This is a genomic window from Pseudomonas sp. LF020, assembly GCF_053456425.1.
Window position 1 is genome coordinate 1 of sequence record NZ_JBRFIX010000011.1, and the last position, 54,656, is coordinate 54,656.

General features: G+C 60.5%; 60 protein-coding genes (1 of these 60 running past the window's edge). 36 read left to right on the forward strand and 24 right to left on the reverse strand.

Translation table 11 applies throughout. The features are described 5' to 3' along the window. Positions 1-230: 230 nt before the first annotated feature. Both ACU680_RS22920 and ACU680_RS22925 read right to left on the reverse strand, forming a co-directional pair. Positions 231-1,451, reverse strand: coding sequence for a CaiB/BaiF CoA transferase family protein (locus ACU680_RS22920; RefSeq protein ID WP_448180587.1), 1,221 nt, complete (start codon positions 1,449-1,451; stop codon positions 231-233). A gap of 13 nt (positions 1,452-1,464) precedes the next feature. Beyond that, complete coding sequence (locus tag ACU680_RS22925; protein WP_448180588.1) at positions 1,465-2,646, reverse strand: acyl-CoA dehydrogenase; 1,182 nt, start codon at positions 2,644-2,646, stop codon at positions 1,465-1,467. A gap of 157 nt (positions 2,647-2,803) precedes the next feature. On the opposite strand from ACU680_RS22925, the gene ACU680_RS22930 reads away from it, so the two are divergent. The 11 genes from ACU680_RS22930 to ACU680_RS22980 all read left to right on the forward strand — a co-directional run bounded on the left by ACU680_RS22930 (position 2,804) and on the right by ACU680_RS22980 (position 12,924). Next, entirely contained in the window at positions 2,804-3,703 is a 900-nt protein-coding gene (locus ACU680_RS22930; RefSeq protein ID WP_448180589.1) for a LysR family transcriptional regulator, read from the forward strand. Between the two features lie 434 nt (positions 3,704-4,137). Then, the gene (locus tag ACU680_RS22935; RefSeq protein ID WP_007962844.1) at positions 4,138-5,259 is read left to right on the forward strand and encodes a Re/Si-specific NAD(P)(+) transhydrogenase subunit alpha; all 1,122 of its coding nucleotides are present in this window, start codon (positions 4,138-4,140) and stop codon (positions 5,257-5,259) included. 15 nt (positions 5,260-5,274) lie between these two features. Next, positions 5,275-5,595 carry an NAD(P) transhydrogenase subunit alpha part 2 gene (locus ACU680_RS22940; RefSeq protein ID WP_003220416.1) on the forward strand — a complete coding sequence of 107 codons (321 nt, stop codon included), beginning with the start codon at positions 5,275-5,277 and terminating at the stop codon, positions 5,593-5,595. Continuing rightward, positions 5,595-7,028 (forward strand): NAD(P)(+) transhydrogenase (Re/Si-specific) subunit beta, encoded by a 1,434-nt coding sequence (locus ACU680_RS22945; protein ID WP_007962843.1) that lies wholly within the window; start codon positions 5,595-5,597, stop codon positions 7,026-7,028. The genes ACU680_RS22940 and ACU680_RS22945 overlap by 1 nt, the downstream gene beginning before the upstream one ends. A gap of 214 nt (positions 7,029-7,242) precedes the next feature. Beyond that, entirely contained in the window at positions 7,243-8,736 is a 1,494-nt protein-coding gene (gene scpC, locus ACU680_RS22950; RefSeq protein WP_448180590.1) for a succinyl-CoA:acetate CoA-transferase ScpC, read from the forward strand. 320 nt (positions 8,737-9,056) lie between these two features. Next, complete coding sequence (locus ACU680_RS22955; RefSeq protein ID WP_007962833.1) at positions 9,057-9,272, forward strand: DUF1127 domain-containing protein; 216 nt, start codon at positions 9,057-9,059, stop codon at positions 9,270-9,272. A gap of 257 nt (positions 9,273-9,529) precedes the next feature. Next, positions 9,530-9,739 (forward strand): DUF1127 domain-containing protein, encoded by a 210-nt coding sequence (locus tag ACU680_RS22960; RefSeq protein ID WP_400762525.1) that lies wholly within the window; start codon positions 9,530-9,532, stop codon positions 9,737-9,739. Positions 9,740-9,873: 134 nt separating this feature from the next. Further along, complete coding sequence (locus ACU680_RS22965) at positions 9,874-10,191, forward strand: DUF2388 domain-containing protein (protein WP_007962831.1); 318 nt, start codon at positions 9,874-9,876, stop codon at positions 10,189-10,191. 106 nt (positions 10,192-10,297) lie between these two features. Then, positions 10,298-10,603, forward strand: a complete 306-nt coding sequence (locus ACU680_RS22970; protein ID WP_448180591.1) for a DUF2388 domain-containing protein — start codon at positions 10,298-10,300, stop codon at positions 10,601-10,603. A gap of 42 nt (positions 10,604-10,645) precedes the next feature. Further along, the gene (locus tag ACU680_RS22975) at positions 10,646-10,966 is read left to right on the forward strand and encodes a DUF2388 domain-containing protein (RefSeq protein WP_007911662.1); all 321 of its coding nucleotides are present in this window, start codon (positions 10,646-10,648) and stop codon (positions 10,964-10,966) included. Next, complete coding sequence (locus ACU680_RS22980; protein ID WP_448180592.1) at positions 10,963-12,924, forward strand: DUF7844 domain-containing protein; 1,962 nt, start codon at positions 10,963-10,965, stop codon at positions 12,922-12,924. Before ACU680_RS22975 ends, ACU680_RS22980 begins: the two co-directional genes overlap by 4 nt. Positions 12,925-13,072: 148 nt before the next feature. On the opposite strand, the gene ACU680_RS22985 is transcribed toward ACU680_RS22980, so the two are convergent. From ACU680_RS22985 to trpB, 3 genes are all read right to left on the reverse strand, one after another. After that, complete coding sequence (locus tag ACU680_RS22985) at positions 13,073-13,525, reverse strand: anti-virulence regulator CigR family protein (RefSeq protein WP_400762531.1); 453 nt, start codon at positions 13,523-13,525, stop codon at positions 13,073-13,075. A gap of 122 nt (positions 13,526-13,647) precedes the next feature. Next, entirely contained in the window at positions 13,648-14,460 is an 813-nt protein-coding gene (gene trpA / locus ACU680_RS22990; RefSeq protein ID WP_448180593.1) for a tryptophan synthase subunit alpha, read from the reverse strand. Further along, positions 14,460-15,692, reverse strand: a complete 1,233-nt coding sequence (gene trpB / locus ACU680_RS22995; RefSeq protein WP_041074734.1) for a tryptophan synthase subunit beta — start codon at positions 15,690-15,692, stop codon at positions 14,460-14,462. Before trpB ends, trpA begins: the two co-directional genes overlap by 1 nt. A gap of 114 nt (positions 15,693-15,806) precedes the next feature. Between trpB and ACU680_RS23000 the strand changes: the two genes are divergently transcribed. Next, positions 15,807-16,724: a LysR family transcriptional regulator gene (locus ACU680_RS23000; protein ID WP_448180594.1), complete on the forward strand. Its 918-nt coding sequence runs from the start codon at positions 15,807-15,809 to the stop codon at positions 16,722-16,724. On the opposite strand, the gene ACU680_RS23005 is transcribed toward ACU680_RS23000, so the two are convergent. Then, positions 16,697-17,023: an ElaB/YgaM/YqjD family protein gene (locus tag ACU680_RS23005; RefSeq protein ID WP_003220391.1), complete on the reverse strand. Its 327-nt coding sequence runs from the start codon at positions 17,021-17,023 to the stop codon at positions 16,697-16,699. The genes ACU680_RS23000 and ACU680_RS23005 overlap by 28 nt on opposite strands. 170 nt (positions 17,024-17,193) lie before the next feature. Here ACU680_RS23005 and ACU680_RS23010 point away from each other — a divergent pair, with 170 nt between their 5' ends. Both ACU680_RS23010 and ACU680_RS23015 read left to right on the forward strand, forming a co-directional pair. Further along, positions 17,194-17,409 carry a dodecin gene (locus ACU680_RS23010; RefSeq protein WP_003220389.1) on the forward strand — a complete coding sequence of 72 codons (216 nt, stop codon included), beginning with the start codon at positions 17,194-17,196 and terminating at the stop codon, positions 17,407-17,409. A 124-nt stretch (positions 17,410-17,533) separates the two neighbouring features. Continuing rightward, positions 17,534-17,758 (forward strand): DUF1161 domain-containing protein, encoded by a 225-nt coding sequence (locus ACU680_RS23015; protein WP_258677659.1) that lies wholly within the window; start codon positions 17,534-17,536, stop codon positions 17,756-17,758. Positions 17,759-17,923: 165 nt separating this feature from the next. On the opposite strand, the gene ACU680_RS23020 is transcribed toward ACU680_RS23015, so the two are convergent. After that, the gene (locus tag ACU680_RS23020; RefSeq protein WP_007962819.1) at positions 17,924-18,925 is read right to left on the reverse strand and encodes an LLM class flavin-dependent oxidoreductase; all 1,002 of its coding nucleotides are present in this window, start codon (positions 18,923-18,925) and stop codon (positions 17,924-17,926) included. A gap of 240 nt (positions 18,926-19,165) precedes the next feature. Between ACU680_RS23020 and ACU680_RS23025 the strand changes: the two genes are divergently transcribed. After that, positions 19,166-19,597, forward strand: coding sequence for an OsmC family protein (locus tag ACU680_RS23025; RefSeq protein WP_007962818.1), 432 nt, complete (start codon positions 19,166-19,168; stop codon positions 19,595-19,597). Between the two features lie 249 nt (positions 19,598-19,846). Then, positions 19,847-20,086 (forward strand): DUF1161 domain-containing protein, encoded by a 240-nt coding sequence (locus ACU680_RS23030; protein WP_367082301.1) that lies wholly within the window; start codon positions 19,847-19,849, stop codon positions 20,084-20,086. Positions 20,087-20,092: 6 nt separating this feature from the next. Here ACU680_RS23030 and ACU680_RS23035 read toward each other — a convergent pair whose 3' ends face one another. Together ACU680_RS23035 and ACU680_RS23040 are read right to left on the reverse strand one after the other, a co-directional pair. Next, positions 20,093-20,512: a PA0061/PA0062 family lipoprotein gene (locus ACU680_RS23035; protein WP_007962816.1), complete on the reverse strand. Its 420-nt coding sequence runs from the start codon at positions 20,510-20,512 to the stop codon at positions 20,093-20,095. A gap of 40 nt (positions 20,513-20,552) precedes the next feature. Continuing rightward, positions 20,553-20,975: a PA0061/PA0062 family lipoprotein gene (locus tag ACU680_RS23040; RefSeq protein ID WP_367082300.1), complete on the reverse strand. Its 423-nt coding sequence runs from the start codon at positions 20,973-20,975 to the stop codon at positions 20,553-20,555. A gap of 58 nt (positions 20,976-21,033) precedes the next feature. On the opposite strand from ACU680_RS23040, the gene ACU680_RS23045 reads away from it, so the two are divergent. After that, positions 21,034-22,110 (forward strand): aminopeptidase, encoded by a 1,077-nt coding sequence (locus ACU680_RS23045; protein WP_448180595.1) that lies wholly within the window; start codon positions 21,034-21,036, stop codon positions 22,108-22,110. 115 nt (positions 22,111-22,225) lie between these two features. On the opposite strand, the gene ACU680_RS23050 is transcribed toward ACU680_RS23045, so the two are convergent. Both ACU680_RS23050 and ACU680_RS23055 read right to left on the reverse strand, forming a co-directional pair. After that, positions 22,226-22,876 (reverse strand): HAD family hydrolase, encoded by a 651-nt coding sequence (locus tag ACU680_RS23050; protein ID WP_367082297.1) that lies wholly within the window; start codon positions 22,874-22,876, stop codon positions 22,226-22,228. Positions 22,877-22,904: 28 nt separating this feature from the next. After that, positions 22,905-23,450 carry a gamma carbonic anhydrase family protein gene (locus ACU680_RS23055; RefSeq protein ID WP_448180596.1) on the reverse strand — a complete coding sequence of 182 codons (546 nt, stop codon included), beginning with the start codon at positions 23,448-23,450 and terminating at the stop codon, positions 22,905-22,907. Between the two features lie 62 nt (positions 23,451-23,512). Between ACU680_RS23055 and prlC the strand changes: the two genes are divergently transcribed. Beyond that, the gene (prlC, locus tag ACU680_RS23060) at positions 23,513-25,591 is read left to right on the forward strand and encodes an oligopeptidase A (RefSeq protein ID WP_448180597.1); all 2,079 of its coding nucleotides are present in this window, start codon (positions 23,513-23,515) and stop codon (positions 25,589-25,591) included. Beyond that, positions 25,588-25,872, forward strand: a complete 285-nt coding sequence (locus ACU680_RS23065) for a YheV family putative zinc ribbon protein (protein WP_007962808.1) — start codon at positions 25,588-25,590, stop codon at positions 25,870-25,872. Before prlC ends, ACU680_RS23065 begins: the two co-directional genes overlap by 4 nt. Before the next feature lie 45 nt (positions 25,873-25,917). On the opposite strand, the gene ACU680_RS23070 is transcribed toward ACU680_RS23065, so the two are convergent. Then, complete coding sequence (locus ACU680_RS23070; protein ID WP_367082292.1) at positions 25,918-26,562, reverse strand: dual specificity protein phosphatase family protein; 645 nt, start codon at positions 26,560-26,562, stop codon at positions 25,918-25,920. Positions 26,563-26,872: 310 nt separating this feature from the next. On the opposite strand from ACU680_RS23070, the gene ACU680_RS23075 reads away from it, so the two are divergent. Genes ACU680_RS23075 through ACU680_RS23085 form a run of 3 tightly spaced genes read left to right on the forward strand, consistent with a single transcriptional unit; the run spans position 26,873 to position 30,717 of the window. Next, positions 26,873-27,619 (forward strand): gluconate 2-dehydrogenase subunit 3 family protein, encoded by a 747-nt coding sequence (locus tag ACU680_RS23075; RefSeq protein ID WP_367082291.1) that lies wholly within the window; start codon positions 26,873-26,875, stop codon positions 27,617-27,619. 2 nt (positions 27,620-27,621) lie between these two features. Then, entirely contained in the window at positions 27,622-29,406 is a 1,785-nt protein-coding gene (locus ACU680_RS23080) for a GMC family oxidoreductase (RefSeq protein ID WP_448180598.1), read from the forward strand. Positions 29,407-29,418: 12 nt separating this feature from the next. Next, positions 29,419-30,717 (forward strand): c-type cytochrome, encoded by a 1,299-nt coding sequence (locus ACU680_RS23085; RefSeq protein ID WP_448180599.1) that lies wholly within the window; start codon positions 29,419-29,421, stop codon positions 30,715-30,717. Between the two features lie 54 nt (positions 30,718-30,771). On the opposite strand, the gene ACU680_RS23090 is transcribed toward ACU680_RS23085, so the two are convergent. Then, a complete protein-coding gene (locus ACU680_RS23090; protein WP_367082288.1) occupies positions 30,772-31,047 on the reverse strand; it encodes a hypothetical protein in 276 nt (91 codons plus the stop codon). A gap of 470 nt (positions 31,048-31,517) precedes the next feature. Then, positions 31,518-31,820, reverse strand: coding sequence for a hypothetical protein (locus ACU680_RS23095; protein WP_400762558.1), 303 nt, complete (start codon positions 31,818-31,820; stop codon positions 31,518-31,520). A 222-nt stretch (positions 31,821-32,042) separates the two neighbouring features. On the opposite strand from ACU680_RS23095, the gene ACU680_RS23100 reads away from it, so the two are divergent. The 3 genes from ACU680_RS23100 to ACU680_RS23110 all read left to right on the forward strand — a co-directional run bounded on the left by ACU680_RS23100 (position 32,043) and on the right by ACU680_RS23110 (position 35,686). Then, entirely contained in the window at positions 32,043-33,101 is a 1,059-nt protein-coding gene (locus ACU680_RS23100; RefSeq protein ID WP_007962795.1) for a PA0069 family radical SAM protein, read from the forward strand. 236 nt (positions 33,102-33,337) lie between these two features. Continuing rightward, on the forward strand, positions 33,338-34,069 hold the full coding sequence (locus ACU680_RS23105) for a carbonic anhydrase (protein WP_098966495.1): 732 nt from the start codon (positions 33,338-33,340) through the stop codon (positions 34,067-34,069). Positions 34,070-34,159: 90 nt separating this feature from the next. After that, positions 34,160-35,686, forward strand: a complete 1,527-nt coding sequence (locus ACU680_RS23110; RefSeq protein ID WP_448180600.1) for a SulP family inorganic anion transporter — start codon at positions 34,160-34,162, stop codon at positions 35,684-35,686. Between the two features lie 134 nt (positions 35,687-35,820). On the opposite strand, the gene ACU680_RS23115 is transcribed toward ACU680_RS23110, so the two are convergent. Beyond that, positions 35,821-36,453: a hypothetical protein gene (locus ACU680_RS23115; RefSeq protein WP_007962790.1), complete on the reverse strand. Its 633-nt coding sequence runs from the start codon at positions 36,451-36,453 to the stop codon at positions 35,821-35,823. A 370-nt stretch (positions 36,454-36,823) separates the two neighbouring features. Here ACU680_RS23115 and coxB point away from each other — a divergent pair, with 370 nt between their 5' ends. The 4 genes from coxB (at position 36,824) to ACU680_RS23135 (ending at position 41,240) form a co-directional block, all read left to right on the forward strand. Further along, positions 36,824-37,951 carry a cytochrome c oxidase subunit II gene (coxB, locus tag ACU680_RS23120; protein WP_007962788.1) on the forward strand — a complete coding sequence of 376 codons (1,128 nt, stop codon included), beginning with the start codon at positions 36,824-36,826 and terminating at the stop codon, positions 37,949-37,951. A gap of 82 nt (positions 37,952-38,033) precedes the next feature. Then, a complete protein-coding gene (gene ctaD / locus ACU680_RS23125; protein ID WP_007962785.1) occupies positions 38,034-39,620 on the forward strand; it encodes a cytochrome c oxidase subunit I in 1,587 nt (528 codons plus the stop codon). Between the two features lie 155 nt (positions 39,621-39,775). Beyond that, the gene (locus ACU680_RS23130; RefSeq protein ID WP_007962784.1) at positions 39,776-40,327 is read left to right on the forward strand and encodes a cytochrome c oxidase assembly protein; all 552 of its coding nucleotides are present in this window, start codon (positions 39,776-39,778) and stop codon (positions 40,325-40,327) included. A gap of 25 nt (positions 40,328-40,352) precedes the next feature. Next, positions 40,353-41,240 carry a cytochrome c oxidase subunit 3 gene (locus ACU680_RS23135; protein WP_007962783.1) on the forward strand — a complete coding sequence of 296 codons (888 nt, stop codon included), beginning with the start codon at positions 40,353-40,355 and terminating at the stop codon, positions 41,238-41,240. A 7-nt stretch (positions 41,241-41,247) separates the two neighbouring features. Here ACU680_RS23135 and ACU680_RS23140 read toward each other — a convergent pair whose 3' ends face one another. Then, positions 41,248-41,451: a twin transmembrane helix small protein gene (locus ACU680_RS23140; protein ID WP_041073718.1), complete on the reverse strand. Its 204-nt coding sequence runs from the start codon at positions 41,449-41,451 to the stop codon at positions 41,248-41,250. A 71-nt stretch (positions 41,452-41,522) separates the two neighbouring features. Here ACU680_RS23140 and ACU680_RS23145 point away from each other — a divergent pair, with 71 nt between their 5' ends. Genes ACU680_RS23145 through ACU680_RS23165 form a run of 5 tightly spaced genes read left to right on the forward strand, consistent with a single transcriptional unit; the run spans position 41,523 to position 45,431 of the window. Next, positions 41,523-42,263 carry an SURF1 family protein gene (locus ACU680_RS23145; protein ID WP_448180601.1) on the forward strand — a complete coding sequence of 247 codons (741 nt, stop codon included), beginning with the start codon at positions 41,523-41,525 and terminating at the stop codon, positions 42,261-42,263. Continuing rightward, positions 42,229-42,822: a PA_0111/PP_0108 family redox-active disulfide protein gene (locus ACU680_RS23150; protein WP_367082282.1), complete on the forward strand. Its 594-nt coding sequence runs from the start codon at positions 42,229-42,231 to the stop codon at positions 42,820-42,822. The genes ACU680_RS23145 and ACU680_RS23150 overlap by 35 nt, the downstream gene beginning before the upstream one ends. Positions 42,823-42,832: 10 nt before the next feature. Beyond that, a complete protein-coding gene (locus ACU680_RS23155; protein WP_448180602.1) occupies positions 42,833-43,912 on the forward strand; it encodes a COX15/CtaA family protein in 1,080 nt (359 codons plus the stop codon). Continuing rightward, the gene (gene cyoE / locus ACU680_RS23160; RefSeq protein ID WP_448180603.1) at positions 43,900-44,799 is read left to right on the forward strand and encodes a heme o synthase; all 900 of its coding nucleotides are present in this window, start codon (positions 43,900-43,902) and stop codon (positions 44,797-44,799) included. Before ACU680_RS23155 ends, cyoE begins: the two co-directional genes overlap by 13 nt. Continuing rightward, entirely contained in the window at positions 44,796-45,431 is a 636-nt protein-coding gene (locus tag ACU680_RS23165; RefSeq protein WP_007962772.1) for an SCO family protein, read from the forward strand. Before cyoE ends, ACU680_RS23165 begins: the two co-directional genes overlap by 4 nt. A gap of 282 nt (positions 45,432-45,713) precedes the next feature. Here ACU680_RS23165 and ACU680_RS23170 read toward each other — a convergent pair whose 3' ends face one another. The 3 genes from ACU680_RS23170 to ACU680_RS23180 form a co-directional block, all read right to left on the reverse strand. Next, complete coding sequence (locus ACU680_RS23170; RefSeq protein ID WP_448180604.1) at positions 45,714-46,484, reverse strand: MetQ/NlpA family ABC transporter substrate-binding protein; 771 nt, start codon at positions 46,482-46,484, stop codon at positions 45,714-45,716. A 77-nt stretch (positions 46,485-46,561) separates the two neighbouring features. Next, positions 46,562-47,236, reverse strand: a complete 675-nt coding sequence (locus ACU680_RS23175; protein WP_007962770.1) for a methionine ABC transporter permease — start codon at positions 47,234-47,236, stop codon at positions 46,562-46,564. After that, positions 47,236-48,243 (reverse strand): methionine ABC transporter ATP-binding protein, encoded by a 1,008-nt coding sequence (locus tag ACU680_RS23180; protein WP_027610230.1) that lies wholly within the window; start codon positions 48,241-48,243, stop codon positions 47,236-47,238. Before ACU680_RS23180 ends, ACU680_RS23175 begins: the two co-directional genes overlap by 1 nt. Positions 48,244-48,502: 259 nt before the next feature. Here ACU680_RS23180 and katE point away from each other — a divergent pair, with 259 nt between their 5' ends. Further along, complete coding sequence (gene katE / locus ACU680_RS23185; protein WP_108591134.1) at positions 48,503-50,644, forward strand: catalase HPII; 2,142 nt, start codon at positions 48,503-48,505, stop codon at positions 50,642-50,644. A 76-nt stretch (positions 50,645-50,720) separates the two neighbouring features. On the opposite strand, the gene ACU680_RS23190 is transcribed toward katE, so the two are convergent. Genes ACU680_RS23190 through ACU680_RS23205 form a run of 4 tightly spaced genes read right to left on the reverse strand, consistent with a single transcriptional unit; the run spans position 50,721 to position 53,520 of the window. Beyond that, positions 50,721-51,434 (reverse strand): PA5502 family lipoprotein, encoded by a 714-nt coding sequence (locus ACU680_RS23190; protein ID WP_007962765.1) that lies wholly within the window; start codon positions 51,432-51,434, stop codon positions 50,721-50,723. Between the two features lie 37 nt (positions 51,435-51,471). After that, on the reverse strand, positions 51,472-52,260 hold the full coding sequence (gene znuB, locus ACU680_RS23195; RefSeq protein ID WP_042556960.1) for a zinc ABC transporter permease subunit ZnuB: 789 nt from the start codon (positions 52,258-52,260) through the stop codon (positions 51,472-51,474). Next, the gene (gene znuC / locus ACU680_RS23200) at positions 52,253-53,038 is read right to left on the reverse strand and encodes a zinc ABC transporter ATP-binding protein ZnuC (protein ID WP_448180605.1); all 786 of its coding nucleotides are present in this window, start codon (positions 53,036-53,038) and stop codon (positions 52,253-52,255) included. The genes znuB and znuC overlap by 8 nt, the downstream gene beginning before the upstream one ends. Next, complete coding sequence (locus tag ACU680_RS23205) at positions 53,038-53,520, reverse strand: Fur family transcriptional regulator (protein ID WP_096797318.1); 483 nt, start codon at positions 53,518-53,520, stop codon at positions 53,038-53,040. The genes znuC and ACU680_RS23205 overlap by 1 nt, the downstream gene beginning before the upstream one ends. Before the next feature lie 66 nt (positions 53,521-53,586). On the opposite strand from ACU680_RS23205, the gene ACU680_RS23210 reads away from it, so the two are divergent. Then, entirely contained in the window at positions 53,587-54,507 is a 921-nt protein-coding gene (locus ACU680_RS23210) for a zinc ABC transporter substrate-binding protein ZnuA (protein WP_025112307.1), read from the forward strand. Positions 54,508-54,634: 127 nt separating this feature from the next. Here the strand turns inward: ACU680_RS23210 and ACU680_RS23215 are convergent, their stop codons facing one another. Then, a protein-coding gene (locus ACU680_RS23215; protein ID WP_448180606.1) for a homoserine kinase crosses the window boundary here: on the reverse strand, positions 54,635-54,656 show its 3' portion. The gene runs 932 nt beyond the window's last position; only the last 22 of its 954 coding nucleotides appear in the window; its start codon lies off the right edge, out of view — the gene reads right to left on this strand; the stop codon is at positions 54,635-54,637.

Here is a 54,656-nt window from a genome sequence, read left to right on the forward strand (position 1 = left end):
CAGGCCTCGATGAACTGAAGCAAGCCGCTGTCGAAAACCGCATAACTCATTGAATCTCAAGGAGTTTTCCGTTTCGACTGCGCCGGAAGTGGGGCGAATTATAGACTTCCTGAATCTGCCGTCAACCGCTTTTTTCACTTTTCTTTCAACAACTTACAGATCGATTAAAAAACATACAAACCTCTCTATATAGAGGGAGGAAAACGACTCCTTCTATATAGAAGCGCTACTCAAAGCACTCCATCAGCCCTGAGCGCATCCACCGTACCAGCGCCCAGACCCAGCACCCGCTGCAACACCTCCAACGTATGCTCGCCCAATAAAGGAGGCGCACGACGGTACTCGACCGGCGTCTGTGACAGTCGGATCGGACTCGCTACCTGCGGCACCATCCCGGCCAGTGCATGCGGAAGCTCTATCGCTAACCCACGTGCTTTCACCTGCGGATCGTCAAACACCTGGGACAGATCATTGATCGGCCCACACGGCACGCCCGCCTGCTCCAACTGCGCCACCCATTCGGCGGTGGTTTTGAACACAGTCGCCTGACGGATCAGAGGAATCAGTACCGCGCGATTCGCGACCCGCAGCTTGTTAGTCGAGAAACGCGGATCGTCCGCCCACTGCGGCTGGCCCGCCACCTCGGCAAACTTGCGGAACTGCCCGTCATTACCAACGGTAAGAATGAAATCACCATCGGCCGTCGGGAAGTCCTGATAGGGCACGATGTTCGGATGTGCATTACCCAGACGCTTCGGCGCATTGCCAGTAGTCAGATAGTTCATCGCCTGGTTCGCCAGACATGCGACCTGCACATCCAGCAAAGCCATATCGATGTGTTGCCCACCACCGTCGTGATCACGATGAGCCAGCGCTGCCAGAATCGCCACCGTCGAGTACAGACCTGTAAGGATGTCCGTCAACGCAACCCCCACCTTCACCGGCCCGGCACCTTCATCACCTTCGGGGCGACCGGTCAGGCTCATCAGCCCGCCGAGCCCCTGGATCATGAAGTCGTAACCCGCGCGCTTGGCATACGGCCCGGTTTGACCGAAGCCGGTGATCGAGCAATAGATCAGATCCGGATTGATCGCCTTCAGCGATTCGTAGTCCAGCCCATAGGCAGCCAGCCCACCGACCTTGAAGTTCTCGATGAGAATGTCCGACTTCGCCGCCAGCTCCCGCACGAGGCTCTGACCTTCAGGCCGAGTGAAGTCGATCGTCACCGATTGCTTGTTGCGGTTGGCCGACAGGTAATAGGCCGCCTCGCTGGTGTTCTCACCATAGGCGTCCTTAAGGAAGGGTGGCCCCCAGGCGCGCGTGTCATCGCCATTGCCAGGGCGCTCGACCTTGATCACCTCGGCGCCAAGGTCGGCGAGAATCTGCCCGGCCCACGGCCCGGCCAGCACGCGTGATAAATCCAGTACCCGCAGATGCGACAGCGCGCCCATGGTCGCTCTCCTGTTAATAGAACGCCTGCAGACCGGTTTGCGCACGACCGAGGATCAGCGCGTGAACGTCGTGAGTACCTTCATAAGTATTCACCACTTCCAGATTGACCAGGTGACGGGCCACGCCGAACTCGTCGGAGATACCGTTGCCGCCCAACATGTCACGAGCCATGCGAGCGATATCCAGCGACTTGCCACAGGAGTTGCGCTTCATGATCGAGGTGATTTCGACCGCTGCAGTGCCTTCGTCCTTCATGCGACCCAGGCGCAGGCAGCCTTGCAGCGCCAGGGTGATCTCGGTCTGCATGTCGGCCAGTTTCTTCTGAATAAGCTGGGTGGCAGCCAATGGACGCCCAAACTGCTGACGATCAAGGGTGTACTGGCGAGCGGTGTGCCAGCAGAACTCGGCAGCGCCCAACGCACCCCAGGAGATGCCGTAGCGTGCGGAGTTCAAACAGGTGAACGGGCCTTTCAGACCGCGCACATCGGGGAAGATGTTTTCTTCCGGAACAAACACGTTGTCCATGACGATTTCGCCGGTGATCGATGCGCGCAGGCCGACCTTACCGTGAATCGCCGGAGCGCTCAGGCCCTTCCAGCCTTTTTCCAGTACGAAGCCACGGATGTCGCCCGCATCGTCCTTGGCCCAGACCACGAACACATCGGCGATCGGGCTGTTGGTGATCCACATCTTGGCACCGGTCAGGCTGTAGCCGCCGTCGACTTTGCGCGCACGGGTGATCATCGCGCCCGGGTCGGAGCCGTGGTTTGGCTCGGTCAGGCCGAAGCAGCCGATCCATTCACCGGAGGCCAGTTTCGGCAGGTATTTCTGTTTCTGTGCTTCGGTGCCGAATTCGTTGATCGGCACCATTACCAGCGACGATTGCACACTCATCATCGAGCGGTAGCCGGAGTCGACACGTTCTACTTCGCGAGCAATCAGGCCGTAGCTGACGTAGTTCAGGCCGCTGCCACCGTACTGCTCAGGGATGGTCGCACCGAGCAGGCCGACTTCGCCCATTTCGCGGAAGATCGCCGGATCGGTTTTCTCATGGCGGAAAGCTTCGAGGACACGTGGCGCCAGGCTCTGCTCAGCGAACTGGGCGGCGGTGTCACGGATCATGCGCTCCTCTTCGGTGAGCTGTTGATCCAGCAGCAAGGGATCGATCCAGTTGAAGCTAGCTTTACCGCCCATGAGTGTGTCCTCGCAAATCGGTGAATTAACGTGGCATTGATCCTAGGCCCGGCTCGTCAGCACGGCAAACGAGGATTTCGCATCCTGTTGTGCTAATTTCTCACTCCGAAACGTCGCTGAATGCCTTTTACGCGGCGCATTAGTGAGGTTGACGTACATGCGCAGGAAGATCCCCAGCACCACGGCCCTGATCAGCTTCGAAGCCGCCGCTCGTCATGAGAGCTTTACCAAGGCCGCCGAAGAGCTTTCCCTCACACAAGGCGCCATTTGCCGACAGATCGCCAGCCTTGAGGACTTCCTCAGCGTGGAACTGTTCCGACGCTCGCGGCGCGGAGTGAAGCTGACCGAAGCCGGCCTTTCCTACAGCCGTCGGGTGGCTACGCAACTGGACGCCGTCGAGCGCGACACGCTCTCAGTCATGGGCCAGCAAGGCACCAACGTGATCGAGTTGGCGGTAGTGCCTACGTTCGGCACTCAGTGGCTGCTGCCACGCCTCAAGGATTTCCAGCTCAAGCACCGGGAAGTGACGGTCAACCTGACCAACCGCACCCGTCCGTTCCTGTTTGCCGACACCGATTTTGACGCGGCGATCTACTTTGGCGACGCCGATTGGTCGGGTACCGAATCCCACAGGTTGATGGGCGAAAATCCGATGCCGGTCTGCAGCCCTGCCCTGCTCGGCAACAGAACGCAGCTGACACCCGACGAAATCGCCGAGTTGCCGTTACTGCAACAGACCACTCGCCCCTACGCCTGGCGCCAGTGGTTCAACGCTCGGCACCTGAACATTCCACGCGACATGACAGGCCCACGCTACGAGCTATTCTCCATGCTGGCTCAGGCGGCCATGCATGACATGGGGATTGCACTGATCCCACCGTTCCTGATCCAGCGTGAACTGGCCGAGCAACGGCTGGTGATCGCCAACCCGAATGCGCTCTCCAGCATCAAGGCCTATTACCTGATGATTCCGGAGCGAAAGGTCGAATCGGCATCACTCAAGGCCTTTCGCGATTGGCTGGTGAATCAGGCAAACAGCTACAGCCTAGAAGGATAAAGGCTTACGGCGATTACTAACCCGGTAGTCAGGAAAATCAAAGCCCTACAGATATAAGTATTTGTCGCAAAATCACAGACTGTATCCGAAAGTCGTACAGACGTCACACAAGCGCCTGCCGACGTGGCTTTGAGCCTCCATCCGCGACTCATTGCGGCCTATTCACGCCGCCGATGAGAAAATTTTTCAAATTCAGCCAGAATCCTTACAAGGCACGGCCTGCAAGGGATTCAACTGGCCATCTGCGACATTCGGTCACGGGATGACTTGTAGTTAATTTTCCGTCACCCGTCATAATCCCTTGAAGGGCATAAAGTTCGCCTGCAAAATGCCGCGCCCCGCCCTGATTTGGCGGGATCGTGCTGATCGGCCGCCCCAGTCGCACCATCCGCAGTGCCTGGGTTTACTCAATAAGATCACGCAGGAGATTTGACGTGCACATTGGTGTTCCTCTCGAAACCCAGACCGGTGAAACACGGGTTGCTGCAACCCCGGAAACCATTAAAAAGCTGATCAGCCAAGGTCATAAGGTCACTGTGCAAACCGGCGCCGGCGTCAAAGCCAGTGTTGTTGACAGTGCCTATGAAGCGGCGGGCGCAACCATTGGCAGTGCCAACGATGCGTTCGGTGCCGAGCTGATTCTCAAAGTGGTCGCTCCCAGCGATGCCGAACTGGCGCTGATCAAGCGCGGCACGGTGCTGGTGGGCATGCTCAACCCCTTCAATAACGACACCATCGCCAAAATGGCCGAGTGCGGGATTACCGCGTTCGCCCTGGAAGCGGCGCCGCGCACCTCTCGGGCGCAGAGTCTCGATGTGTTGTCGTCGCAGGCGAACATCGCCGGCTACAAGGCGGTGTTGCTGGCTGCGCACTACTATCCGCGCTTCATGCCGATGCTGATGACCGCTGCGGGCACCGTGAAAGCGGCGCGCGTGCTGATTCTCGGCGCCGGTGTGGCCGGGTTGCAGGCGATTGCCACGGCGAAACGTCTGGGTGCGGTGATCGAAGCGTCTGACGTGCGTCCGGCAGTGAAGGAACAAATCGAATCCCTCGGCGCCAAGTTCGTCGATGTGCCTTACGAGACTGACGAAGAGCGCGAATGCGCGGTCGGTGTCGGCGGTTACGCGCGCCCGATGCCGGCGAGCTGGATGCAGCGTCAGGCCCAGGCCGTGCACGAACGCGCCAAGCAGGCCGATATCGTTATCACCACTGCGCTGATTCCGGGCCGCAAGGCGCCGACACTGTTGAGCGCGGACACCGTGGCGCAGATGAAGCCAGGCTCGGTGGTCATCGACCTCGCGGCAGCTCAGGGCGGCAACTGTCCGTTGACCGTGGCCGATCAGGTGGTGGTCGAGAACGGTGTGACCATCGTCGGCCCGACCAACCTCGCCGGTGAAGTCGCCGCAGATGCTTCGGCGCTGTACGCCCGCAACCTGCTGGACTTCCTCAAGCTGGTGTTCACCAAAGAAGGCCAGTTCGACGTCAACCTCGAAGACGACATCGTCGCCGCGTGCCTGATGTGCCGCGACGGCCAAGTCATCCGCAAAAACGCCTAAGCAGGGATTCAGACGATGGAAGAGCTTATCTCCCCCGGTATCTACAACCTGATCATCTTCGTGCTGGCGATTTATGTCGGTTATCACGTGGTCTGGAACGTTACACCTGCGCTGCACACGCCGTTGATGGCGGTGACCAACGCCATTTCGGCAATCGTGATCGTCGGCGCCATGCTCGCTGCTGCGCTGACCGTCACGCCGCTGGGCAAGACCATGGGCACCCTCGCCGTGGCACTGGCGGCGGTCAATGTGTTCGGTGGCTTCCTGGTCACCCGCCGCATGCTTGAGATGTTCAAGAAGAAAGCCCCGAAAGCAAAAGAAGAGGCGCCGAAGTAATGAGCATGAATCTCGTCACGACGCTCTACCTGATCGCGTCGATCTGTTTCATCCAGGCCCTCAAAGGCCTGTCGCACCCGACCACCTCGCGGCGCGGCAACCTGTTCGGCATGCTTGGCATGGCGCTGGCCATTCTTACCACCATCGGCCTCATCTATAAGTTGGGCGCAGAGCTGGCGACTGCGGGTATCGGTTACGTCATCGTCGGCCTGCTGATCGGCGGCACTGCCGGTTCGATCATGGCCAAGCGCGTCGAAATGACCAAGATGCCGGAACTGGTCGCGTTCATGCACAGCATGATCGGTCTGGCGGCAGTGTTCATCGCGATTGCTGCGGTGGTCGAGCCGCAATCACTGGGCATCGTCAAGCAACTGGGCGACTCGATCCCCGCGGGCAATCGTCTGGAACTGTTCCTCGGCGCGGCGATTGGTGCAATCACCTTCTCCGGCTCGGTGATCGCGTTCGGCAAGCTGTCGGGCAAGTACAAGTTCCGCCTGTTCCAGGGTGCTCCGGTACAGTTCGCTGGTCAGCATAAGCTGAACGCGGTACTCGGTCTGGCGACGCTGGTGCTGGGCGTGACCTTCATGCTCACCGGCAACCTCGCCGCATTCGCGCTGATGCTGGCCCTGGCATTCGTGATGGGCGTGCTGATCATCATCCCGATCGGCGGTGCCGACATGCCGGTGGTGGTGTCGATGCTCAACAGTTATTCGGGCTGGGCGGCAGCGGGTATCGGCTTTTCGCTGAACAACTCGATGCTGATCATTGCCGGCTCGCTGGTGGGTTCGAGCGGCGCGATTCTCTCGTACATCATGTGCAAGGCGATGAACCGTTCTTTCTTTAATGTACTGCTCGGCGGTTTCGGCAACACGGCCGACGCAGGACCTGCGGGTGCGAAAGAGGCGCGTCCGGTGAAGTCCGGTTCCGCCGACGACGCGACCTTCCTGCTGACCAACGCCGACACCGTGATCATCGTCCCGGGTTACGGCCTGGCGGTGGCCCGTGCGCAGCATGCATTGAAAGAGCTGACCGAGAAACTGACCCATCGCGGCGTGACCGTGAAGTACGCGATCCACCCGGTGGCCGGTCGCATGCCGGGGCACATGAACGTGCTGCTGGCCGAGGCCGAAGTGCCTTACGACCAGGTGTTCGAGATGGAAGACATCAACTCCGAGTTCGGCCAGGCCGACGTGGTGCTGGTACTCGGCGCCAACGACGTGGTCAACCCGGCCGCCAAGAACGATCCGAAATCGCCGATTGCCGGTATGCCGATTCTCGAAGCGTTCAAGGCCAAGACCATCATCGTCAACAAGCGCTCGATGGCCAGCGGTTATGCCGGTCTGGACAACGAGCTGTTCTATCTGGACAAGACCATGATGGTGTTCGGCGACGCGAAGAAAGTCATCGAAGACATGGTCAAAGCGGTGGAGTAATCCTCCGCAGCTGCACCGGACGCCCCGACTTGTCGGGGCGTTTTTGTTTGCGCACAGCGTCGGACAATTTGCCACGTTGTTGCAGTTCCGGTAACGGTGTTTTACTTCAAAGCCGCTAAATAGACGCCTCGTTTGCGACCTTGGTAGCGGGACAGGCGCCCGCGAAATTCACTAGACTGCGCATCCTGCTACTCGCTTCCCGAGAAAATAATCCATGTACCGTGACCGTATTCGCCTGCCTTCGTTGTTGGATAAAGTGATGAGCGCCGCCGACGCCGCCGCGCTGATTGAAGACGGCATGACCGTCGGCATGAGCGGCTTCACCCGCGCCGGCGAAGCCAAAGCCGTCCCTCACGCACTGGCCGAGCGAGCCAAGGTCACGCCGCTGAAGATCAGCCTGATGACCGGCGCGAGCCTGGGCAACGACCTCGACAAGCAACTGACCGAGGCCGGTGTGCTGTCGCGGCGCATGCCGTTCCAGGTCGACAGCACCTTGCGCAAGGCGATCAACGCCGGCGAAGTGATGTTTATCGACCAGCACCTGTCGGAAACCGTCGAGCAACTGCGCAACCAGCAACTGAAGCTGCCGGACATCGCGGTGATCGAAGCCGTGGCCATCACCGAGCAGGGCCACATCGTGCCGACCACCTCGGTAGGCAACTCCGCGAGCTTCGCGATTTTCGCCAAACAGGTGATCGTCGAGATCAACCTGGCGCACAACGCCAACCTCGAAGGCCTGCATGACATCTATATCCCCACCTACCGCCCGACGCGCACGCCGATCCCGCTGGTAAAGGTCGACGATCGCATCGGCAGCACCGCGATCCCGATCCCACCGGAAAAGATCGTCGCCATCGTCATCACCCAGCAGGCGGATTCGCCGTCCACGGTGTCGACCCCGGATGTCGATACCAATGCCATCGCCGAGCACCTGATCACCTTCTTCAAGCAGGAAGTCGACGCCGGGCGCATGACCAACAAGCTCGGCCCGTTGCAGGCCGGGATCGGCAACATCGCCAACGCGGTGATGTGCGGCCTGATCGATTCGCCGTTCGAAGACCTGACCATGTATTCCGAAGTGCTGCAGGATTCGACCTTCGACCTGATCGATGCCGGCAAGCTGAGCTTCGCTTCGGGCAGCTCGATCACTTTGTCGGAGCGGCGCAACAGCGACGTGTTCGGCAACCTGGAGAAGTACAAGGACAAACTGGTGCTGCGCCCGCAAGAGATCTCCAACCACCCGGAAGTGGTGCGTCGTCTGGGCATCATCGGCATCAACACCGCGCTGGAGTTCGACATCTACGGTAACGTCAACTCCACCCACGTCTGCGGCACACGGATGATGAACGGCATCGGTGGCTCGGGTGATTTCGCGCGCAATGCGCACCTGGCGGTGTTCGTGACCAAGTCGATTGCCAAGGGTGGAGCGATTTCCAGCGTAGTGCCGATGGTCAGCCACGTTGACCACACCGAGCATGACGTCGACATCCTGGTGACCGAAATCGGTCTGGCCGACCTGCGCGGCCTGGCACCGCGCGAGCGCGCCCGGGTGATCATCGACAACTGTGTGCATCCCGATTACCGCCGGGCGCTGAATGATTACTTCACCGCCGCCTGCGCCATCGGCGGGCACACACCGCACATCCTGCGCGAAGCCCTGAGCTGGCACATGAACCTGGAAGAAACCGGTCGCATGCTCGCGGTGTAATCCGCACAGTCGAACCGCTGATGCAAACATTGTTTGTGTCAGCGGTTTTTTCATTGCCCCTTTCTGGCAAAAACTGTACTGCTGTACCGGTGATTTCCTATAGCTTTTGCCTACCCCAACCCCGAGATTGCGCAAAAATGCACCACTTAAGTGCGGACAGGTACAGTTTGCTCGATTTTGACCCGTACACCCCCTATAAACAGTTAACTGGTCACTCACAATACAGTTGAACTGTATCTAGAGAGACTAGGCAAACGAGAGGATCATGGGCACCAGTCAAACCACTACCTGATCCCGCCACAAGCGGAAGGATGTCAACCATGGAACGTACACTCAGTTCCGAACTGTTCTTCGAAGACAAAGCTGCAAAAAACCAGGCTTCCCTGCCTCTGCGCGTTATCGCCAACCTGATGTTGTGGCAGCGCCGCATCTCCAGCCGCCATCAACTGGCTCGTCTGGATTCGCGTCTGCTGGCTGACGCCGGTATCAGCGAAGCACAACGCTACGAAGAGCTGAGCAAGCCGTTCTGGCGCTAAGTAGCGTCGCTGGCTCTGGTCATTAGACCCACCGCCAGCAACCCGAATTGAACAAACAAGACCCGTCGCGGGAAACCGCGACGGGTTTTGTCGTTTCAGGGTTTGAAAAGCGCCCATACAGCAACCCAAATCAACAACAGGTACAGTTTATATATTCCTTGATCTGAACCAGTACAATTTCATCTGAGTGTATCTGCTACTCCCACTGCTTCGCGCGCAGCATGTCCTTGATCCGCTCTCGGTTTAAGGAATACGCCATGAAAGACTTACAGGATGTTTCAACAACTTCGATTCAGACCCACGCTTACCCTTACTCATTGCGACGCCTGCTACATGACTTGTGGCAAGCAATGGAACGCGCCAGGACGCGGCGCTTGCTGGCTCAGCTCGATCAGCGCGATCTCGCGGATCTGGGCTTAAGCCAAGCCGATCGGCTCAATGAACTGGAAAAACCCTTCTGGCGCTAGCATTCTGCCCACTGTCCGAACCCCGCGCGCAGGCCTAATATCCACGGCAGAACGTGGCGAATCTTCTGTAACCCGCGTCTGACTCATCAGACACAAGCCACCTCTCAATACGGTTTACTATCAGGAGATCCATCATGTCCCGTCTTCGCCTGCTCAGCGCTGCCGCCTTGCTGGCCGTGGCTGCCAACGCCAGCGCATCCAGTTTCATCGTCACCACCGATGCCGTGGTTGGCGCGCTGAAGTCCTCTTCGGACGCCACTTCCGACGTCAGCTCTTCGTTGCGTGACAACAAAGTCGTGATCGCCGCCCGTGACGATGCCGCCAGCTTCGTCGCCAGCGAAGGCCAGATTCGCGGCGTGAAGCTGGAAAGCGCGCTGGACCTGATCCGTCATCAGGCACCGCAACTGAACGCAACCGACTTCCAGCTGGCGCAAGCCATCCTGGCGATCTGATCGCCGTTGCCGAAGGGACACGTCAGTCGTGTCCCGATGTTTCGCCGCTGGCTCTGGCCCGGGCATTTGCGCTAGCCTTGAGGCTCGTTAACCGTTACCGAGTCTCATGCGTTTATTCAAACTGCTTTTCCCTTCTTTGTTGATCAGCGCCTTCTGGGCGACCTCGGTCGATGCCTTTGATGTCTCCACACAAAACACTGTGGTCAGCCTTTGGGCGACCGGAATGGTGTCTTCGGCGCCATTCGACCGTAAACTGATCATCGCCGCTCACGATGACGCGGCGGCGTTCGTTGCCAGTGACGGTGAATTGCGCGGCGCGCAGCTCGAATCCGCACTGCATTACCTGCGCAAATCACGACCAAAACTTCATGTCAGCGACCTTGAACTGGCACAGGCAATTCTCGTCCAATAGCTATCCTGATCCCTCGTTATCATTGCCCTCCGGAGTCGTTCCATGCGTAGCCCGCTGATTGCTGCCGCCCTTGGCCTGTTTTTGTTGGCCGACGTGGCCCAGGCGCACACCCTGGTAGCCACCAGTAACATCATCGTTCGTGCCTCCCAGCGCACCATCGATTTCACCTCCGATACCACCACGTCGATTCGCGATTCGAAAATCATCCGCGAAGCTCACGACGACGCCGCCAGCTTCGTCGCCACCAACGGCGATATCCGCGGTGCGCACCTGGAAGCCGCCCTCAACACCTTGCGCACCCGCGTGCCGGAAGCCCGCGACGCCAGTGACCAGGTGCTCGCCGAAGCCATTCTCGCCCTGTGAAGTCACTCGGCGCCTGGCTGCTGGCCGGGGCGTTGTTGCTGCTTGGCAGCAGCGCCCACGCCAGCCTGCAATTGCGGCTCAAGACCGACGGCCTGAGTCCCGCCCAGCAGCAGGCCAGCCAGGCGCTGCTAGATGAAGCCATGCACAAGTTGCCGCCCAGCTTCGTCGAACAGCTGGACCGGCGCATCGATGTCGGCTGGACCGACGATATGCCCGGCAACGCCTACGGTCAGGCGACCCTGGTTGCCGAACTCGACCTGAACCGCAAACTGCTCGCCGGCCTCACCGACGGCAGCGCGGCCAAGGAAAAAACCAATCGCCCCCACGGCACGGTGCGCCAAGAACTGCTGGCAACGGTGCTGCACGAACTCACCCACATTTATGACCGCGCACGCCTGTGGCCCGCCGCCGAACGCACGCTGATCCAGCGCTGCACCCGTCGCAGCAACAGCGCCGGGCTAGTCGGCCTTCCCGATGAGTGTCGCGGCCAGACTGAACGACGTTTCACCCTCAGCGATGACCCGCGCCTGCTCGACCTCGCCGGTTGGCAACAGTACGTCGGGCGCCGTGGTGAGCGTGAACAACACAATCGTCAGGTGGCCCGCAGCCCGGACCTGTACGAGATTTCCAGCCCGAAAGAGTTTGTCGCGGTCAACATGGAGTATTTCCTCCTCGACCCGAGCTACGCCTGTCGCCGTCCGGCGCTCTATCGCTACTACAAGGAGCGTTTCGGCTGGGCACCACCGGCCAAGGACACCTGCAGCAATACCTTCGCCTTTCTCAACGCCGGCAACGATTTCGCCAAACAGCCCTTGGGCCAGGTCGACCCGGAGCGGGTGTACGCCGTCGATTATCTGCTGGCTGAGGCCAACCAGAACTGGGTCAGCCGCTGGGGCCACAGCATGCTGCGCCTGGTGATCTGTGCACCGGGTCGCCCGCGTGGGCCGGATTGCCGGCTCGATCTGGACCAGCATCTGGTGCTGTCGTACCGCGCCTTTGTCGGTGACGTGCAGCTGTCGAGCTGGGACGGTCTGGTCGGCAAATACCCGTCGCGGCTGTTCGTGCTGCCGCTGGCACAAGTGATCGACGAGTACACCAAGACCGAGCTGCGCAGTCTCGCCTCGGTGCCACTGAAGCTGTCACGCGACGAGATCGAAGGTGTGGTCGAACACGCTGCCGAAATGCACTGGAGCTATGACGGCAACTACTTCTTCCTCTCCAACAACTGCGCGGTGGAAGGCCTGAAACTGCTGCGCAGCGGCAGCAACAACAAGCAACTCGTCGGCCTCGACAGCATCATGCCCAACGGCTTGCTGGAGGTGATGAAAGGTCGCGGGCTGGCCGACACCAGCGTGCTCGACAATCCCAAGGAAGCGTTGCGCCTGGGCTACCGCTTCGACTCGTTCCGCGATCGCTATCAGGCGATGTTCGATGTGTTGAAGAAGCAGTTGCCGATCAAACAGACCAGCGTCGAAGATTGGCTCTCACTTTCCGCCGAAGAGCGTCGCCAGTGGTTCGAACGTGCAGACCTGCGTACCAGCGCCGCATTGCTCCTGCTGGAACAGGCGAGTTATCGCCGCCAGTTGTTGCTGGCCCAGGACGAGGTCAAGCAGCGCTACCTCGGCGCCCGGGAGCTGGAAAACGGCGGCATGGACAAGGCCAACGCCACCCTGCAGGAAATTCTCGCCAACAGCGGCTTCCTCAGTCGTCCGGCAGAACTGCTCGACAGCCGTGGCTACGGGCTGCCGCAACCAAGTGAGTTCAAGCGCCTGCAGGACGAAAGCGCCCAACGCCAGAAACAACTGCTGGCACTGAGCGGCGATCTGGACAAGGAGGTGCGCAAGTTGCTGGAACCCAAGCGAGCGGCCGAAATTGCCGCCAGTGAAGCCAACGTGAAGCAGATTGGCGAGCATCTGCGCAAACTGCACAAGGCATCTGGCGGACTGGAACTACCCTGAGACAGAAGACTGGAACTGAATCTTGTGGCGAGGGAGCTTGCTCCCGCTCGGCTGCGCAGCAGTCGTAAATCGGTTGAATGCCGAATTTTCAGGGCCGCTCCGCGCCCCAGCGGGAGCAAGCTCCCTCGCCACAGATGATCGTGCCAAATCAGTACAAAACACCGTCCAGAATTTCGTAAACGATCCCGGTGCCTACCGCGATCAGCACAATGTCACCCCCGGCCCGGCGCCACTCGTAACCCGGATACACCGGCAGACGACTCAGCGCCCGACCATCCAGTCGCTCGCCGTAATACCCGTGCGGCAACGGCCGGCCGCGTTCCAGATGGATACCCGGAGGTGGCGGTGCGCCGCGCACGAAGTAGCCGTGATTGTCGCGAATGGTCTGACGGATCGGCCCGAAGTCGCGCGGCGGGCCGCCACGGTGGTCGTTCTGCGGGCCACGGTGATCGTCGCGATGGTCGTTGCCATGGTTGTTGTACTGGCCCTGCTGCGGGCCGCCGTGGTCGTGATCATCGCGTGGATCGGCGCTGGCCAGCAGCGGTGTCGCACTGATCATCAGCACACCCAGTCCGGCAATCAGACGTTTCGGCATTTTCATCGGGTCTTTCCTCACTGCACCAACAGCAAAAAGGGATTCAGAACGTGGTTCTGAATCCCTCGGTCTTGCTCAATTAGGCCGTGGTGTGAGGCGCTAATTCCTCTGTATCAGGAATTTTACCTTCAGTTGACGCGGGCCTGACGCACGCCTTCGGACAGTGCCTTGCACAGACCCAGCACGCCATCGACAGCCTGGGCTGGCGTGGTCGCATTGGCGATGTGATCGATCAGTGCCGAACCCACCACCACCCCGTCCGCCAAACGAGCGATGGACGCCGCCTGTTCCGGAGTACGGATACCGAAACCGATGCTGATCGGCAGATCAGTGTGGCGACGCAGACGGTTGACCGCTTCTTCGACGTGTTCCAGAGTCGCCGCACCGGCGCCGGTCACGCCGGCCACCGACACGTAGTAAACGAAGCCCGAACTGCCATTGAGCACTTTCGGCAGGCGCGCATCGTCAGTGGTCGGGGTGGTCAGGCGGATGAAGTCCAGACCGGCAGCCTGTGCCGGGTCGCACAGCTCGGCGTTGTGCTCCGGCGGCATGTCGACCACGATCAGACCATCAACGCCCGCCGCTTTGGCATCAGCGATGAAACGCTCAACGCCGTACATGTGAATCGGGTTGAAGTAGCCCATCAGCACCAGCGGCGTGTCGCTGTTGCCTTCGCGGAACTCGCGAACCATCTGCAGGGTTTTCGCCAGATTCTGCCTGGCGCCCAAGGCACGGATATTCGCCAGTTGAATCGCCGGACCATCGGCCATCGGATCGGTGAACGGCATACCCAACTCGATCACATCGGCGCCAGCGCCCGGCAGACCTTTGAGGATTGCCAGCGAGGTGTCGTAGTCCGGGTCACCGGCGGTGACGAACGTCACCAACGCAGCGCGGTTCTGTTGCTTGAGGTCGGCAAAACGGGTTTGCAGGCGGCTCATCAGTGTTTCTCCTGCTTGGACTGTTCCATATGGTGCATGACGGTCTGCATGTCTTTATCGCCGCGACCGGAGAGGTTGACCACCATCAGGTGATCCTTCGGCAGTTTCGGTGCGCGTTTGAACACTTCAGCCAGCGCATGAGCGCTTTCCAGTGCCGGGATGATGCCTTCGAGGCGGCAGCACTGGTGGAACGCAGCGAGGGCTTCGTCGTCGGTGACCGAGGTGTACTGGACGCGGCCGATGTCATGCAACCAGGCGTGCTCAGGGCCGATGCCCGGGTAGTCGAGGCCGGCGGAAATCGAGTGAGCGTCGATGATCTGGCCGTCGTCGTCCTGCAGCAGGAAGGTGCGGTTACCGTGCAGCACACCGGGTACGCCGCCGTTGAGGCTCGCCGCGTGCTTACCGGTTTCGATGCCGTAACCGGCCGCCTCGACGCCAATGATTTCAACGCTCTGATCGTCAAGGAACGGGTGGAACAGGCCCATGGCGTTGGAACCGCCACCGATGCACGCCACCAGGCTGTCCGGCAGACGACCTTCCTGGGCTTGCAGCTGCTCGCGGGTTTCCTTGCCGATCACGGCCTGGAAGTCGCGCACCATCGCCGGGTACGGGTGCGGGCCGGCCACAGTGCCGATCAGGTAGAACGTGCTGTCGACGTTGGTCACCCAGTCACGCAGCGCTTCGTTCATCGCGTCTTTCAGGGTGCCAGTACCGGCCACCACCGGAATCACCTCGGCGCCCAGCAGCTTCATGCGGAACACGTTGGCCTGCTGACGCTCGATGTCGGTGGTGCCCATGTAGATCACGCAATCCAGACCGAAGCGCGCAGCCACGGTGGCCGTTGCCACGCCGTGCATGCCGGCGCCGGTTTCGGCGATGATGCGTTTTTTGCCCATGCGCCGCGCCAGCAGGATCTGGCCGATGCAGTTGTTGATCTTGTGCGCGCCAGTGTGGTTCAGCTCTTCGCGCTTGAGGTAGATCTTCGCGCCACCGCAAAACTCGGTTAGGCGTTCGGCGAAATACAGCGGGCTTGGACGTCCGACATAGTCACGCTGGAAGTAAGCCAGTTCTTCCTTGAACGCCGGATCTTCCTTGGCCGCTTCGTATTCACGGGCCAGATCAAGGATCAACGGCATCAGGGTTTCCGCCACGTAGCGGCCGCCGAACGCACCGAACAGGCCGTTATCGTCAGGGCCGCTGCGCAGGTTGGAGGTGTTCGAAGTCTGGGTCATGATGTGCTCCAGGTGAATTCGGGTGAGAAGACAATGGCGTCCACTCTACCCCTGACCTTCCAGGCTGAAAACCGATAAGATCGCCACAACCTGTCAGGAAAACTCACAGATACCATGAGCCATGACCTTCCCCCGCTGAACGCCTTGCGCGCATTCGAAGCCACCGCCCGGCTGAACAGCGTCAGCCAGGCGGCCGAACAGCTGCACGTCACGCATGGTGCAGTCAGCCGTCAGCTCAAAGTGCTCGAAGAGCATCTGGGCGTGAGCCTGTTCGTCAAGGATGGTCGCGGCTTGAAACTCACAGATGCCGGTGTTCGACTGCGAGATGCCAGCAGTGAAGCCTTTGATCGGTTGCGCAGTGTGTGTGCCGAGCTGACGCAAAGCACCGCTGATGCGCCGTTCGTTCTTGGCTGCTCCGGCAGTCTGTTGGCGCGATGGTTCATCCCACGCCTGGGGCGGCTCAACGCCGATCTGCCGGACTTGCGTCTGCACTTGTCAGCGGGTGAAGGTGATCTCGATCCACGGCGCCCAGGTCTCGATGCCTTGTTGCTGTTCGCCGAGCCGCCATGGCCGGCCGACATGCAGGTCTACGAACTGGCCGCAGAACGCATCGGCCCGGTGATGAGTCCGCTGTTCAGCGGTTATCAACGCCTGCAATCCGCGCCGGCCGCAGCCTTGCTCAGTGAACCGCTGCTGCACACCACTTCCCGCCCACAAGCGTGGCCGAGCTGGGCACAGCAAAACCACCTCGACGCCAAGGCGCTGAAGCTCGGGCAAGGTTTTGAGCATTTGTATTATCTACTGGAAGCCGCAGTGGCCGGGCTTGGCGTGGCAATCGCGCCGGAGCCGTTGGTGACAGAGGATTTGAAGGCCGGTCGCCTGGTTGCGCCATGGGGCTTCTGCGAAACCCCGGCGCAACTGGCGTTGTGGCTACCCAAGCGCGCCGCAGACGGGCGCGCCCGGCAACTGGCGCAATGGCTCAAGAACGAGCTGCGCCAGAGCGATCACTCGCCGCGCTTGAACAGCAAATAAGCGGCGAGCAGACCGATTGCACCGACCGCCACACCGGCGGTGGTCCAAGGGTGTTCCTGAGCGTAATCGCGGGTGGCGATGCCGGTCTCGCGGGTTTTTACTTTGACTTCTTCATAGGCATCGCTGAGCAGGCTGCGCGAGTGCTTCAGTGCGCTTTCGGCGTTGCTTTTGAGCGCCTTGAGGGTCTTGCGCGACTCGTCCGAAGCGTCGTCTTTCAAGCTTTCCAACGATTTGAGCAGACTCTCGATCTCGGCTTCCATGCTTTGCAACGAGGCTTTACGTAAAGAGGTGTTGGCCATGGTGGCTCTCCTGCATTGGTGATGAGTGGCGTGTGTTGGTTGGGACTTCAGCGGTTTGAGAAAGTGCAGAAAATCTGAACTTCGCTTGCGCCGGGCCGCCGAAATCAACAGTGCAGATTCACTGCTAGTCTCAAATCCACACGTCAATTCCAAACGCCAAGGAGATCGCCATGAGTGACCATCACACGTACAAGAAAGTCGAGCTGGTCGGCTCGTCCACCAGCAGCATCGAAGACGCCATCAACAACGCGCTGGCTGAAGCGAACAAGAGCATCAAGCATCTGGAATGGTTTGAAGTGGTCGATACCCGTGGCCACATCAAGGACGGCAAGGCTGCGCATTTTCAGGTAACACTCAAAGTGGGCTTTCGCATTGCCAGCAGCTGACTTTGGGCTACGCTTCTGAACTTGCGCGCTGGCCGAGTGCCATAGGAATGGCAAAGCGCTACAAGGTGAGTGCATCGGGAGACCTGATGCCCACCTCTTTTAATCCGACCAGGGAGTGCGACCGATGAAGAAGTTCATATTGGCAGTAGGTTTGTTGAGCCTTGCGGGTGGCGCGTTGGCTGCTGGCAAGCCTTGTGAAGAGTTGAAAAGCGAGATTGCGGCGAAGATTGATGCCAAAGGTGCCTCCAGTTATTCGCTGGAGATTGTCGACAAGGGTGCAGCCGCTGGCGGCAAGGTCGTTGGCAGTTGCGAAGGTGGCACCAAGGAAATCGTCTACAAACGTGGTTGATCGCGCCTGAAATGCAAAAGCCGACGCGAAGGCGTCGGCTTTTTTGTGGGCGATGATTTACCTGTAGGCGCTGCGGCACGCTGCGATCTTTTGATCTTGGTTAAAAGAATCAGATCAAAAGATCGCAGCCTCGTTTCACTCGACAGCTCCTACACGGGGGCCGCGTTATCCTTTCATGACCTGCGCCAGCAGTTCGTAGGAATGCACGCGATCGGCGTGTTCATACAGGTCGCAGGTGAAAATCAGCTCGTCGGCCTGGGTCTGCTCGACCAGCACCTCCAGCTTCGCGCGGATTTTCTGTGGGCTGCCGACCATCGCCAGACCGAGGAAATCTCCAACCGCCTCGCGCTCATGGGGCAGCCACAGGCCGTCCATGGTTTTCACCGGTGGACGCTGCACCAGGCTCTGCCCACGCATCAGCGCAAGAATGCGCTGGTACACCGAAGTCGCCAGGTAATCGGCCTGCTCATCGGTATCCGCCGCCACCAGCGGCACACCGAGCATCACGTACGGCTTGTCGAGCACCGCCGATGGCTTGAAGTGGTTGCGATAGACGCGGATCGCCTCGTGCATGAAGCGCGGAGCGAAGTGCGAGGCGAAGGCGTAAGGCAAACCGCGCTCACCGGCCAGTTGCGCACTGAACAGGCTGGAACCGAGCAGCCAGATCGGCACATTGGTGCCGGTGCCGGGCATGGCGATCACCCGTTGATCCGGGGTGCGCGGGCCGAGAAAACGCACCAACTCGGCGACGTCTTCCGGGAAATCATCGGCGCTGCCGGAACGCTCGCGGCGCAAGGCGCGGGCGGTCATCTGGTCGGAACCCGGCGCGCGGCCCAAACCGAGGTCGATGCGCCCCGGATAGAGGCTTTCGAGAGTGCCGAACTGCTCGGCGATCACCAGCGGCGCGTGGTTGGGCAGCATCACCCCACCGGAGCCGACGCGAATCGTCGAGGTGCCGCCGGCCAGATAACCCAGCAGTACCGAGGTGGCAGAACTGGCGATACCGTCCATGTTGTGGTGTTCGGCGACCCAGAAGCGGGTGTAGCCGAATTTCTCGACGTGCTGCGCCAGATCCAGCGAATTGCGCAGCGATTGTGCCGGGCTGCCGTTCTCGCGCACCGGCACCAGATCGAGGGTGGAAAATTTTACATCGGACAGTTGCTTCATAAACCTGCGTCTCCGAGTGGTCTGCAGGTTTTTTCTTGCGAACGAAAACCTGCCGAATTCATAAGCGTGTTCTGTGCAATGAGGGCATATACCCGAGTTTCAATAGCTGAGAGAAAAATCCTACTAAAAAAGTCAACGATTCACTCGGGCTGAACTTTGTTCCGGCGTCTATCCTCAGAAGCCTTGCAAGCAAAAACCACGACGGCGCGGCGTTCCGCGCCAGATCTTGAGGAGGCAGATATGGCTATCGTGAAGAAAGCATCCGCGCATTGGGCAGGCGATCTGAAAACCGGCATCGGCTCGATCTCTACCGAGACCGGCGTCCTCAGAGAAGCACCCTACGGCTTCAAGGCCCGCTTCGAAGGCGGCAAGGGCACCAACCCGGAAGAACTGATCGGCGCCGCACATGCCGGCTGTTTTTCCATGGCGTTTTCGATGATTTTGGGCGATGCGGGCCTGAAGGCCGAGAGCATCGACACTCAGGCAGAGGTTACGCTGGATCAGGTCGAGGGTGGCTTTGCCATCACTGCGATCAAGTTGATCCTCAAGGCGAAAATCCCTGGCGCTACTCAGGCGCAGTTTGAAGAACTGAGCAACAAGGCCAAGGAAGGGTGCCCGGTGTCCAAGGTATTGAATGCGAAGATTACCCTTGAGGCATCATTAGTCAGTTGAGTCATCGCTGACAGGATCTGATGCCATCGCGAGCAGGCTCACTCCTACAGGAATCTCGGTTGTTCACAATTGTTGTGTCCGCTGGAGATCGAATGTAGGAGTGAGCCTGCTCGCGATGGCGATCCTAAAAGCACCGTAGAGCCTGAAGATGTGAGCGAAGTCAGAACCCGCGCTGCAAAAATATGGTCGAATAAGTGACAGCAGCTTCAGCGCACGCCCGTGCGCGCTGCCCCATGGAGCTTCAAGATTATGAAACGTATTGGCTTGGCGATCCTCTGCAGTGCATTGGCCACAACGGTTCTGGCCGCACCGAAAGACTGTGAAGAACTCAGGAAAGAAATCGAAGTAAAGATCCAGGCGAACGCCGTGCCGTCCTACACGCTGGAAATCGTCAGCAAGGAAGAGGCCGACAAACACGACGTGGCCATGGTCGTCGGCACCTGTGAAAACGGCACCAAGGCAATCATTTACCAGAAGAACGACAACTGATCCGTCTCAGCTGAGGCAATCCATGTCGTGATCCTCGGCAACGATCTCACGCTTGGCGTTGTACAGACGGGCGCTCGGCGTGAACCCTAGCGAACGCCCCTCCAGCAGATAACGCTGCCCGGCCTCGAAATGGTCGTAGCGGATATACAAATAGCACAGCCGCTCGACGGGACCGGTCATCAGACTGCCGCCGCCACCAAACACCTCGAAATCAAACCGCACCCGCAGCTCATGGCTACCGGGGGTGACCTGGAAGAAACGCCCGTCGCTCAGGCGCTGATTATCCAGGCGCTCGGCCATGAGCAGTTTTCCGCCGGGGGTCGGGGTCGAGAAATCGACCCAGGCCATTTGCGGATCAATCGGCGGCAATGGGGTCTGACAGCCAGCGACAGCGCCGACCGCGAGCAACAACATCAACTTGCGCATGATGGATGTCCAGGGATTCAGACCTCCAGCATAGCGCTGATCAGGTGCGCTGACAGCCTGCCGGCGTGCCCTGACCGACCACATTGTGCTGCTCGTCATAGAGCTTGGCCCATGGCCGGAAACCGATGCTGCCAGCTTGCAGCTGATAACGCTGGCCGGCATTGAAGTCCTTGAATTTCACCTTCAACTGGCAGTCGCGCCACAGCGGTTCGGCATCGGGGCCGATGTTGGTGGCTTCGACCGGGAACTGATAACGCACCTGCAATTGGTGACTGCCGGGCTCGACTTCAAAATAACGTTTGTCGACGGTCGTCTTGTCATCGACCTTCAGCGCTTGCAGCGCTGTGTCCTGTTGCCGGGCATCGAGATCGATCCAGGCTTGCGAGGGGTCAGGATCGGGCATTCCGAATCCGGCACAACCGGCCAGCGTCAGCAGGCCTCCAGTCAGCAACAACATGCGCATAGCGAAGCTCCAGATGGCGGGATAGTCTTGCGGGCAGACTTTCCAAAGGATTTTTATTTTGAGCAGGCCGCTTCCAAGCCATGGGGTACTTGATCGCGTTTTTCGGATTTTGTTTCCGGGTGTGATGTTTTTGTTGCTCAACGGTTGTTCCAGCGTCAGCTATTACAGCCAATTGGCCGGTGGTCAGTTGCAGCTGCTGCGGGCACGTGAACCGGTGGCCAAGGTGATTGCTGACCCCAGTCGCGACGCATCGCTGCGCACGCACCTGATCCAGTCGCAGAAAGCCCGCGCATTCGCCAGCGAACACCTGCACCTGCCCGACAACCAGAGCTATCGGCTGTACGCCGACATCGGCCGGCCGTATGTGGTGTGGAACGTGTTCGCCACCCCGGAGTTTTCCCTGACCCCGCAGAACCATTGTTTCCCGATCGCCGGTTGCGTGGCCTATCGCGGCTACTACAGCCAGAGCGCCGCGCGCGGCGAAGCGGCGATCCAACGTCTGCAAGGCATGGACGTGTCGATTGGCGGCGTCGAGGCCTATTCGACCCTCGGCTGGTTCAATGACCCGATCCTCAATTCGATGATGGGCTGGGGCGATGAGCGTCTGGCCACGCTGATCTTTCATGAACTGGCGCATCAGCGCTTTTATGTGAAGGACGACACCGAGTTCAACGAGTCCTTCGCCACGTTTGTCGAGCAGGAAGGTACCCGGCAGTGGCGGGCGTTTCGTGGTCTGCCTGCGGATTCCGACTCGCGGCTCAAGCAGCGGGATCAATTCATCGAGCTGGTACTCGAAACGCGGTCGCGGCTTGAAGCGCTTTACGCCCAGCCGCTGCCGGCCGAGCAGATGCGCGAGCGAAAGGCGGCGCAATTCGAGCGGTTTCGGCGCGATTACCGGGTGATGCGCGACAGCCAGTGGGCCGGGGACAAGCGCTATGATGCGTGGGTGAACATGCCGCTGAACAATGCGCGGCTGTTGCCGTTCGGGCTGTATGACCAGTGGGTACCGGCGTTTGCGGCACTGTTCAGGCAGGTTGGGGGGGATTGGGTGCGGTTTTATGCTGAGGTCGAGAAGTTGGGTGGTTTAGCTGTCGCGGAGCGTAAAGCGGCCTTGAAAGCTTTGGCCGGATCTTGAATTGATGTCGGCTGATCCGGCTTCATCGCTGGCAAGCCAGCTCCCACATGGATTCAGGTGAAAGTGCGCCCACTGCTCACCTGTGGGAGCTGGCTTGCCAGCGATGGCCGACTCATCAGCGCCGCAGAAACGCCTGATGCAACTCAGCCAAAGTCTCAAAATGATAAGCCGGCGCCTCGGCATTCAACTCTTCAAAACTGCCAAACCCATATCCCACCGCCGCCGCATCCACGCCGTTGCTGCGCGCGCCGATCAAATCATGCTTGCGATCACCGATCATCAGCGTATTGGCCGGGTCCAGCCCTTCTTCGGCGATCAGGTGCGCGATCAGCTCGACCTTGTTGGTTCGCGTGCCATCCAGTTCACTGCCATAGATAACCTTGAAATGCTTGGCGAAGTCGAAGTGCCGGGCGATCTCCCGGGCGAACTCCCACGGCTTGGACGTCGCGATATACAGCTGTCGCCCTTGGCCGCTCAGGGTTTCCAGCAACGGCGTGACGCCATCGAACACCCGGTTCTCGTACAGGCCGGTGACCTTGAAGCGCTCGCGATAGAAATTCACCGCCTCCCAGGCCTTGGCCTCATCGAAGCCATAAAACTGCATGAACGCCTGCAACAGCGGCGGGCCGATGAAGTGTTCGAGTCTGGTCAGGTCCGGCTCATCAATGCCGAGTTTGCCGAGGGCGAACTGAATGGAACGGGTAATGCCCTCACGCGGGTCGGTCAGGGTGCCATCGAGGTCGAACAGTACGGTCTGGTAATGCATGAGAAATCCTGAGCAGGTGTAGGTCGATTCAGAGCTGGTCGTAGCCTTCGGCCAGATGCAGGTCCTTGAGCTTCACGTAGTTGGCGGCGCTGTAGGTGAAGAAGGCGCGTTCCTTGTCGGTCAACGAGCGGACTTGTTTCACCGGGCTGCCCACGTACAGAAAACCGCTTTCCAGGCGCTTGCCCGGCGGTACCAGGCTGCCGGCGCCGATGATCACATCGTCCTCGACCACCGCGCCGTCCATGACGATGCTGCCCATGCCGATCAACACGCGACTGCCGACGCTGCAGCCATGCAGCATGACCTTGTGGGCGATGGTCACGTCATCGCCGATCAGCAGCGGGAAACCGTCCGGATTGAACGGCCCGGCGTGGGTGATGTGCAGCACGCAGCCGTCCTGCACGCTGGTGCGCGCACCGATGCGGATGCGGTGCATGTCGCCACGGATCACGGTCAGCGGCCACACGGAGCTGTCTTCGCCTATTTCGACGTCGCCGATCACCACCGCTGAGGCGTCGACAAACGCGCCTTTGCTCAAGCGAGGGGTGTGATTCTGGTACTTGCGAACGGACACGATAAGTTCTCTCTCTGTCGCCGATAGCTGCGGTGAGTGCCGATTGTAATTAAGATGGGCGCATGTTTCTCCCAGCCAAGGTGCCAACCGTGAGCGTGAACAACCCTCTTCTGCAGTCCTACGACCTGCCGCCGTTCTCCACGATCCGTGCCGAACACGTGCTGCCAGCCATCGAAACCATCCTGGCCGACAACCGCGCCGCCATCGCCGAAATTCTCAAGACTCAGGTTCAAAACCCGACCTGGGCCGGCCTGGTACTGGCGATGGACGAACTCAACGATCGCCTCGGCGCTGCCTGGAGCCCGGTCAGCCACCTCAACGCCGTGTGCAATAGCGCCGAACTGCGCGAAGCCTACGAGTCGTGCCTGCCGGCCCTGAGCGCCTACTCCACCGAGATGGGCCAGAACCGCGAGCTGTTCCAGGCCTATGAGGCGCTGGCCAACAGCCCGGAAGCCGCCGGTTTCGACGTGGCGCAAAGAACCATTCTGGAACACGCCCTGCGTGATTTTCGTCTGTCGGGTATCGATCTGCCGGAAGCCGAACAAAAGCGTTACGCCGAAGTGCAGAGCAAACTGTCCGAGTTGGGCAGCCGCTTCTCCAACCAGTTGCTCGACGCCACACAAGCCTGGACCAAGCACATCACCGACGAAGCTGCCCTCGCCGGCCTGACCGATTCGGCCAAGGCGCAAATGGCTGCTGCCGCACAGGCCAAAGGCCTCGACGGCTGGTTGATCACCCTGGAATTCCCGAGCTATTACGCGGTGATGACTTACGCCCAGGACCGCAAGCTGCGTGAAGTAGTCTACGCCGCCTACTGCACCCGTGCGTCGGATCAAGGCCCGAATGCCGGGCAGAACGACAACGGCCCGGTGATGGAAGAGATCCTCGACCTGCGTCAGGAACTGGCAAAACTCTTGGGCTTCACCAGTTTCTCCGAGCTGAGCCTGGCCACGAAAATGGCCGAGTCCAGCGATCAGGTGCTGAGCTTCCTGCGCGATCTGGCCAAGCGCAGCAAGCCGTTCGCCGCGCAGGATCTGCAGCAACTGCGGGCCTACGCCGCCGAACAGGGCTGCGCCGATCTGCAAAGCTGGGACAGCGGTTTCTACGGGGAAAAACTCCGCGAGCAGCGCTACAGCGTCGCTCAGGAAACCCTGCGCGCCTACTTCCCGATCGACAAGGTTCTCAGCGGTCTGTTCGCTATCGTCCAGCGCCTGTACGGCATCGAAATCGCCGAACTGAAAGGCTTCGACACCTGGCACCCGGACGTGCGCCTGTTCGAAATCAAAGAGAATGGCCAGCACGTCGGCCGCTTCTTCTTCGACCTGTATGCTCGCGCCAACAAGCGTGGCGGTGCATGGATGGACGGCGCCCGCGACCGTCGTCGCACCATCGATGGCGTGCTGCAAAGCCCGGTCGCCAACCTGGTGTGCAACTTCACCCCGGCGGACAGCGGCAAGCCTGCGCTGCTGACCCACGATGAAGTGACCACCCTGTTCCACGAATTCGGTCACGGCCTGCATCACCTGCTGACCCGCGTTGATCACGCCGGTGTCTCGGGGATCAACGGCGTGGCGTGGGATGCGGTCGAGCTGCCGAGCCAGTTCATGGAAAACTGGTGCTGGGAGCCGGAAGGCCTGGCGCTGATCTCCGGTCACTACGAAACCGGCGAGCCGCTGCCGCAAGACCTGCTGGAAAAAATGCTCGCGGCGAAAAACTTCCAGTCCGGGTTGATGATGGTCCGTCAGCTGGAATTCTCGCTGTTCGACTTCGAACTGCACGCCACTCACGGTGACGGCCGCAGCGTGGCGCAAGTGCTGGAAGGCGTGCGCGACGAGGTGTCGGTAATGCGCCCACCGGTGTACAACCGCTTTCCCAACAGCTTCGCGCACATCTTCGCCGGCGGTTACGCGGCGGGCTACTACAGCTACAAGTGGGCGGAAGTGCTGTCGGCAGATGCCTTCTCCAGGTTCGAAGAAGACGGCGTGCTCAACGCCGAAACCGGTCGCGCCTTCCGCGAAGCGATTCTGGCCCGTGGCGGCTCGCAGGCACCGATGGTGCTGTTCGTCGACTTCCGTGGTCGCGAGCCTTCGATTGACGCACTCTTGCGCCATAGCGGCCTGAGTGAGGACGCGGCAGCATGAGTGAGGCACCTGTGATTACCAAGAAGCGCTTTATCGCCGGGGCTGTCTGCCCGGCGTGCAGCGAGCCGGATAAACTGATGATGTGGAACGAGGACAGCGTGCCGCACCGTGAGTGCGTGGCCTGCGGTTACTCGGATACGCTGAACGAGCAGGGGCTGTCGGTTCCCAAGGAACTGGGCACGCGGGTCAATACCAGCGCGCTCAAGCCAGCGCCGGACAAAACCGTCCAGGCCGTGCAGTTCTTTCCGAATCCGAAGCTGAAGAAAAAGTCCGAGGACTGAGCCGGCGAATGACCCTCCACGGTGCAATGCCGTGGAGGGTGCGGCTTACTTGAGGTTGACCGACTGGAACCAGCTCTTCATCGAGCAGGTGGCAAAGGCACTGGTGCTGCAATCGCCGTTGGCCAACGCGGTGCGCAGTTTGTCGACATCGGCTTGCATCACGTAACGCACGCCATCCTTGAAATGGCCGCTTTCACCAAAACCGCCCTGCGTCATTTCATTCAGCGCGTCTTCCTTGCTCCAGCCTTGCACCACAATCCGATACATCGCCGCCATCAGGCCGGTGCGGTCGGAACCGTGTTTGCAGTGCATCAGCACCGGGCCATTGGCTTCGGCAGCCTGAATCGCGCGCAAGGTCTTGAGCACATCGGCGTCATCGACGTGGTTGGTGCGATAGGGCAGTTGCACTTGATTGATGCCCGGCTCGGACAGCCAACTGCTGTCAGCTTCCGGCAAGAAGTTGATCACCGTCGCCACTTTGAGATTCTTCAGCAATGGAACCACGCCACCGTCGGGCAAGGCGCTGCGGTAAAGCGTTGGTGACATCTGGAACAGGTTGTATTGCACTTCAACCGGTTGCGCCCACTCCGGCGGGCGCGATGTGACAGCGGCGTCAGCCTGGGCCGGCATCAAGTGCAACAGGGCAACAAGCGACAAACACAAAGCAGGAAAAAGGCGCACTCGAGACATGCTGGGCTGACCGTATCGGAATTCATCAATGAAAGGCCTCGCAGCTTCCACGTCTGCCGGTCAAAGCCCTGTGAGGCACTTGTCAAAGAATCGTGAATCCGGGCGATTTCATTGAGCGCCCGCTAAAAAAACCGCAGCTTTTTCCGCTGAATCGGTTCATCCCGATGTGTAGCCTGCTACCATTTGTCACACGACGTTGCAGGCGTCCCCCTTTTCCCGGTCAATCACCGGGCCACGCCGCAACGAAAAAATGCTCACGCCGTTCGCAGAAACGGCGGAAAACCATCAATGCCTGATGAGGTGCACCCCCATGTCTGATGCAGATCGAGACAACCCGCGGCGTGAGTTCTTGCGCAAATCCCTGACCCTGATTCCCGTGGTCACCCTCGCCGGTAGCGGTCTGGGCAGCAGCGTCTTGCAAGCTGCGCCTGAAGCGGCCCCGGCGGCGCCCGCAGCCACACCGGCCAAGGCTGACGCCAGCGCTTACCAGCCGAGCTATTTCACCGCCGAGGAATGGGCCTTCATCAACGCCGCCGTGGCGCACCTGATCCCCAACGACGAGCAAGGCCCGGGTGCCCTGGAAGCCGGCGTGCCGGAATACATCGACCGCCAGATGAACACCCCGTACGCCGCCGGTGCCCTGTGGTACATGCAAGGTCCGTTCAACGCCGACGCTGCGCCGGAGATGGGCTGGCAGAGCAAGCTGGTGCCCAAAGAGATCTATCGCCTGGGCATCGCTGCCACGGATCAGTGGGCAAAATCGCTCAACGGTAAAACATTTGCCGAGCAAGACAGCGCTACCCGAGAAGATTTGCTCAAGCAACTCGAAGCCGGAAAACCGCAGTTCGCTGCAGTCCCCGCGAAGATTTTCTTCAGCCTGTTGCTGCAAAACACCAAGGAAGGGTTCTTCTGCGACCCGATCCACGGTGGCAATAAAGGCATGGTCGGCTGGACCATGATCGGCTTCCCCGGCGCCCGCGCCGATTTCATGGATTGGGTGGAACGCAACGAGCAATACCCCTTCCCGGCAGTTTCGATTCGCGGCGAGAGGGCTTGAGCATGGCAACCGTAATGAAGAAGGTCGACGCAGTGATCGTCGGTTTCGGCTGGACTGGCGCGATCATGGCCAAAGAGCTGACCGAAGCCGGGCTCAACGTGCTGGCGCTGGAGCGCGGGCCGATGCAGGACACCTACCCCGACGGCAACTATCCGCAGGTGATCGACGAACTCACCTACAGCGTGCGCAAAAAACTCTTTCAGGACATCTCGAAAGAAACCGTCACCATCCGCCACAGCGTCAACGACATCGCCCTGCCGAACCGCCAGTTGGGTGCGTTCCTGCCGGGCAATGGCGTCGGCGGCGCCGGTTTGCACTGGTCGGGCGTGCACTTTCGCGTCGATCCGATCGAACTGCGCATGCGCAGCCATTACGAAGAGCGCTACGGCAAAAACTTCATCCCCAAGGACATGACCATCCAGGACTTCGGCGTCAGCTATGAAGAGCTGGAGCCGTTTTTCGATTTCGCCGAAAAAGTCTTCGGCACCTCCGGCCAGGCCTGGACCGTGAAGGGCCAGCTGGTCGGGCAAGGCAAGGGCGGCAACCCTTACGCACCGGATCGCTCCAACCCGTTCCCGCTGGAAGCGCAGAAGAATACGGTTTCCGCACAACTGTTCGGCAAAGCGGCGGCAGAGGTCGGTTACAAACCCTACAACCTGCCGTCCGCTAATACCTCGGGGCCGTACACCAATCCCTACGGCGCACAGATGGGCCCATGCAACTTCTGCGGGTTCTGCAGCGGTTACGTGTGCTACATGTATTCCAAGGCGTCGCCGAACGTGAACATTCTGCCAGCGCTCAAGCCGTTGCCGAATCTCGAACTGCGGCCCAACTCCCATGTGCTGCGGGTCAATCTCGACAGCACCAAGTCCAAGGCCACCGGCGTGACTTACATCGACGGCCAGGGCCGCGAGATCGAGCAACCGGCGGATCTGGTGATCCTCGGCGCCTTCCAGCTGCACAACGTGCGGTTGATGCTGCTATCGGGCATCGGCAAGCCTTACGACCCGATCAGTGGCGAAGGCGTGGTCGGGCGTAACTTCGCCTACCAGAACATGGCGACCATCAAGGCGTTCTTCGACAAGGACACCCACACCAACAATTTCATCGGCGCCGGCGGCAACGGCGTAGCGCTGGACGATTTCAACGCCGACAACTTCGACCACGGCCCGCATGGCTTCGTCGGCGGCTCGCCAATGTGGGTCAACCAGGCGGGCAGCCGTCCGATTGCCGGCACCTCGAACCCGCCCGGCACGCCGGCCTGGGGCAGCCAGTGGAAACGCGCGACCGCCGATTACTACACCCATCAGGTGTCGATGGACGCCCACGGCGCGCATCAGTCCTACCGTGGCAACTACCTCGATCTGGATCCGGTGTACCGCGATGCCTACGGTTTGCCGCTGCTGCGCATGACCTTCGACTGGCAGGAAAACGACATCAAGATGAACCGTTTCATGGTCGAGAAAATGGGCAAGGTCGCCCAGGCCATGGGTCCGAAAGCCATCGCGGTGATCGGCAAGCAGGTTGGTGATCACTTCAACACGGCGGCCTACCAGACCACCCACCTCAACGGTGGCGCGATCATGGGCACCGATCCGAAGAAGAGCGCGCTGAACCGCTATCTGCAGAGCTGGGATGTGCACAACGTGTTCGTACCGGGCGCGTCGGCGTTCCCGCAGGGCCTGGGTTACAACCCGACCGGACTGGTTGCCGCTCTGACCTACTGGTCGGCCAAGGCGATCCGCGAGCAGTACCTGAAAAACCCCGGCCCGCTGGTTCAGGCATAAGGAGCGATGACCATGAAAAATCTCGTTATCGCCACTTTGGCCCTGCTCGGCAGCACGGCTGTACAAGCCGTCGACGTCGATCAATCGTTGATCAAACAAGGCGAATACCTCGCCCGCGCGGGTGACTGCGTTGCCTGCCACACCGCCAAGGGCGGCAAACCGTTCGCCGGCGGCCTGCCGATGGAAACGCCGATCGGCACGATCTACTCGACCAACATCACCCCGGACAAAACCGGCGTTGGTGATTACAGCTTCGAGGACTTCGACCAGGCAGTACGTCACGGCGTCGCCAAAAACGGTAGTACGTTGTACCCGGCAATGCCGTATCCGTCCTACGCCCGTGTCAGCGAAAGCGACATGAAAGCGCTGTACGCCTACTTCATGCACGGCGTCGAGCCGGTGGCGCAGGAGAACAAGGCCAGCGACATTCCGTGGCCGCTGAGCATGCGCTGGCCATTGATGGGCTGGCGCTGGCTGTTCGCGCCGAAGGTCGAGGATTACAAGGCCACCTCGGATGATCCGGTGATCGATCGCGGCGCCTATCTGGTCGAGGGCCTCGGCCATTGCGGCGCCTGCCATACGCCACGAGCCCTGACCATGCAGGAAAAATCCCTGAGCGCGGCAGACGGCAAGAACTTCCTCGCCGGCAGTGCGCCGCTGGAAGGCTGGATCGCCAAAAGTCTGCGCGGTGATCACAAGGATGGCCTGGGCAGCTGGAGCGAAGAGCAGCTGGTGCAATTCCTCAAGACCGGCCGCAGCGACCGCAGTGCAGTGTTCGGCGGCATGAGCGATGTGGTCACCCACAGCATGCAGTACATGACCGATGCCGACCTGACGGCGATTGCTCGTTACCTCAAGTCGCTGCCGGCCGTTGATCCAAACGATCAGCCGCACCAGTACGACGAGAAAGCGGCCAAAGCCCTGTGGAACGGCGACGACAGCCAGCGTGGCGCAGCGGTGTACATCGACAACTGCGCGGCCTGCCACCGTACCGACGGCCACGGCTACACCCGGGTGTTCCCGGCGCTGGCGGGCAATCCGGTGCTGCAATCGGAGGACCCGACCTCGCTGATCCACATCGTACTCAAGGGCGGCACCCTGCCGGCCACGCACACGGCACCATCGACCTTTACCATGCCGGGTTTCGACTGGCGCTTGTCGGATCAGGAAGTGGCGGATGTGGTGAGCTTCATCCGTGGCAGTTGGGGCAACAAAGGGGCGCCGGTGAACGCTGCCGACGTCGAAAGCCTGCGCAAGAATGATATGCAGACCACTTCCGGGGATGATCTGGGGCAAGTCACTTCGCATTAACGAGATTGGATACCGCTGACATGGCATTAATGCTTTGTTGTGTCAGCGGGCAATTCAACGCCTGGACTGAAAGCCCTTGAACTGCGCAAAAGCGTCGGCCAACTGCAAGTACAGCTTCTTGTCGTATTTATCGACGTCGCCATCGCCATCACCATCGAGGACCTCTTCGGAAATCAAGTCATAACGACCGTTAGCTTCCGACGAAGAAGCGAACAACGAGTAGTCGTAATCCATCATTTCGGTGGCGTCTTCATTGAAGTGATAAATCGCGACTTCCGGATTTCCGTCTTGGTCCATATCCGCAATTTCCAGCAATATCCTGATAGTCATGCAGTCAATCCTTCAGTTGATTGCACTGCGCCAATCGGCAATCTGTCGCAGTTTTCCGGAAGTTAACGAGTGGGGGAAATCCGGTCTACTGTCAGACCTGACAGGGTGTACAACCATCCAGCAGTAAACTTGAGCGCTGTAAATGCATATACCTGTCAACTCTGACAGTAGTCGCTCGCTCCTATTACACCCAGGCAGACGACCTCGCCTCTGCTTTGGTCGGTTTGAGTACCGTCGGTGCCGGCCGTCTTTACAGATGCATACTTTTATCGTTTGCAGACAACGCGCCAGGGAGCAAACTTGCCGACGTCAACATTACCTCAATGAGAGATTTTAAATTTTGAGTTAAATGCTGACATGCTGACATGCTGACATGCTGACATGCTGACTACGGTATCGACGAAACACTGTCCGAAAAAAACCCTGCATGCGTGAATCATGCAGGGCTTTTTGCATTTATAGTCGTAAGCTTATGGATTAACGATACTTACATAAGCCTTGGCCAGCGCCAGCAACTTGGCCTTGTCATCTGCATCGATATCACCGTCACCATCGACATCCTTGTCATTGCGCACGTCGAAGGTTTTGCCCCCGTCATAGGACGACGCAATGATAATCCGCGAATCCAGCAGGGAGTCGGTAGGCACAGCATTCTCTGCATCCCATCCGGATTGCTTCAGCGCAAACTGCATGGACACCAGTACTTCATCCGGGTCAACCGGAGTCGGACCAAGTTTCTGTAGAAAGATGCCGCGATGGTTAAAGTTAGACACATTTAATTCCTTTTAAACATTGATTAGCAGAAGTGCAACACGGCGAATACTAACGACATTGCAAGTTGTACTGCTACTTGAAACATGTGTCTCCGGGTTGCAATAAAAGGAGTAGTCAATAAACCGGATACCCTTTTCACATATCCCGAATCGCCGAACGGCACTGGCTGTTTGCTCGCGCCAGCGATACTGTACGCACATACAGTCATCAGGACCTTTGCGATGCACACGCCCTTGCCTCCTCGCGGTCGCGGCACTGCGACCAACCCGCACAACCGTTTCGCGCCGAACCGTTCGGTGGCCGAGGACGACGGCTGGTATCAGGAAGTGCCCGAGACGCAGAACACTGAAGTGATGATCGAGACCGCAAAAACCATCATCACCCGCAACACCTCGCCGGATCTGCCCTTCGATCGCTCGATCAATCCCTATCGCGGCTGCGAGCACGGCTGCATCTATTGCTATGCGCGACCGAGCCACGCTTATTGGGACATGTCGCCGGGGCTGGATTTCGAAACCCGGCTGATCGCCAAGACCAACGCCGCCCAGGTACTGGAAGAACAGCTTGGGAAAAAAGGTTATCAGTGCGCGCCGATCAACCTTGGCTCCAACACTGACCCGTACCAGCCCATCGAACGTGAACACCGGATCACCCGCCAGACCCTTGAAGTATTGCTGCGCTATCGGCACCCGGTGACCATCGTCACGAAAGGCTCGCTGATTTTGCGCGACCTTGACCTGCTCACCGAACTGGCACAGCAACGGCTGGTGGCGGTGATGATCAGCCTGACCACGCTGGACGATGAACTCAAACGCATCCTCGAACCGCGAGCCGCTGCCCCGAAAGCACGGCTGCGGGCGATCCGGGTGATGCGCGAAGCAGGCATTCCCGTGGGGGTGCTGTGTTCGCCGATGATTCCGATGATCAACGACAGTGAAATCGAGAGCCTGCTGAACGAGGCCCACGCGGCTGGAGCACAGAGTGCCGCGTACATGATGCTGCGCCTGCCACTGGAGGTGGCGCCGCTGTTCGAAGAGTGGCTGCAGGCGCACTATCCGCAGCGCGCGGCCCATGTCCTGAGCCTGATCCGCCAGAGCCGTGGCGGCGAGCTTTACGACAGCCGTTTCGGTGCGCGGATGCGCGGCGAAGGGCCATTCGCCGACCTGCTGGCGCAACGCTTTGCCAAAGCGATCAAACGGCTCGGCCTCAACCATCGCGAGGGCTATAACCTGGACTGCACTGCCTTCTGTCCACCGGGTCGCCAGATGTCGTTGATTTAGCGACAATCAGTTTATGGTTGAGGGTCAGAATCCTTCCGTTGAAATACGCCAGTCACGTTTTTGTGACCTGGAACACACGTTCTAGAGCGCTCGATTCAGTTTGAGTTAAGTTTCGGCGGCTACCTTGTTCATCGAGTGACTGACGGGTCTGGATGACCCGGATGTTTTAAACAGCCACTGGCTTCACACCGGAATACACGGGAATGACTCCCCGAATCCGCCAAAGAGGATGAATCATGAGTGACAAGGATAAACAGCCGTTGGCTGCGTCGGCGCAAGCCGTCCCTGGGGCGGAATCCGCCGATGCAGCGCTGCGTACGATCGTTGACGGCTTTTTGCATTTTCATCATGAGGTCTTCCCGCAGCAGGAAGAACTCTTCAAGAAACTCGCCACGGCGCAATCGCCACGGGCAATGTTCATCACCTGTGCCGACTCGCGCATCGTGCCCGAGCTGATCACTCAGAGCTCCCCCGGGGATCTGTTCGTGACCCGTAACGTCGGCAACGTTGTACCGCCTTACGGCCAGATGAACGGTGGCGTTTCCACTGCCATCGAATACGCGGTACTGGCGCTGGGCGTGCAACACATCATCATCTGCGGCCACTCCGATTGCGGCGCCATGCGCGCAGTGCTCAATCCGGACAGCCTGGAAAAAATGCCGACGGTCAAAGCCTGGTTGCGCCACGCCGAAGTGGCAAAAACCATGGTGCACGAAAACTGTAACTGCACCGACGAAAAAGAAAGCATGCCGATCCTCACCGAGGAGAACGTCATCGCCCAACTGCAGCACTTGCGTACTCATCCTTCGGTAGCCTCACGCATGGCGAACGGTCAACTGTTCATCCATGGCTGGGTCTACAACATCGAAACCAGTGAAATCAAAGCTTACGACGCGGATCAGGGACGCTTCCTGCCGCTCGACGGCAGCCATCCGATTCCGGTGGCGACGCCCAAAGCGCGCTTCTAAATCCTCCTAAAAATCTGTGTGGTTTGATGCCGACCGCTGTTTCAGCGGTTCGGCGAAGCCATGCCTGAAGAAAGCTTCGGGAGAGTCACCATGCGTGCTGCTCAATTGAAAGCGGTGTTGCCACGGGAGCTGCTGGCTTCGGTGGTGGTGTTTCTGGTCGCGCTGCCGCTGTGCATGGGCATCGCGATTGCGTCAGGGTTGCCGCCAGCCAAGGGCCTGATTACCGGGATCATCGGTGGCCTGGTGGTGGGTTGGCTGGCGGGTTCGCCGTTGCAGGTCAGCGGCCCGGCGGCGGGGCTGGCGGTGTTGGTGTTCGAGTTGGTGCGCCAGCACGGGATCGAGATGCTCGGGCCGATTCTGTTGCTCGCCGGGTTCCTGCAACTGGTGGCCGGGCGCCTCAAGCTCGGTTGCTGGTTTCGAGTGACGGCCCCAGCAGTGGTCTACGGCATGCTCGCCGGAATCGGTGTGCTGATCGTGCTCTCGCAAGTGCATGTGATGCTTGATGCCAAGCCACAACCGTCCGGGCTGGATAACCTCACGGCGTTCCCCGGGGCGGTAGCGCAAGCCTTGCCGTCGTTCGGCTGGCAGGCCGGCTTGCTCGGGCTGTCGACCATTGCGGTGATGTGGCTGTGGGAGAAATTTCGCCCGCATTCGCTACGCTTCGTTCCCGGTGCGCTGCTCGGTGTCGGCCTGGCCACGGGCGCCAGTCTGCTGCTGGCATTGCAGGTGAAACGGGTCGAGGTGCCGGAGAATCTGGCCGAAGCCATCGACTGGCTGAAACCGGCGGACTTGCTCAGCCTTGCCGACCCGACCCTGCTGATCGCGGCATTCGCGGTGGCGTTTATCGCCAGCGCCGAAACGCTGTTGTCCGCCGCAGCGGTGGATCGCATGCACAGCGGCGTGCGCTCGGACTTCGACCGTGAGCTGTCGGCACAAGGCGTCGGCAACATGCTCTGCGGTCTGGTCGGTGCGCTGCCGATGACCGGGGTGATCGTGCGCAGTTCGGCCAACGTCCAGGCCGGCGCGACCACCCGTTATTCGACGATCTTCCATGGTCTGTGGCTGCTGGCGTTCGTGCTGTTGCTGTCGAGCGTGCTGCAAAGCATTCCGGTGGCGAGTCTGGCCGGGGTGCTGGTGTATACCGGGTTCAAACTGGTGGACTTGAAAGCCTTTCGCGGCCTGGGCCGTTACGGGCGGATGCCGATGTTCACCTACGCCGCCACGGCGCTGGCGATCATCTTCACCGACCTGCTGACCGGTGTGCTGATCGGTTTCGGTCTGACGATGTTGAAACTGGCGTTCAAGGCTTCGCGCCTGAAGATAAGCCTGATCGACCTGCCGCAGGACGGCGAGATGGAGTTGCGTCTGGTGGGCGCGGCAACCTTTCTCAAGGTGCCGGCACTGACCCAGGTGCTGGGCAGCATTCCAGCGGGGACGACGGTGCATGTGCCGCTTAATAATCTGAGCTACATCGACCATTCGTGTCTGGAGTTGCTGGAGGAGTGGGGCCGGGCAAATGCGGCGAAGGGGTCGAAGTTGTTGATCGAGTCGCGCGGGTTGAAGCGACGGTTGGAGGGGCGGGTCCGGACCAATACCGGGATCGGTGCGGCTGGTTAAATCCCTCATATACAAATAAACCATGTGGGAGCTGGCTTGCCAGCGATGGCGGTCTTTCAGTCACTGAAAATGTCGACTGATCCACCGCTATCGCTGGCAAGCCAGCTCCCACAGGTATTTGTGTGGAACGCGGATTACGCGGCGGGCTGATCCAGCTCCAGGCCCACGCCGAGGCGACGGCCCATGCACGGCCAGCGTTTCCACGCCGCACCGGTGTCCGGGCTGCTCAGTTTGTCACGGTAGGCCTCTACCGATTCCAGCGCAAAACTCTCGTCGTCGAGCATCTCGTCGATGGTGTGATGCACCACTTCGTCCAGTTGATTGGCAAACTCCTCACCGAGCAATTGGTGAGCAATCAGATTGGCGACCGTCATGTCCAAGGGGATCAGTGGCTGGCCGAGGTGCTTGATGTACAGGTCGTTGACCTCTTCGACAAAGCGGTGCGCCAGATAAGCTTCGTCGAGCAGGCTGTCCAGACCGACCGGCGGCTGGAGAAAGTATTGCTCGGCGATTTTCAGCACCGGTTTGATCTGCGACTCGATTCCCGCTTCCCTGGCAACTTCATTGGCTGCGTCCAGCATGTCTGGTACTTCATCGATGTAGGCGGTGACGAAACTGGTCAACGCTTCTTCGCGGTTGGCGTCTGGCAACTGGATCGCCGAATGCAGATGAGGCAGTTTGGCTTCCAGCTGACGCTTGAGCCGTCCGGTTTCGTTTTCGGTTTGTCGGGCTTTTTGGATCTGCTCGCGCAATGCGGCGGTGTTCATGAAAACTCCAGGAAACAAGGCAATGAAATAGGGAAGACATAACTTAGCTGGCTTACGAAAAATGCTAAGACGCATTTGTCATAATTATTTCATCCTTGATACACCTGCGTTATATCAGTTTGCCGCCACTCGTCTGCATCCTTCTCCATTCGCACCCTTGAGCGCAAGCCCCGGCTGTTTCAGATGATTTACGCGTCGACATTGCAATTCCCGATGGCTGTCTATACTCGCCATTGAATGGAGTTAGCTGATGACGCCCGACTGCCCACGCAGCAAGGCCCGGCAATTCAAGTTCGTAGTCTGATGCAGCCGCTCCCTTGCCGAAGGCGTTGCGCCTACGGGATAACAAGAACGATAAGGGGAACCCGCAATGATGCGACATCCACACGTCTGGATGGGCCTCCTGTTGTGGTCGATTTTCAGCCCGGCCCATGCGGCCTGGACTGTGAATATGGCGCCTGGAGCGACTGAAATCAGTCACGCAGTATTCGACCTGCACATGACCATTTTCTGGATCTGTGTGGTGATCGGGATCATCGTCTTCGGCGCCATGTTCTGGTCGATGATCGTGCATCGCCGCTCGACCGGGCAGGTCGCCGCAAAATTCCACGAAAGCACCACCGTCGAAATTCTCTGGACCGTCGTGCCGCTGCTGATTCTGGTGGCGATGGCCGTTCCGGCGACCGCCACCCTGATCCGCATGTACGACACCAGTGAGCCGGATATCGATATCCAGATCACCGGTTATCAGTGGAAGTGGCACTACAAATACCTGGGTCAGGACGTCGAATTCTTCAGCAACCTGGCCACCCCCGCCGAACAGATCCACAACAAGGAAGCCAAGGGCGAGCACTACCTGCTCGAAGTCGACAAGCCGCTGGTGCTGCCGGTCGGCGCCAAGGTGCGCTTCCTCGTCACCTCCGCCGACGTCATTCACTCATGGTGGGTACCGGCCTTCGCGGTCAAGCGCGATGCAATTCCGGGATTCGTCAACGAAGCCTGGACCCGCATCGACAAGCCCGGTCTCTACCGTGGCCAGTGCGCCGAACTGTGCGGCAAGGATCACGGCTTCATGCCGATCGTGGTCGACGTCAAGGAGAAGGCCGACTACGACAAGTGGCTCGCCGACCGCAAAGCCGAAGCCGCGCAGCTCAAGGAGCTGACCAGCAAGGAATGGACCCTCGACGAACTCAAGGAGCGCGGCGACAAGATCTATCACACCACCTGCGTGGCCTGTCACCAGGCTGAAGGCCAGGGCCTGCCGCCGATGTTCCCGGCGCTCAAAGGCTCGCCGATTGCCACCGGACCCAAGGCCGACCACTTGCACCGCGTGTACTTCGGCAAGCCCGGCACTGCGATGGCGGCGTTCGGCAAGCAGTTGTCGGAAGTCGATATCGCAGCGGTCGTGACCTACGAACGTAACGCCTGGGGCAACAACAAGGGCGACATGGTCACGCCAAAAGAAGTGCTGGAGCTCAAACAGGCGGAAAGCAAATGAGCCGGTCCATCGCGTATTTCGTGAACCGGCCGGGGCACCGCGCCCCGGCCAGCCCCGTCCACTCACGTAAAGGAGACCGGCCATGAGCGCTGTAATCGATGACCACGGTCATGCCGACCACGCCCACGGCCCCGCCAAAGGCCTGATGCGCTGGGTGCTGACCACCAACCACAAGGACATCGGCACGCTGTACCTGTGGTTTGCGTTCTGCATGTTCCTGCTCGGCGGCACGTTCGCCATGGTGATCCGCGCCGAGCTGTTCCAGCCCGGGCTGCAGATCGTCGAACCGGCATTCTTCAACCAGATGACCACCATGCACGGCCTGGTGATGGTCTTCGGCGCGGTGATGCCGGCGTTCGTCGGCCTCGCCAACTGGATGATCCCGCTGATGATCGGCGCGCCGGACATGGCCCTGCCACGGATGAACAACTTCAGCTTCTGGCTGTTGCCGGCGGCATTCCTGCTGCTGGTCTCGACCCTGTTCACCGCCGGTGGCGGGCCGAACTTCGGCTGGACGTTCTATGCGCCGCTGTCCACCACCTACGCGCCGGAAAGCGTCACCTACTTCATCTTTGCCATCCACCTGATGGGGATCAGTTCGATCATGGGCGCGATCAACGTGATCGCCACCATCCTCAACCTGCGTGCCCCCGGCATGACCCTGATGAAAATGCCGCTGTTCGTCTGGACCTGGCTGATCACCGCGTTCCTGCTGATCGCGGTGATGCCTGTGCTGGCCGGGTGCGTGACGATGATGCTGATGGACATCCACTTCGGCACCAGTTTCTTCAGCGCCGCCGGTGGCGGTGACCCGGTGCTGTTCCAGCACGTGTTTTGGTTCTTCGGCCACCCCGAGGTGTACATCATGATCCTGCCGGCCTTCGGCGCCGTCAGCCAGATCATCCCGACCTTCTCGCGCAAGCCGCTGTTCGGCTACACCTCGATGGTCTATGCGACGGCGAGCATCGCGTTCCTGTCATTCATCGTCTGGGCGCACCACATGTTCGTGGTCGGCATCCCGCTGGTGGGCGAGCTGTTCTTCATGTACGCAACCATGCTCATCGCCGTGCCGACCGGCGTGAAAGTGTTCAACTGGGCCAGCACCATGTGGCAAGGCTCGCTGACCTTCGAGACGCCGATGCTGTTTGCCGTGGCGTTCGTGATCCTGTTCTCGATCGGCGGCTTTTCCGGGCTGATGCTGGCCATCGCCCCGGCGGACTTCCAGTACCAGGACACCTACTTCGTGGTCGCGCACTTCCACTACGTGCTGGTGCCGGGGGCGATCTTCGGGATCTTCGCCTCGGCCTATTACTGGCTGCCGAAGTGGACCGGGCACATGTACGACGAAACCCTCGGCAAGCTGCACTTCTGGCTGTCGTTCGTCGGCATGAACCTGACCTTCTTCCCGATGCACTTTGTGGGGCTGGCGGGGATGCCGCGGCGGATCCCGGACTACAACCTGCAGTTCGCCGATTTCAACATGGTCTCGTCGATCGGCGCGTTCATGTTCGGCGCCACGCAAATCTTCTTCCTGTTCATCGTGATCAAGACCATTCGCGGCGGCCCGCCAGCCCCGGCCAAACCGTGGGATGGTGCCGAAGGCCTGGAGTGGAGCGTGCCGTCGCCGGCGCCGTATCACACCTTCACCACGCCGCCGGAAGTGAAATGAAACGCTCCTCTGTTAACGCGACCCCTGTGGCGAGGGAGCTTGCTCCCGCTTGGGCGCGCAGCGCCCAAAAAATCTTTGGGGCTGCTGCGCAACCCAGCGGGAGCAAGCTCCCTCGCCACAAAGGCTCACTCGCACCTTCGAGGGAGGCATGACTCATGGCTGACTCGATCTCGCTGAAAAAACTGGTCACCCGCCTGCTCGGGGTCGTGGTCGCCATGTTTGTCTTCGGCTTTGCCCTGGTGCCGATCTACGACGTGATGTGCAAGGCCTTCGGCATCAATGGCAAAACTGCCGGGCAGTACGAGGGCGAGCAGGTGGTGGACAGCTCACGGCAAGTGCGCGTGCAGTTTCTCTCGACCAACAACATCGACATGCCGTGGGAGTTTTACCCCAAGCACGACGAGCTGACTGCCAACCCCGGCGCGGTCAACGAGATGATCTTCATCGCCCGCAATCCCACCGACAAACCGATGAGCGCCCAGGCCGTGCCGAGTATCGCGCCCAGCGAAGCGGCGGCGTATTTCCACAAGACCGAATGTTTTTGCTTTACCCAGCAGGTGCTGCAGCCGGGTCAGCAGATCGAGATGCCGGTGCGTTTCATCGTTGACCGCGACATGCCCAAGGACGTGAAGCACCTGACGCTGTCCTACACGCTGTTCGATATCACCGCCCGACATCCTCCGGTGGCTGCAAACACTGGCGGTTAAGCGTGCCCGATAAGGAGAACAATAAATGGCAACTCATGAGCACTATTACGTCCCGGCCCAGAGTAAATGGCCGATCATCGCCACCTTCGGCATGGTCATCACCGTGTACGGCCTGGCGACCTGGTTCAACGATCTGAAGGCAGCGCGTCCGGAATCCCACGGCCCGTACATCTTTTTCGTCGGCGGGCTGTTGCTGGCGTACATGCTGTTCGGCTGGTTCGGTGCGGTGATCAAGGAGAGTCGCGCCGGGCTGTACAGCCCGCAGCTCGATCGCTCGTTCCGCTGGGGCATGAGCTGGTTCATCTTTTCCGAGGTGATGTTCTTTGTCGCCTTCTTCGGAGCGCTGTTTTATGTGCGCCACGTCTCGGGGCCCGCTCTGGGTGGTGAAGGTCCGAAAGGCATCGCCCACATGCTCTGGCCGAACTTCCAGTTCACTTGGCCCCTGCTGCACACCCCGGACCCGAAACTGTTCCCGCCGCCCAAGGAAGTCATCAGCCCGTGGGGCCTGCCGCTGATCAACACGATTCTGCTGGTCAGCTCCAGCGTGACCATCACCATCGCCCACCATGCCTTGAAAAAGGGCCATCGCGGCGCACTGAAAATCTGGCTGGCGATCACCGTTCTGTTGGGCTGCGGCTTCCTCGCCTTGCAGGCCGAGGAATACATGCACGCCTACCACGAACTGGGGCTGACTCTGGGTTCGGGCATCTACGGCGCGACGTTCTTCATGCTCACCGGTTTCCACGGCGCCCACGTGACCATCGGCACGATCATTCTGTTCGTGATGCTGATGCGCATCATGAAGGGGCATTTCGATGCCGAGCATCAGTTCGGCTTCGAGGCGGCGAGCTGGTACTGGCACTTCGTTGATGTGGTGTGGATCGGCCTGTTCATCTTCGTTTATGTGCTCTGAGCACTGATCACCAAGGCGCGTGCGACACCAGTTGGCCGCTGTAGAAGCCCCAGGCAATCAAGCCGACGGTGGCAGCGGCCAGTGCCACCCGAACACTCAAGGCGATCACCAGGCGATTGGAACTGCTGTCGTCCTTGACCAGGAAAAACAGGCCGCTGAACAGGCTGATCACCGTGGCAATCAGCAGCACGACAATGGCTGCCTTGAGCATGGGAAGAACTCCGGGGGACAGGCGATGCAGTTGAGTATAGCGAGCGCGACGACTGCCTTTGTGGCGCGGCCATGAAGCGCTTTCGGCCGGGCGTGATACCGACCGTGGTGGTGGCGCTGTTGCTGCCGCTGCTGGTGTCGCTGGGTTTCTGGCAATTGGGCCGGGGCGCGGAGAAAACCGCCCTGCTCGCCAGTTACGCCGAACGCCGCGCCGCCGAGCCGATGGCCAGCAGCGAGTTGCTGCACAGCGCCGACCCGGCCTTTCGCCGCGTGCATCTGTACGGCCAGTTCGATGCCGCGCACAGCCTGCTGCTCGACAACCGCCAGCGCAACGGCAAGGTCGGCATCGAGTTGCTGCAACCGTTTCAGGATCGGGCCACCGGCCAGTGGCTGCTGGTCAATCGCGGCTGGCTGCCATGGCCGGATCGCCGGGTAACGCCAAAATTTTCCACCCCCGCCGACGCGGTCAACCTGGACGCCTGGGTCTATGTCGCCCCCGGCGCAACCTTCCAGTTGCACGCCGACCCGGCCAGCAGCACCTGGCCGCAAACCATTACCGCGGTCGAGCCGGCCAAGCTGTGGAAAACCCTCGAACGCGACGGCTTCGCCTACGAACTGCGCGCCGAACCCGGCCCTGCCAGCTACGAGGTCGACTGGCCGGTCGTGGCCATGGGACCGGAAAAACACCTCGGTTACGCCGTGCAGTGGTTCGCCATGGCCACCGCCCTGCTCGGCCTCTACATCTATTTGGGCTTGCACAACGCAAAGGAGAAAACCCATGGGAACGGCCATGAATCCACCCAGCATGTCTGAGGCAAAAATCCCGGCCACCCGCCGTCGCGGGCGGATCCAGCTGTTGCTGATTGTGCTCGGCGTGGTCGGCCCGATGATCCTCGCCACCGGCATGTACAAATTGCAGTTCTGGGTGCCGGAAGGTCGCAGCTACCACGGCGAACTGATCGGCAACGGCCAGACCCGCGCCGACCTCGGCGTGCAAGCCGATGAACAGCGCTGGCAGATGCTGGTGACCGCGCCGAAGGATTGCGCGGTGGACTGTCAGCAACTGGTGTACCTCGCCCGCCAGATCCAGATCGGCCTCGGTCGCGACGCCGGTCGCGCCAGCCACGCCCTCGCCGCCGCGCAACCGTTGAGCGCCGACTACGAGGCCAAGCTGACCCGCGAATATCCGCAGCTGCAACGCTACCCGCTGGACAGCGCAGCGTTGAGCAAGGCCACCGGCGACAAGGCCACACCGCAACTGTGGATCATCGACCCCCACGGCAACCTGGTGCTGCGCTACGACCCGAGCGTGAAGGGCAAGGATCTGCTCAACGATCTGCGTCACCTGCTGAAACTGTCGAACATCGGATAAGGGCATCGTCATGGCCAAACCTGGATTTCGCCTCGCGTTGTTTGCCACCCTGCTGGCACTGATCGTCGTGCTGCTCGGCGCCTACACCCGCCTGACCCATGCCGGCCTCGGCTGTCCGGACTGGCCGGGCTGCTACGGGTTTATCAGCGTGCCGAAAAGCGAAGCCCAACTGGCCCATGCCGAACTGCATTACCCCGACTCGCCGGTGGTGGCGCACAAGGGCTGGAACGAGATGATCCACCGCTACTTCGCCGGCACTCTCGGCCTGCTGATTGCGATTCTGGCCGGGCGCGCCTGGGTCAATCGTCGCCATCCGGGGCAGCCGCTGAAACTGCCACTGTTTCTGCTGGCGGTGGTGTTCGCCCAAGCGGCGTTCGGCATGTGGACGGTGACGCTCAAGCTCTGGCCGCAAGTGGTCACCGGGCATCTGCTCGGCGGCTTTGCGACATTGAGTCTGCTGTTTCTGCTGACCTTGCGCCTGTCCGGCGTGCTGCCGGCGCTGACCGTGCCCAAGCGCTTGCAGTACTGGGCGACGGCAGGGCTGTTGCTGGTGATCGGCCAGATTGCCCTCGGCGGCTGGGTCAGTTCCAACTACGCGGCAGTGGCCTGCATCGACTTCCCGACCTGCCACGGTCAATGGCTACCACCGGCGGACTTTGCCAACGGCTTTCACCTGACCCAACACATCGGCCCCAATTATCTCGGCGGTCAGCTCGACAGCGATGCGCGCACGGCAATTCACCTGACTCACCGCATTGGCGCGCTGCTGGTGACGCTGGTGTTGCTCGGTCTGGCCTGGCAACTCAGGGCTGTCGGCATGACACGTTTGGCCGGGCTAGTCGTCATCGCCCTCGCCGCACAAATCACCCTCGGCATCAGCAACGTGTTGTTCCATCTGCCGCTGCCGGTGGCCGTGGCGCACAACGCCGGTGGCGCCGCGCTGCTGCTGACCATGGTGCTGGTCAATTATCACGCGCGCACCAGCCTGGTTCGGGTCAAACAGCCGATGTTGGCGCGCTGGCGTCTGAGCCCGCGTAAACATTCGGCTGCGCCTATCACGATAAAAGGAGAAACGCCATGGCGCTTCTGATCAGCGAACGCCCTGCGCAAGCGCTGTGGCGTGACTATCTGGAGCTGACCAAGCCGAAAGTGGTGGTGCTGATGCTCATCACCTCGCTGGTCGGCATGTTCCTCGCGACCCGCGCCGGGGTGCCGTGGACGGTGCTGGTGTTCGGCAATCTGGGGATTGCGTTGTGTGCCGGCGGCGCGGCGGCGGTCAACCATGTGGTGGACCGGCGCATCGATGCGGTGATGGCGCGCACCCACAAACGGCCATTGGCCGAGGGCCGGGTTTCACCGGCAGCGGCGCTGACCTTTGCGCTGGTGCTGGCGCTGCTCGGTCAGGCTTTGCTGCTGACCTTCACCAATCCGCTGACGGCATGGCTGACACTGGCTTCGCTGCTGGGTTACGCGGTGATCTACACCGGTTTCCTCAAACGCGCGACGCCGCAGAACATCGTCATCGGTGGCCTCGCCGGCGCGGCGCCACCGCTGCTCGGCTGGACCGCCGCCACCGGCCATGTCAGCGCCGAACCGTTGCTGCTGGTGCTGATCATTTTCGCCTGGACCCCGCCGCACTTCTGGGCGCTGGCGATTCATCGCAAGGAGGAATACGCCAAGGCCGACATCCCGATGCTGCCGGTGACCCACGGCGAGCACTACACCAAGGTGCACATTCTGCTGTACACCTGCGCCCTGCTCGCGGTGAGCCTGCTGCCATACGTGATTCACATGAGCGGCGTGCTCTACCTGATCTGCGCCCTCGCGCTGGGCGCAAGGTTTCTGCAATGGGCCGTGGTGCTGTACCGTGGCACTCGGCCGCACGCGGCGATCAACACCTTCAAGTACTCTATTTATTACTTGTTCCTGTTGTTCATCGCCCTGCTCGTAGACCACTACTTACTGTTGAACCTATGACTCGAACCCAGAAAACCGTTTTCATCCTCGTCGCCGTGATCGCGCTGATCCTGGGACTGACCGTCAACAAAGTATTGAGTGGCAAGGGCCAGGGCGATCCCACCGCGCTGATCGACGCCGGCATCATCCTGCTGCCGCAGAGCCGCACGTTGCCGGGTGTGACCATGACCAATCAGGACGGCCAACCGGTCGCCATCGACGAGTTGAAAGGCAAATGGAGCCTGCTGTTCTTCGGCTACACCTTCTGCCCGGACATCTGCCCGACCACCCTCGCCCAGCTGCGCCAGATCAAGAGCGAGTTGCCCAAGGATGCTGTGGATAAACTGCAGATCGTGCTGGTCAGCGTCGACCCGAACCGCGACAACCCGCAGCAGTTGAAACAGTACCTGGGCTACTTCGATCCGCAGTTCGTGGGCCTGACGCCGAAGTCGATCGAAGAACTGCAGAAAGTCGCGAATGCGGTGAGTATTCCGTTCATACCGGCCGATACCAGCAAGCCGAATTACACGGTGGATCACAGTGGCAACCTGGCGGTGATCGGCCCGGACGGCACGCAACGCGGCTTCATCCGTGCGCCGCTGAACAACGCCAAACTGGTGGCGCAGCTGCCAGTAATGCTCAACCGTAAATAGCCAAGATCAAAAGCCACCCCTCACCCTAACCCTCTCCCGGAGGGAGAGGGGACTGACCGAGGGATGCTGACGAAATACGCCGACCTGTAAGTCCTTTGCCGAATCCATAATCGACCCAATCTTTCAGGTCGATTTACAACGCAAGACACCTCGGTCGGCGCCCTCTCCCTCCGGGAGAGGGCTGGGGTGAGGGGCGAATACACAGCAGGTCCAAAACCGAACACTCGGCCACAAAAAAAGGGGACGCCATTGGCGTCCCCCTTTTCATTGCAGCTATCTGTATCAGAACGCCGGCAATACCGCGCCTTTGTACTTCTCGGTGATGAATTTCTTCACTTCCGGGCTGTGCAGCGCAGCCGCCAGTTTCTGCATCGCGTCGCTGTCCTTGTTGTCCGCACGGGACACCAGGATGTTCACGTACGGCGAGTCATTGCCTTCGATCACCAGCGCGTCCTTGGACGGATCGAGCTTGGCTTCCAGCGCGTAGTTGGTGTTGATCAGCGCCAGATCGACCTGGGTCAGCACGCGCGGGATGGTCGCGGCTTCCAGTTCACGGATTTTCAGGTCTTTCGGGTTCTCGGCGATGTCCTTCGGGGTCGACAGGATGTTGGTCGGATCCTTCAAGGTGATCAGGCCGGCCTTGGCCAACAGCAACAGCGCGCGGCCGCCGTTGGTGGCGTCGTTCGGGATCACCACGTTGGCGCCGCTTGGCAGGCCCTTCAGATCCTTGATCTTGTTCGAGTAGGCGCCCAGTGGCTCCAGATGCACGCCGGTCACCGCCACCAGGCTGGTGCCCTTGGCCTTGTTGAACTCATCGAGGTACGGCTGGTGCTGGAAGAAGTTGGCGTCCAGGCGCTTTTCAGCCACCTGCACGTTCGGCTGAATGTAGTCGGTGAAGACCTTGACCTTCAGATCCACGCCTTCTTTGGCCAGGGCCGGCTTCACGAACTCGAGGATTTCCGCGTGCGGCACCGGAGTGGCGGCGACAGTCAGGGTTTCAGCGTGGGCCGAAAAAGCGGCTACGGCAGCGAAAGCAGCGATCAGTTTTTTCATTCAGCTAACTCCTTATGAGGCGCCCGTGTGGCGCCTGCCAGCGAATGGCCGGCTCATCTCTTGATTACAAAAACCGGTTATTTGCGCGAGAAATGCACGACCAGACGGTCGCCCACCATTTGCAGCACTTGCACCAGAATCAGCAGCAATACCACGGTGACGATCATCACGTCAGTCTGGAAACGCTGGTAGCCGAAGCGGATCGCCAGGTCACCCAGACCACCGGCGCCGACCACACCGGCCATCGCCGTGTAGGACACAAGCGTAATCGCCGTCACCGTAATCGCCGCGAAGATGCCCGGACGGGCTTCCGGCAGCAAGGCATTCATGATGATCTGCCGGGTGGTCGCGCCCATCGACTGGGTGGCTTCGATGATGCCGCGATCGACTTCACGCAGGGCGGTTTCCACCAGACGCGCAAAGAACGGCGTCGCACCCACCACCAGCGGCGGAATCGCACCGGCCACGCCCAGCGAGGTGCCGGTGATCAGCACGGTGAACGGGATCATCACGATCAACAGAATGATGAACGGCAGCGAGCGCAGGATGTTCACCGCCAGCGACATGATTGCGTACAGGCCGCGGTTTTCCAGCAACTGGCGCGGGCTGCAGAGAAACAGCAGCACGCCCAGCGGCAGGCCGAGCAGCACGGTGAACAGCAGCGAACCGCCAAGCATCAGCATGGTGTCACCGGTGGCCAGCCAGATTTCCAGCCAATCGATGTTTTCGAAGAAAGCCTTGAGCATTTCCATTAACGCAGCACCTCCATGTGAACGTCAGCGGCGGTGAAGCGGGCGAACGCCGCTTCCATGTCGCCACCGGTGACGGCGAGGGTCAACTGCCCGTAAGGAATGTCTTTGATGCGGTCGATGCGACCGGCAAGGATGCTGTAGTCGACCCCGGTTTCCCGGGCCACGGTACCGAGCAACGGCGCGTAGGTCGCTTCCCCCTGGAAGGTCAGACGCACAATGCGACCCGGCACGTGAGCGAAGTCGTCGCGCTGTTCGCTTTCGTCGATCTGCTCGCTTTCCTGGACGAAACGCTTGGTGGTCGGGTGCTGCGGATGCAGGAACACATCGGCCACCGAGCCTTGCTCGACGATCACCCCGGCGTCCATCACTGCTACTTGGTCGCAGACGCGACGGATCACGTCCATCTCGTGGGTAATCAGGACGATGGTCAGCTTCAGTTCACGGTTGATCTCGGCCAGCAGTTGCAGGACCGAGGCAGTGGTCTGCGGGTCGAGGGCGCTGGTGGCCTCGTCGCACAGCAGGATCTTCGGCTTGGTCGCCAGGGCGCGGGCGATGCCGACGCGCTGTTTCTGGCCGCCGGACAATTGTGCCGGGTACTTTTTTGCGTGATCGGACAGACCGACCCGCGCCAGCAGCTCGGCCACGCGCTGATTGATCTCGCTGCTCGACAGTTCGCCGGCCAGGGTCAGCGGCAGCGCGACGTTGTCGGCCACGGTCTTGGAGGCGAGCAGGTTGAAGTGCTGGAAGATCATCCCGACCTGCTGGCGGAAACGACGCAGGCCGTTGGCGTCCAGCGCGGTGACTTCTTCGCCGTCGACGATGATCTTGCCGCCGCTGGAATCTTCCAGGCGATTGATCAGACGCAGCAGGGTACTTTTTCCCGCACCGGAATGGCCGATCAGGCCGAAGACCTGACCGTTTTCAATCGAAAGACTGGTCGGGTGCAGGGCGGGGATGTCCTTACCGGCGACGCGGTAAGTTTTGTGGACGTTTTGAAACTCGATCACGTAGCGAACCTTGTGGGGCGCGTTAGAAAAGGATCAGCGGTTAGCCGGGCGCGCATTTTAGCCTGTCCGTATAGAGGTTCTTAGCATTTATTTCGCAATTAACCTTCGATTTGGCAATAACAAGATCAAAGGTCATAAAAAAGGAACGCCCGTTCCTGCTCATTGGTCACTAGATAAGCGACTTGAAACCCTGGGTAACCGTGCCCGGAAACGCTCAAGAGTCCCCGTAAAAAGGGGTCAACCGAGGAGTTTACGTCTGATGAGCAGCAAGAAACCTACGACCGACAAAAGCCAACTGGCCGGAACCGATACCAAGGATCGCGCCAACACCAACGCCAAACTCGATAGCCTGGAGACATTCCGCTCCGACGCTACCGGCCAGGCCCTGCGCACCAATCAAGGGGTGAAGGTCGCCGATAACCAGAACACCCTCAAGGTCGGCGCGCGTGGGCCGTCGTTGCTGGAAGACTTCATCATGCGTGAGAAAATCACGCACTTTGACCATGAGCGCATTCCGGAGCGCATCGTGCATGCGCGCGGCACCGGCGCGCATGGTTTCTTCCAGGCCTACGAGAACCATTCGGCGCTGACCAAGGCCGGTTTCCTGCAAGACCCGGGGAAAAAGACGCCAGTGTTCGTGCGTTTTTCCACGGTGCAGGGGCCGCGCGGTTCCGGCGATACCGTGCGTGACGTGCGCGGTTTCGCGGTGAAATTCTTCACCGACGAAGGCAACTTCGACCTGGTCGGCAACAACATGCCGGTGTTCTTCATCCAGGACGCGATCAAGTTCCCCGACTTCGTCCATGCGGTGAAACCCGAGCCGCACAACGAAATCCCCACTGGCGGCTCGGCCCACGACACCTTCTGGGACTTCGTCTCGCTGGTACCGGAATCGGCGCACATGGTGATCTGGGCGATGTCCGACCGGGCAATCCCGAAAAGCCTGCGCAGCATGCAGGGCTTTGGCGTGCACACTTTCCGCCTGGTCAATGCCGAGGGCAAATCGCGCTTCGTCAAATTCCACTGGCGCCCCACCGCCGGCACTTGCTCGCTGGTGTGGGACGAGGCGCAGAAGCTCGCCGGTAAAGACACCGACTACCATCGTCGCGACCTCTGGGAAGCCATTGAAATGGGCGACTACCCGGAATGGGAACTGGGCGTTCAGATCATCGAGGAAGAAAACGAGCACGACTTCGATTTCGACATCCTCGACCCGACCAAGCTGATCCCCGAAGAGATCGTGCCGATCACCCCGCTGGGCAAAATGACCCTGAACCGCAACCCCGACAACTTCTTCGCCGAGACCGAGCAGGTCGCGTTCTGCCCGGGCCACATCGTGCCGGGGATCGACTTTTCCAACGATCCGCTGCTGCAAGGCCGGCTGTTTTCCTACACCGATACGCAAATCAGCCGACTCGGTGGGCCGAACTTTCATGAGCTGCCGATCAACCGCCCGGTGGCGCCGTTCCACAACGGTCAGCGCGATGCCCAGCACCGCACGGTGATCGACAAGGGTCGCGCGTCTTATGAACCAAACTCGATCGATGGCGGCTGGCCGAAGGAAACCCCGCCGGCGGCTAAAGATGGCGGCTTCGAGAGCTACCCGGAACGCATCGATGCGAACAAGATCCGCCAGCGCAGCGAGTCGTTCAGTGACCACTTCTCCCAGGCACGGCTGTTCTTCAACAGCATGAGCCCGCACGAGAAGGAGCACATCATCGCTGCCTACAGCTTCGAGCTGGGCAAGGTGGAACGTGAGTTCATCCGTGCCCGTGAGGTGAACGAGATTCTCGCCAACATCGACCTGGAACTGGCCAAACGCGTAGCAGCCAACCTGGGCCTGCCGGCGCCGAGCAAAGGCACGGTCGAGGTGCGTAAAACCTCGTTCGATCATTCACCGGCGCTGAGTCAGGCCAACCTGCTGCCAGAGAACATCAAAACTCGCAAAGTGGCGATTCTTGCGGCTAACGGCGTCGATGGTGCGGCTATTGATGCGATGAAGAAGGCCTTGGCGGCAGAAGGTGCACACGCCAAGCTGCTCGGCCCTACTTCGGCACCTGTGAAGACCGCCGACGGTAAAGCCCTGCCGGTGGACGCCTCCATGGAAGGCATGCCTTCAGTGATCTTCGATGCGGTTTTCGTGCCTGGTGGCGCGGCGTCGATCAAGGCGCTGAGCGCTGATGGCGTGGCGCTGCACTACGTGTTGGAGGCGTACAAGCACCTGAAGGCGATTGCACTGCACGGCGATGCCAAGCAATTGCAGGATCTGCTGAAGCTTGAGGCGGATGACGGGTTGCTGCAGGGCAAGGATGTGCCGGGGTTGACCAAGCCGTTCTTCGCCGCGATCGGACAGCATCGGGTCTGGGCGCGGGAACCTAAGGCCAAGGCCATTCCAGCCTAAAGCAAAAGATCGCAGCCTTCGGCAGCTCCTACAGGGATTACTTGCACCTGTAGGAGCTGCCGGAGGCTGCGATCTTTTAGGGTTTGGCTGGAATCAGAACCATCTGCGCCGGCACGGTGCGCAGGATCTGTTTTTCAATCTTCAGCTCGAAATCCGGATTCAATTTCTTCACGCGCTTGCTCAGCAACGTCGCCAGCCATGGATAATCCTGGGTGCGCGGCGCCTGAATGCTCACAGCGCACTCATAATTCACCACATCGGCGGCGATGGCATCCAGTTGCCGGCGAAGTTTGCGGCTATCGTTGATGTTCAGCGCAACCGTGGTGCTTTCCGCCGTCGGGTCGATGACCTTGGCTTTCGGCTTGGCTTCAGCTGCCAGCAGCGCGGCTTCGGCTTTCTCCAGCTCGGCTTTACGGGCTTCGGTGATGGCGCCGTTGACGCCACCGGTAAGCGCCGGGGCTTTGGGCATCAGGGCGCGGGCACGGCTCAGCGCGGTGGCAGCAGCGTTCACATCACCTTTCTGCAAGACGATCTGGCTGCGGCGCAGGTAGGCTTCGGCCAACTGACGCTGGTATTGCTCGAGGGACTGATCGTTGGGCGTTTCGGTCTGCAACGCGGCCAATTGGTCTTCGGCGGTGGCCAGTTCGCTGCTGGCCAGGCTTTGCTCCAGCTGTGCGATGGCCGTGGCCCGCGCGTCGGGGGCTTCGGCCACCGGCGGCGTGCTTTGGCAGGCGCCCAGCAGCACGGAAAATGCGACAAGGAGCAGATAACGGGAGGCGAACGGCTTCATTCCTGCGACTCTCTAATTGCGCAAAAAGCGAGCAAGTCTACACCCCTCGACGGGGCAGAACAAAACTCAGCAGAAACAGTGCGGCCGCCGTCACAACGATCGACGGCCCCGCCGGGGTGTCCTTGAACCATGACAGCGCCAGCCCGCCACACACCGCGAGCATGCCCAGCAGGCTCGCGCCCAGCGCCATCTGCTCCGGGGAGCGGGCGTGACGTTGTGCCGCAGCCGCCGGGATGATCAGCAGCGAAGTAATCAGCAACACACCGACGATCTTCATCGCCACCGCGATCACCACTGCAATCAACAGCATCAGCGCCATGCGCAGGCCCGCCACCGGCAGGCCCTCGACCCTCGCCAATTCCTCATGCACGGTGATCGCCAGCAGCGGCCGCCACAGCGTCACCAGCAGCACCAGTACTGCCGCGCTGCCGCCGAGGATCCACGCCAGGTCGGTCGGGCTGATCGCCAGCAGGTCGCCGAACAGGTAGGCCATCAGGTCGATCCGCACTTCATGCATGAAGCTTAGTACCACCAGCCCGAGAGAGAGCGTGCTCGGTGCAAGAATCCCCAACAGCGTGTCGGAGGCCAGCGGCTGGCGCTGTTGCAAGGTCACCAGCAGCACTGCAAGCAGCAGACAGCCGACAGTCACCGCAACAGTCGGGCTGACATCCAGCAGAAAGCCCAGCGCCACGCCGAGCAGCGCGGCGTGGGACAGGGTGTCGCCGAAGTAGGCCATGCGCCGCCAGACCACGAACGAACCCAATGGCCCGGCGACCACCGCCAATGCCAGACCTGCAAGCAGGGCATACAACAGAAAATCAGCCATGCTTGCAGTGGTCTCCGTGAACGTGGGTGTGGCCCGCACCGGGCGCCTTGACCACCGAACCGTGCAGGTCGTGGGCGTGGTCGTGATGGTGGTGATAGATCGCCAGACTCGGCGCATTCTTGCCGAACAGCTCGACGAACGCCGGATCGCCGCTGACCTGCTCGGGGTGCCCGGAGCAGCAGACGTGACGGTTCAGGCACACCACCTGATCGGTGGTGCTCATCACCAGATGCAGATCGTGGGACACCATCAGCACGCCGCAGCCGTGACGGTCACGCAGGCGGGTGATCAGGCTGTACAGCTCGGCTTGCCCGGCGACATCGACGCCTTGCACCGGCTCATCCAGCACCAGCAGTTCCGGCTCGCGCAACAAGGCACGGGCCAGCAGCACGCGCTGCATTTCGCCACCGGAAACACTCTGCACCGGGCTGTCGATGACGTGTTCGGCACCGACTTCCTTGAGCGCCGCCAATGCACGCGGACGGTCGACGCCGGGCACCAGGCGCAGGAAGCGCAGTACCGACAGCGGCAAGGTCGGATCGACGTGCAGCTTTTGCGGCATGTAGCCGACGCGCAGTTTCGGCTTGCGCCAGACGCTGCCGCTGTCCGGCTTCAACAGCCCGAGCACGGCGCGCACCAGGGTGGTCTTGCCGGCGCCGTTGGGGCCGATCAGGGTGACGATCTGTCCCGACTCGACGCTCAGCTCGATGTTGTCCAGCACGGTCTGGCCGGCAAAGGTGACAGCGACCTGCTGAAGACGGATCAACGGGTTGCTCATCAAGCCCCCTGGCAACCGGAGCACAGGCCGACCACTTCGACGGTCTGCGCTTCAACAATGAAACCGACATCTTTGGCGCTGTGGATGATCGCGTCGCTGATGGCTTTCTGTTCCAGCTCGATCGCGGCGTGGCAGTCGCGGCAGATCAGGAACTGGCCCTGATGCGCATGCTCGGGATGCACGCAACCGACGAAGGCGTTGAGCGAGGAAATGCGGTGCACCAGGCCGTTTTCCAGAAGGAAATCCAGCGCGCGGTACACGGTCGGCGGCGCGGCACGGCGGCCGTCCTGCTCGCTCAGTACCGCGAGAATGTCGTAGGCGCCCAGCGGCTTGTGGCTCTGCCACACCAGTTCCAGCACCCGCCGGCGCAGCGCAGTCAGGCGCAGGCCTTTCTGGGCGCACAAGGTATCGGCCTCGGTCAGTGCGCTGTGCACGCAATGAGAGTGGTCGTGGGGACGGCTGGCAATCGGTGTAATAGGCATGGGCGGCGACGAGTTTTGATAGAGACGTTATTATGTTACCCGTTCTCGCCTCCTTGAGTGGTCATCGTGTCCCGACTTTTTTCTGTTTTTGTGGCTTTTGTCGCCAGTTTTCTGCTGATCGGTTCGGCTCAGGCCGAGGTCAAGGTTCTCACCAGCATCAAACCGCTGCAGTTGATTGCCGCGGCCGTGCAGGACGGTGTAGCCATCCCGGAAGTGCTGCTGCCGCCGGGCGCGTCGCCGCACAACTACGCGCTGCGCCCATCCGACGTGCGCAAGGTGCAATCGGTGGACCTGCTGTACTGGATCGGCCCGGACATGGAAGGTTTCCTGCCGCGCGTGTTGAACGGTCGTACGTTGCCGAGCGTCGCCGTGCAGGACCTGCCGGGCATGAAGTTGCGCCGCTTTGCCGAAGACAGCCACTCCCACGCCGAAGACGCCGACGAGCATGATCACGATCACCGCCCGGGCACCCTTGATGCCCATTTGTGGCTATCGCCGGTCAATGCGCGGGTTATTGCCGACAAGATGGCGGCCGACCTCAGCGCTGCCGACCCAGCCAACGCCGAACGCTATCAGAGCAACGCCAAGGCCTTCGACGAGCGTCTCGATGCGCTGGACGCGCGCTTGAAGAAGCGTCTGGCCGGCATTGAAGGCAAACCCTACTTCGTGTTCCACGAAGCCTTCGATTACTTCGAGGACGCTTACGGCCTGAAACACACTGGCGTGTTCAGCGTGGCCGCCGAAGTGCAGCCGGGTGCGCAGCATGTGGCTGCGATGCGCAAGCGCCTGCAGGAAGTGGGCAAGACCTGTGTGTTCAGCGAACCGCCGCTGCGTCCACGCCTGGCGGAAACCCTGGTGGCTGGCCTGCCGGTGAAGCTGGCGGAACTGGATGCGCTGGGCGGATATACGCCGGCGACGGCTCAGGGGTATGAGCAGGTGCTGGAGAAACTGGGCAACGATCTGGCCGGGTGCCTGGAATCGTTGTAACAGCGCAAAACCTATGGCGAGGAAGCTTGCTCCCGCTTGAGTGCACAGCACTCACAAAAATCAGGCTGACTGCCAGAATTTTGGGGCCGCTTCGCAGCCCAGCGCGAGCAAGCTCGCTCGCCACAAATTAAAGCGCGAACGGCAGAGGG

Excerpts from the sequence above, each read along its gene's own strand:
- ACU680_RS22920 (WP_448180587.1), bottom strand. The coding sequence starts at position 1,451 with ATGGGCGCGCTGTCGCATCTGCGGGTACTGGATTTATCACGCGTGCTG.
- ACU680_RS22925 (WP_448180588.1), bottom strand. The coding sequence starts at position 2,646 with ATGGGCGGTAAAGCTAGCTTCAACTGGATCGATCCCTTGCTGCTGGAT.
- ACU680_RS22930 (WP_448180589.1), top strand. The coding sequence starts at position 2,804 with ATGCGCAGGAAGATCCCCAGCACCACGGCCCTGATCAGCTTCGAAGCC.
- ACU680_RS22940 (WP_003220416.1), top strand. The coding sequence starts at position 5,275 with ATGGAAGAGCTTATCTCCCCCGGTATCTACAACCTGATCATCTTCGTG.
- ACU680_RS22945 (WP_007962843.1), top strand. The coding sequence starts at position 5,595 with ATGAGCATGAATCTCGTCACGACGCTCTACCTGATCGCGTCGATCTGT.
- scpC (WP_448180590.1), top strand. The coding sequence starts at position 7,243 with ATGTACCGTGACCGTATTCGCCTGCCTTCGTTGTTGGATAAAGTGATG.
- ACU680_RS22955 (WP_007962833.1), top strand. The coding sequence starts at position 9,057 with ATGGAACGTACACTCAGTTCCGAACTGTTCTTCGAAGACAAAGCTGCA.
- ACU680_RS22960 (WP_400762525.1), top strand. The coding sequence starts at position 9,530 with ATGAAAGACTTACAGGATGTTTCAACAACTTCGATTCAGACCCACGCT.
- ACU680_RS22965 (WP_007962831.1), top strand. The coding sequence starts at position 9,874 with ATGTCCCGTCTTCGCCTGCTCAGCGCTGCCGCCTTGCTGGCCGTGGCT.
- ACU680_RS22970 (WP_448180591.1), top strand. The coding sequence starts at position 10,298 with ATGCGTTTATTCAAACTGCTTTTCCCTTCTTTGTTGATCAGCGCCTTC.
- ACU680_RS22975 (WP_007911662.1), top strand. The coding sequence starts at position 10,646 with ATGCGTAGCCCGCTGATTGCTGCCGCCCTTGGCCTGTTTTTGTTGGCC.
- ACU680_RS22985 (WP_400762531.1), bottom strand. The coding sequence starts at position 13,525 with ATGAAAATGCCGAAACGTCTGATTGCCGGACTGGGTGTGCTGATGATC.
- trpA (WP_448180593.1), bottom strand. The coding sequence starts at position 14,460 with ATGAGCCGCCTGCAAACCCGTTTTGCCGACCTCAAGCAACAGAACCGC.
- trpB (WP_041074734.1), bottom strand. The coding sequence starts at position 15,692 with ATGACCCAGACTTCGAACACCTCCAACCTGCGCAGCGGCCCTGACGAT.
- ACU680_RS23000 (WP_448180594.1), top strand. The coding sequence starts at position 15,807 with ATGAGCCATGACCTTCCCCCGCTGAACGCCTTGCGCGCATTCGAAGCC.
- ACU680_RS23005 (WP_003220391.1), bottom strand. The coding sequence starts at position 17,023 with ATGGCCAACACCTCTTTACGTAAAGCCTCGTTGCAAAGCATGGAAGCC.
- ACU680_RS23010 (WP_003220389.1), top strand. The coding sequence starts at position 17,194 with ATGAGTGACCATCACACGTACAAGAAAGTCGAGCTGGTCGGCTCGTCC.
- ACU680_RS23015 (WP_258677659.1), top strand. The coding sequence starts at position 17,534 with ATGAAGAAGTTCATATTGGCAGTAGGTTTGTTGAGCCTTGCGGGTGGC.
- ACU680_RS23020 (WP_007962819.1), bottom strand. The coding sequence starts at position 18,925 with ATGAAGCAACTGTCCGATGTAAAATTTTCCACCCTCGATCTGGTGCCG.
- ACU680_RS23025 (WP_007962818.1), top strand. The coding sequence starts at position 19,166 with ATGGCTATCGTGAAGAAAGCATCCGCGCATTGGGCAGGCGATCTGAAA.
- ACU680_RS23030 (WP_367082301.1), top strand. The coding sequence starts at position 19,847 with ATGAAACGTATTGGCTTGGCGATCCTCTGCAGTGCATTGGCCACAACG.
- ACU680_RS23035 (WP_007962816.1), bottom strand. The coding sequence starts at position 20,512 with ATGCGCAAGTTGATGTTGTTGCTCGCGGTCGGCGCTGTCGCTGGCTGT.
- ACU680_RS23040 (WP_367082300.1), bottom strand. The coding sequence starts at position 20,975 with ATGCGCATGTTGTTGCTGACTGGAGGCCTGCTGACGCTGGCCGGTTGT.
- ACU680_RS23050 (WP_367082297.1), bottom strand. The coding sequence starts at position 22,876 with ATGCATTACCAGACCGTACTGTTCGACCTCGATGGCACCCTGACCGAC.
- prlC (WP_448180597.1), top strand. The coding sequence starts at position 23,513 with ATGTTTCTCCCAGCCAAGGTGCCAACCGTGAGCGTGAACAACCCTCTT.
- ACU680_RS23065 (WP_007962808.1), top strand. The coding sequence starts at position 25,588 with ATGAGTGAGGCACCTGTGATTACCAAGAAGCGCTTTATCGCCGGGGCT.
- ACU680_RS23070 (WP_367082292.1), bottom strand. The coding sequence starts at position 26,562 with ATGTCTCGAGTGCGCCTTTTTCCTGCTTTGTGTTTGTCGCTTGTTGCC.
- ACU680_RS23075 (WP_367082291.1), top strand. The coding sequence starts at position 26,873 with ATGTCTGATGCAGATCGAGACAACCCGCGGCGTGAGTTCTTGCGCAAA.
- ACU680_RS23080 (WP_448180598.1), top strand. The coding sequence starts at position 27,622 with ATGGCAACCGTAATGAAGAAGGTCGACGCAGTGATCGTCGGTTTCGGC.
- ACU680_RS23085 (WP_448180599.1), top strand. The coding sequence starts at position 29,419 with ATGAAAAATCTCGTTATCGCCACTTTGGCCCTGCTCGGCAGCACGGCT.
- ACU680_RS23090 (WP_367082288.1), bottom strand. The coding sequence starts at position 31,047 with ATGACTATCAGGATATTGCTGGAAATTGCGGATATGGACCAAGACGGA.
- ACU680_RS23100 (WP_007962795.1), top strand. The coding sequence starts at position 32,043 with ATGCACACGCCCTTGCCTCCTCGCGGTCGCGGCACTGCGACCAACCCG.
- ACU680_RS23105 (WP_098966495.1), top strand. The coding sequence starts at position 33,338 with ATGAGTGACAAGGATAAACAGCCGTTGGCTGCGTCGGCGCAAGCCGTC.
- ACU680_RS23110 (WP_448180600.1), top strand. The coding sequence starts at position 34,160 with ATGCGTGCTGCTCAATTGAAAGCGGTGTTGCCACGGGAGCTGCTGGCT.
- ACU680_RS23115 (WP_007962790.1), bottom strand. The coding sequence starts at position 36,453 with ATGAACACCGCCGCATTGCGCGAGCAGATCCAAAAAGCCCGACAAACC.
- coxB (WP_007962788.1), top strand. The coding sequence starts at position 36,824 with ATGATGCGACATCCACACGTCTGGATGGGCCTCCTGTTGTGGTCGATT.
- ctaD (WP_007962785.1), top strand. The coding sequence starts at position 38,034 with ATGAGCGCTGTAATCGATGACCACGGTCATGCCGACCACGCCCACGGC.
- ACU680_RS23130 (WP_007962784.1), top strand. The coding sequence starts at position 39,776 with ATGGCTGACTCGATCTCGCTGAAAAAACTGGTCACCCGCCTGCTCGGG.
- ACU680_RS23135 (WP_007962783.1), top strand. The coding sequence starts at position 40,353 with ATGGCAACTCATGAGCACTATTACGTCCCGGCCCAGAGTAAATGGCCG.
- ACU680_RS23140 (WP_041073718.1), bottom strand. The coding sequence starts at position 41,451 with ATGCTCAAGGCAGCCATTGTCGTGCTGCTGATTGCCACGGTGATCAGC.
- ACU680_RS23145 (WP_448180601.1), top strand. The coding sequence starts at position 41,523 with ATGAAGCGCTTTCGGCCGGGCGTGATACCGACCGTGGTGGTGGCGCTG.
- ACU680_RS23150 (WP_367082282.1), top strand. The coding sequence starts at position 42,229 with ATGGGAACGGCCATGAATCCACCCAGCATGTCTGAGGCAAAAATCCCG.
- ACU680_RS23155 (WP_448180602.1), top strand. The coding sequence starts at position 42,833 with ATGGCCAAACCTGGATTTCGCCTCGCGTTGTTTGCCACCCTGCTGGCA.
- cyoE (WP_448180603.1), top strand. The coding sequence starts at position 43,900 with ATGGCGCTTCTGATCAGCGAACGCCCTGCGCAAGCGCTGTGGCGTGAC.
- ACU680_RS23165 (WP_007962772.1), top strand. The coding sequence starts at position 44,796 with ATGACTCGAACCCAGAAAACCGTTTTCATCCTCGTCGCCGTGATCGCG.
- ACU680_RS23170 (WP_448180604.1), bottom strand. The coding sequence starts at position 46,484 with ATGAAAAAACTGATCGCTGCTTTCGCTGCCGTAGCCGCTTTTTCGGCC.
- ACU680_RS23175 (WP_007962770.1), bottom strand. The coding sequence starts at position 47,236 with ATGGAAATGCTCAAGGCTTTCTTCGAAAACATCGATTGGCTGGAAATC.
- katE (WP_108591134.1), top strand. The coding sequence starts at position 48,503 with ATGAGCAGCAAGAAACCTACGACCGACAAAAGCCAACTGGCCGGAACC.
- ACU680_RS23190 (WP_007962765.1), bottom strand. The coding sequence starts at position 51,434 with ATGAAGCCGTTCGCCTCCCGTTATCTGCTCCTTGTCGCATTTTCCGTG.
- znuB (WP_042556960.1), bottom strand. The coding sequence starts at position 52,260 with ATGGCTGATTTTCTGTTGTATGCCCTGCTTGCAGGTCTGGCATTGGCG.
- znuC (WP_448180605.1), bottom strand. The coding sequence starts at position 53,038 with ATGAGCAACCCGTTGATCCGTCTTCAGCAGGTCGCTGTCACCTTTGCC.
- ACU680_RS23205 (WP_096797318.1), bottom strand. The coding sequence starts at position 53,520 with ATGCCTATTACACCGATTGCCAGCCGTCCCCACGACCACTCTCATTGC.